The sequence below is a fragment of the Ensifer sp. GW821-FHT05G01 genome (assembly GCF_059419585.1).
Window position 1 is genome coordinate 1 of the sequence record NZ_JBWKSC010000012.1, and the last position, 55,276, is coordinate 55,276.

55 protein-coding genes (1 of these 55 cut by a window edge) are annotated in these 55,276 nt (G+C 63.1%); 31 read left to right on the forward strand and 24 right to left on the reverse strand.

All coding sequences use genetic code 11. The annotated features are described in order from the left end of the window. The first annotated feature begins 240 nt into the window (after positions 1–240). Positions 241–1,608 (forward strand): GH1 family beta-glucosidase, encoded by a 1,368-nt coding sequence (locus AC07UR_RS25140; RefSeq protein WP_209791493.1) that lies wholly within the window; start codon positions 241–243, stop codon positions 1,606–1,608. A gap of 44 nt (positions 1,609–1,652) precedes the next feature. Here the strand turns inward: AC07UR_RS25140 and AC07UR_RS25145 are convergent, their stop codons facing one another. Then, positions 1,653–2,543 carry an NAD-dependent epimerase/dehydratase family protein gene (locus tag AC07UR_RS25145; protein WP_209791494.1) on the reverse strand — a complete coding sequence of 297 codons (891 nt, stop codon included), beginning with the start codon at positions 2,541–2,543 and terminating at the stop codon, positions 1,653–1,655. Positions 2,544–2,783: 240 nt separating this feature from the next. On the opposite strand from AC07UR_RS25145, the gene AC07UR_RS25150 reads away from it, so the two are divergent. The 5 genes from AC07UR_RS25150 to AC07UR_RS25170 all read left to right on the forward strand — a co-directional run bounded on the left by AC07UR_RS25150 (position 2,784) and on the right by AC07UR_RS25170 (position 6,860). Next, positions 2,784–3,416, forward strand: coding sequence for a TerC family protein (locus AC07UR_RS25150; RefSeq protein WP_209791495.1), 633 nt, complete (start codon positions 2,784–2,786; stop codon positions 3,414–3,416). Positions 3,417–3,794: 378 nt separating this feature from the next. After that, positions 3,795–4,877, forward strand: coding sequence for a methionine ABC transporter ATP-binding protein (locus tag AC07UR_RS25155; RefSeq protein WP_173423721.1), 1,083 nt, complete (start codon positions 3,795–3,797; stop codon positions 4,875–4,877). Continuing rightward, entirely contained in the window at positions 4,867–5,532 is a 666-nt protein-coding gene (locus AC07UR_RS25160) for a methionine ABC transporter permease (protein ID WP_209791496.1), read from the forward strand. Before AC07UR_RS25155 ends, AC07UR_RS25160 begins: the two co-directional genes overlap by 11 nt. A gap of 38 nt (positions 5,533–5,570) precedes the next feature. Next, positions 5,571–6,347 (forward strand): MetQ/NlpA family ABC transporter substrate-binding protein, encoded by a 777-nt coding sequence (locus AC07UR_RS25165; RefSeq protein WP_173423720.1) that lies wholly within the window; start codon positions 5,571–5,573, stop codon positions 6,345–6,347. 114 nt (positions 6,348–6,461) lie between these two features. Beyond that, positions 6,462–6,860 (forward strand): GFA family protein, encoded by a 399-nt coding sequence (locus AC07UR_RS25170; RefSeq protein ID WP_209791497.1) that lies wholly within the window; start codon positions 6,462–6,464, stop codon positions 6,858–6,860. 210 nt (positions 6,861–7,070) lie between these two features. Here AC07UR_RS25170 and trhO read toward each other — a convergent pair whose 3' ends face one another. The 3 genes from trhO to AC07UR_RS25185 form a co-directional block, all read right to left on the reverse strand. Next, entirely contained in the window at positions 7,071–8,015 is a 945-nt protein-coding gene (gene trhO / locus AC07UR_RS25175; protein ID WP_209791498.1) for an oxygen-dependent tRNA uridine(34) hydroxylase TrhO, read from the reverse strand. 77 nt (positions 8,016–8,092) lie between these two features. Further along, complete coding sequence (locus AC07UR_RS25180) at positions 8,093–9,001, reverse strand: CHAD domain-containing protein (RefSeq protein WP_209791499.1); 909 nt, start codon at positions 8,999–9,001, stop codon at positions 8,093–8,095. Next, positions 8,998–9,471 carry a CYTH domain-containing protein gene (locus tag AC07UR_RS25185; protein WP_209791500.1) on the reverse strand — a complete coding sequence of 158 codons (474 nt, stop codon included), beginning with the start codon at positions 9,469–9,471 and terminating at the stop codon, positions 8,998–9,000. Before AC07UR_RS25185 ends, AC07UR_RS25180 begins: the two co-directional genes overlap by 4 nt. A gap of 201 nt (positions 9,472–9,672) precedes the next feature. On the opposite strand from AC07UR_RS25185, the gene AC07UR_RS25190 reads away from it, so the two are divergent. The 4 genes from AC07UR_RS25190 to AC07UR_RS25205 all read left to right on the forward strand — a co-directional run bounded on the left by AC07UR_RS25190 (position 9,673) and on the right by AC07UR_RS25205 (position 12,279). Next, positions 9,673–10,311, forward strand: a complete 639-nt coding sequence (locus AC07UR_RS25190; RefSeq protein WP_209791501.1) for a 2-dehydro-3-deoxy-phosphogluconate aldolase — start codon at positions 9,673–9,675, stop codon at positions 10,309–10,311. Positions 10,312–10,497: 186 nt separating this feature from the next. Continuing rightward, complete coding sequence (locus AC07UR_RS25195) at positions 10,498–11,205, forward strand: tellurite resistance TerB family protein (protein WP_209791502.1); 708 nt, start codon at positions 10,498–10,500, stop codon at positions 11,203–11,205. Positions 11,206–11,350: 145 nt separating this feature from the next. Further along, entirely contained in the window at positions 11,351–12,040 is a 690-nt protein-coding gene (locus AC07UR_RS25200) for a GNAT family N-acetyltransferase (RefSeq protein ID WP_209791503.1), read from the forward strand. Positions 12,041–12,042: 2 nt separating this feature from the next. Further along, the gene (locus tag AC07UR_RS25205; RefSeq protein ID WP_173423712.1) at positions 12,043–12,279 is read left to right on the forward strand and encodes a hypothetical protein; all 237 of its coding nucleotides are present in this window, start codon (positions 12,043–12,045) and stop codon (positions 12,277–12,279) included. Between the two features lie 127 nt (positions 12,280–12,406). On the opposite strand, the gene AC07UR_RS25210 is transcribed toward AC07UR_RS25205, so the two are convergent. From AC07UR_RS25210 to AC07UR_RS25220, 3 genes are all read right to left on the reverse strand, one after another. After that, positions 12,407–13,465 carry a nickel/cobalt transporter gene (locus AC07UR_RS25210; protein ID WP_209791504.1) on the reverse strand — a complete coding sequence of 353 codons (1,059 nt, stop codon included), beginning with the start codon at positions 13,463–13,465 and terminating at the stop codon, positions 12,407–12,409. Further along, positions 13,459–14,103 carry a DUF1007 family protein gene (locus tag AC07UR_RS25215; RefSeq protein ID WP_173423710.1) on the reverse strand — a complete coding sequence of 215 codons (645 nt, stop codon included), beginning with the start codon at positions 14,101–14,103 and terminating at the stop codon, positions 13,459–13,461. The genes AC07UR_RS25210 and AC07UR_RS25215 overlap by 7 nt, the downstream gene beginning before the upstream one ends. A gap of 106 nt (positions 14,104–14,209) precedes the next feature. Beyond that, entirely contained in the window at positions 14,210–15,103 is an 894-nt protein-coding gene (locus AC07UR_RS25220) for a LysR family transcriptional regulator (protein ID WP_173423709.1), read from the reverse strand. A 703-nt stretch (positions 15,104–15,806) separates the two neighbouring features. Between AC07UR_RS25220 and odc2 the strand changes: the two genes are divergently transcribed. From odc2 to AC07UR_RS25235, 3 genes are all read left to right on the forward strand, one after another. Continuing rightward, entirely contained in the window at positions 15,807–16,940 is a 1,134-nt protein-coding gene (gene odc2, locus AC07UR_RS25225; protein WP_209791505.1) for an ornithine/lysine decarboxylase, read from the forward strand. Between the two features lie 88 nt (positions 16,941–17,028). Further along, positions 17,029–17,619 (forward strand): GNAT family N-acetyltransferase, encoded by a 591-nt coding sequence (locus AC07UR_RS25230; protein WP_209791506.1) that lies wholly within the window; start codon positions 17,029–17,031, stop codon positions 17,617–17,619. Positions 17,620–17,811: 192 nt separating this feature from the next. After that, positions 17,812–18,438, forward strand: coding sequence for a LysE family translocator (locus AC07UR_RS25235; RefSeq protein ID WP_209791507.1), 627 nt, complete (start codon positions 17,812–17,814; stop codon positions 18,436–18,438). On the opposite strand, the gene AC07UR_RS25240 is transcribed toward AC07UR_RS25235, so the two are convergent. The 3 genes from AC07UR_RS25240 to AC07UR_RS25250 are packed head-to-tail and all read right to left on the reverse strand — an operon-like array spanning position 18,435 to position 20,093. Further along, a complete protein-coding gene (locus AC07UR_RS25240) occupies positions 18,435–18,860 on the reverse strand; it encodes a VOC family protein (RefSeq protein ID WP_209791508.1) in 426 nt (141 codons plus the stop codon). The two genes, AC07UR_RS25235 and AC07UR_RS25240, sit on opposite strands and share 4 nt — an antisense overlap. 29 nt (positions 18,861–18,889) lie before the next feature. Next, a complete protein-coding gene (locus AC07UR_RS25245) occupies positions 18,890–19,462 on the reverse strand; it encodes a winged helix-turn-helix transcriptional regulator (protein WP_209791509.1) in 573 nt (190 codons plus the stop codon). A gap of 1 nt (position 19,463) precedes the next feature. Continuing rightward, complete coding sequence (locus tag AC07UR_RS25250) at positions 19,464–20,093, reverse strand: LysE family translocator (protein WP_209791510.1); 630 nt, start codon at positions 20,091–20,093, stop codon at positions 19,464–19,466. A gap of 263 nt (positions 20,094–20,356) precedes the next feature. Here AC07UR_RS25250 and AC07UR_RS25255 point away from each other — a divergent pair, with 263 nt between their 5' ends. From AC07UR_RS25255 to AC07UR_RS25265, 3 genes are all read left to right on the forward strand, one after another. Beyond that, entirely contained in the window at positions 20,357–20,800 is a 444-nt protein-coding gene (locus tag AC07UR_RS25255) for a glyoxalase superfamily protein (protein WP_209791742.1), read from the forward strand. 319 nt (positions 20,801–21,119) lie between these two features. Next, positions 21,120–22,253, forward strand: coding sequence for a multicopper oxidase domain-containing protein (locus tag AC07UR_RS25260; RefSeq protein ID WP_209791511.1), 1,134 nt, complete (start codon positions 21,120–21,122; stop codon positions 22,251–22,253). Continuing rightward, positions 22,250–23,437 (forward strand): ZIP family metal transporter, encoded by a 1,188-nt coding sequence (locus AC07UR_RS25265; protein WP_209791512.1) that lies wholly within the window; start codon positions 22,250–22,252, stop codon positions 23,435–23,437. The genes AC07UR_RS25260 and AC07UR_RS25265 overlap by 4 nt, the downstream gene beginning before the upstream one ends. Positions 23,438–23,662: 225 nt before the next feature. Here AC07UR_RS25265 and AC07UR_RS25270 read toward each other — a convergent pair whose 3' ends face one another. Beyond that, positions 23,663–24,652: a WD40 repeat domain-containing protein gene (locus AC07UR_RS25270; protein WP_209791513.1), complete on the reverse strand. Its 990-nt coding sequence runs from the start codon at positions 24,650–24,652 to the stop codon at positions 23,663–23,665. A 109-nt stretch (positions 24,653–24,761) separates the two neighbouring features. Beyond that, the gene (locus AC07UR_RS25275) at positions 24,762–25,868 is read right to left on the reverse strand and encodes a CobW family GTP-binding protein (RefSeq protein WP_209791514.1); all 1,107 of its coding nucleotides are present in this window, start codon (positions 25,866–25,868) and stop codon (positions 24,762–24,764) included. 198 nt (positions 25,869–26,066) lie between these two features. Between AC07UR_RS25275 and AC07UR_RS25280 the strand changes: the two genes are divergently transcribed. After that, the gene (locus tag AC07UR_RS25280) at positions 26,067–27,158 is read left to right on the forward strand and encodes a glycosyltransferase family 4 protein (protein WP_209791516.1); all 1,092 of its coding nucleotides are present in this window, start codon (positions 26,067–26,069) and stop codon (positions 27,156–27,158) included. 32 nt (positions 27,159–27,190) lie between these two features. Here AC07UR_RS25280 and AC07UR_RS25285 read toward each other — a convergent pair whose 3' ends face one another. The 3 genes from AC07UR_RS25285 to AC07UR_RS25295 form a co-directional block, all read right to left on the reverse strand. Continuing rightward, positions 27,191–28,069 (reverse strand): glycosyltransferase family 2 protein, encoded by an 879-nt coding sequence (locus tag AC07UR_RS25285; RefSeq protein ID WP_209791517.1) that lies wholly within the window; start codon positions 28,067–28,069, stop codon positions 27,191–27,193. A gap of 71 nt (positions 28,070–28,140) precedes the next feature. Further along, positions 28,141–29,538 (reverse strand): polysaccharide biosynthesis protein, encoded by a 1,398-nt coding sequence (locus AC07UR_RS25290; RefSeq protein WP_209791519.1) that lies wholly within the window; start codon positions 29,536–29,538, stop codon positions 28,141–28,143. A gap of 123 nt (positions 29,539–29,661) precedes the next feature. Beyond that, the gene (locus tag AC07UR_RS25295) at positions 29,662–30,453 is read right to left on the reverse strand and encodes a creatininase family protein (protein WP_209791521.1); all 792 of its coding nucleotides are present in this window, start codon (positions 30,451–30,453) and stop codon (positions 29,662–29,664) included. Positions 30,454–30,566: 113 nt separating this feature from the next. Here AC07UR_RS25295 and AC07UR_RS25300 point away from each other — a divergent pair, with 113 nt between their 5' ends. The 3 genes from AC07UR_RS25300 to AC07UR_RS25310 all read left to right on the forward strand — a co-directional run bounded on the left by AC07UR_RS25300 (position 30,567) and on the right by AC07UR_RS25310 (position 33,175). Further along, on the forward strand, positions 30,567–31,064 hold the full coding sequence (locus tag AC07UR_RS25300) for a MarR family winged helix-turn-helix transcriptional regulator (protein ID WP_173423695.1): 498 nt from the start codon (positions 30,567–30,569) through the stop codon (positions 31,062–31,064). A gap of 93 nt (positions 31,065–31,157) precedes the next feature. After that, positions 31,158–32,180, forward strand: a complete 1,023-nt coding sequence (locus AC07UR_RS25305) for a LacI family DNA-binding transcriptional regulator (RefSeq protein WP_115419198.1) — start codon at positions 31,158–31,160, stop codon at positions 32,178–32,180. Between the two features lie 26 nt (positions 32,181–32,206). Next, on the forward strand, positions 32,207–33,175 hold the full coding sequence (locus tag AC07UR_RS25310) for a 2-hydroxyacid dehydrogenase (RefSeq protein ID WP_209791523.1): 969 nt from the start codon (positions 32,207–32,209) through the stop codon (positions 33,173–33,175). Between the two features lie 20 nt (positions 33,176–33,195). Here AC07UR_RS25310 and AC07UR_RS25315 read toward each other — a convergent pair whose 3' ends face one another. Continuing rightward, positions 33,196–33,954, reverse strand: coding sequence for a gamma-glutamyl-gamma-aminobutyrate hydrolase family protein (locus AC07UR_RS25315; RefSeq protein WP_209791525.1), 759 nt, complete (start codon positions 33,952–33,954; stop codon positions 33,196–33,198). Between the two features lie 419 nt (positions 33,955–34,373). Between AC07UR_RS25315 and AC07UR_RS25320 the strand changes: the two genes are divergently transcribed. The 6 genes from AC07UR_RS25320 to AC07UR_RS25345 all read left to right on the forward strand — a co-directional run bounded on the left by AC07UR_RS25320 (position 34,374) and on the right by AC07UR_RS25345 (position 41,476). Beyond that, the gene (locus AC07UR_RS25320; protein ID WP_209791527.1) at positions 34,374–36,683 is read left to right on the forward strand and encodes a putative bifunctional diguanylate cyclase/phosphodiesterase; all 2,310 of its coding nucleotides are present in this window, start codon (positions 34,374–34,376) and stop codon (positions 36,681–36,683) included. A gap of 279 nt (positions 36,684–36,962) precedes the next feature. Further along, positions 36,963–37,685 carry an N-acyl amino acid synthase FeeM domain-containing protein gene (locus AC07UR_RS25325; protein WP_234903153.1) on the forward strand — a complete coding sequence of 241 codons (723 nt, stop codon included), beginning with the start codon at positions 36,963–36,965 and terminating at the stop codon, positions 37,683–37,685. Positions 37,686–37,933: 248 nt separating this feature from the next. Next, positions 37,934–38,158: an aa3-type cytochrome c oxidase subunit IV gene (locus AC07UR_RS25330; protein WP_173423690.1), complete on the forward strand. Its 225-nt coding sequence runs from the start codon at positions 37,934–37,936 to the stop codon at positions 38,156–38,158. 340 nt (positions 38,159–38,498) lie between these two features. After that, a complete protein-coding gene (locus AC07UR_RS25335) occupies positions 38,499–39,647 on the forward strand; it encodes a Re/Si-specific NAD(P)(+) transhydrogenase subunit alpha (RefSeq protein ID WP_209791530.1) in 1,149 nt (382 codons plus the stop codon). Beyond that, the gene (locus AC07UR_RS25340; RefSeq protein ID WP_077500512.1) at positions 39,647–40,066 is read left to right on the forward strand and encodes a proton-translocating transhydrogenase family protein; all 420 of its coding nucleotides are present in this window, start codon (positions 39,647–39,649) and stop codon (positions 40,064–40,066) included. Before AC07UR_RS25335 ends, AC07UR_RS25340 begins: the two co-directional genes overlap by 1 nt. Positions 40,067–40,075: 9 nt before the next feature. Further along, on the forward strand, positions 40,076–41,476 hold the full coding sequence (locus tag AC07UR_RS25345) for an NAD(P)(+) transhydrogenase (Re/Si-specific) subunit beta (protein WP_173423687.1): 1,401 nt from the start codon (positions 40,076–40,078) through the stop codon (positions 41,474–41,476). 230 nt (positions 41,477–41,706) lie between these two features. Here AC07UR_RS25345 and AC07UR_RS25350 read toward each other — a convergent pair whose 3' ends face one another. The 3 genes from AC07UR_RS25350 to rpsU form a co-directional block, all read right to left on the reverse strand. Continuing rightward, on the reverse strand, positions 41,707–42,183 hold the full coding sequence (locus AC07UR_RS25350; protein WP_173423686.1) for a DUF992 domain-containing protein: 477 nt from the start codon (positions 42,181–42,183) through the stop codon (positions 41,707–41,709). Between the two features lie 149 nt (positions 42,184–42,332). Then, complete coding sequence (locus tag AC07UR_RS25355; protein WP_234903152.1) at positions 42,333–43,217, reverse strand: tetratricopeptide repeat protein; 885 nt, start codon at positions 43,215–43,217, stop codon at positions 42,333–42,335. 264 nt (positions 43,218–43,481) lie between these two features. After that, positions 43,482–43,694 carry a 30S ribosomal protein S21 gene (gene rpsU / locus AC07UR_RS25360; RefSeq protein ID WP_077500520.1) on the reverse strand — a complete coding sequence of 71 codons (213 nt, stop codon included), beginning with the start codon at positions 43,692–43,694 and terminating at the stop codon, positions 43,482–43,484. Between the two features lie 337 nt (positions 43,695–44,031). On the opposite strand from rpsU, the gene AC07UR_RS25365 reads away from it, so the two are divergent. The 5 genes from AC07UR_RS25365 to AC07UR_RS25385 all read left to right on the forward strand — a co-directional run bounded on the left by AC07UR_RS25365 (position 44,032) and on the right by AC07UR_RS25385 (position 50,402). Then, positions 44,032–45,285: a sarcosine oxidase subunit beta family protein gene (locus tag AC07UR_RS25365; protein WP_173423684.1), complete on the forward strand. Its 1,254-nt coding sequence runs from the start codon at positions 44,032–44,034 to the stop codon at positions 45,283–45,285. Positions 45,286–45,302: 17 nt separating this feature from the next. Continuing rightward, positions 45,303–45,623: a sarcosine oxidase subunit delta gene (locus AC07UR_RS25370; RefSeq protein WP_209791535.1), complete on the forward strand. Its 321-nt coding sequence runs from the start codon at positions 45,303–45,305 to the stop codon at positions 45,621–45,623. Next, complete coding sequence (locus AC07UR_RS25375) at positions 45,620–48,613, forward strand: sarcosine oxidase subunit alpha (RefSeq protein WP_209791538.1); 2,994 nt, start codon at positions 45,620–45,622, stop codon at positions 48,611–48,613. The genes AC07UR_RS25370 and AC07UR_RS25375 overlap by 4 nt, the downstream gene beginning before the upstream one ends. Further along, positions 48,606–49,157 (forward strand): sarcosine oxidase subunit gamma family protein, encoded by a 552-nt coding sequence (gene soxG, locus AC07UR_RS25380; RefSeq protein ID WP_173423682.1) that lies wholly within the window; start codon positions 48,606–48,608, stop codon positions 49,155–49,157. The genes AC07UR_RS25375 and soxG overlap by 8 nt, the downstream gene beginning before the upstream one ends. Before the next feature lie 120 nt (positions 49,158–49,277). Next, complete coding sequence (locus AC07UR_RS25385) at positions 49,278–50,402, forward strand: zinc-dependent alcohol dehydrogenase family protein (protein ID WP_209791540.1); 1,125 nt, start codon at positions 49,278–49,280, stop codon at positions 50,400–50,402. A gap of 60 nt (positions 50,403–50,462) precedes the next feature. Here the strand turns inward: AC07UR_RS25385 and AC07UR_RS25390 are convergent, their stop codons facing one another. The 5 genes from AC07UR_RS25390 to AC07UR_RS25410 all read right to left on the reverse strand — a co-directional run. Further along, entirely contained in the window at positions 50,463–50,996 is a 534-nt protein-coding gene (locus tag AC07UR_RS25390; RefSeq protein ID WP_209791542.1) for a GNAT family N-acetyltransferase, read from the reverse strand. Next, positions 50,993–52,063, reverse strand: a complete 1,071-nt coding sequence (locus tag AC07UR_RS25395; protein ID WP_173423679.1) for a DUF2332 domain-containing protein — start codon at positions 52,061–52,063, stop codon at positions 50,993–50,995. Before AC07UR_RS25395 ends, AC07UR_RS25390 begins: the two co-directional genes overlap by 4 nt. Beyond that, entirely contained in the window at positions 52,056–52,544 is a 489-nt protein-coding gene (locus AC07UR_RS25400; protein WP_173423678.1) for a MaoC family dehydratase, read from the reverse strand. The genes AC07UR_RS25395 and AC07UR_RS25400 overlap by 8 nt, the downstream gene beginning before the upstream one ends. Positions 52,545–52,620: 76 nt before the next feature. After that, complete coding sequence (glgX, locus tag AC07UR_RS25405; RefSeq protein WP_209791544.1) at positions 52,621–54,585, reverse strand: glycogen debranching protein GlgX; 1,965 nt, start codon at positions 54,583–54,585, stop codon at positions 52,621–52,623. A gap of 172 nt (positions 54,586–54,757) precedes the next feature. Further along, a protein-coding gene (locus tag AC07UR_RS25410) for an alpha-D-glucose phosphate-specific phosphoglucomutase (protein ID WP_173423676.1) crosses the window boundary here: on the reverse strand, positions 54,758–55,276 show its 3' end. The gene runs 1,110 nt beyond the window's last position; the window shows 519 of its 1,629 coding nt (coding positions 1,111–1,629); its start codon lies off the right edge, out of view; the stop codon is at positions 54,758–54,760.

The window sequence follows — 55,276 nt, forward strand, 5'->3', positions numbered from 1 at the left end:
GACGGCATGAAGGGCATGGCCTTCGTCGACGCCTGCGTCCAGTCGTCAAAACGAAACGGGGCATGGGTAAAGGTGTAACCGGAAAGCTTGCCGACAGGGCAAGGGCGGGGATGCCCCGCCCTTTCTCGTGAGTTGACTTTTGCCGGGCTCGCTTTAGGCCGACCCGCAAGAAAAACGAAAATACATGAAGAGAGCGGCCGCCCGCGGGATGCGGGCCGCTGCAAAGGACGAGACAGGCTGATGATCGAAGCAAAGACCCTTGCCCGGCGTTTCCCGGGCGATTTCGTGTTCGGGGTGGCGACCGCCTCCTTCCAGATCGAGGGCGCCACCAAGATGGACGGGCGCAAGCCATCGATCTGGGATGCCTTCTCCAACATGCCGGGCCGGGTCTTCGGCCGGCACAACGGCGACATCGCCTGCGATCACTACAACAGGCTGGATGAGGATCTCGATCTGATCAAGAGCCTCGGCGTCGAGGCTTACCGGTTTTCGATCGCCTGGCCGCGCATCATTCCGGAGGGCGTCGGTCCGATCAACGAGAAGGGTCTCGACTTCTACGATCGTCTCGTCGACGGTCTGAAGGCGCGCAACATCAAGGCCTTCGCCACGCTCTATCACTGGGACCTGCCTCTGGCGCTGATGGGCGACGGCGGCTGGACGGCGCGCAGCACGGCCTATGCCTTCCAGCGCTACGCCAAGACCGTCATTGCCCGTCTCGGCGACCGGCTCGATGCAGTCGCGACCTTCAACGAGCCCTGGTGCTCCGTCTGGCTCAGCCATCTCTACGGTATTCACGCGCCGGGCGAGCGCAACATGGATGCCGCCCTGCACGCGCTGCATTTCACCAATCTGGCCCATGGCCTGGGTGTCGATGCCATCCGCTCGGAGCGGCCGAACCTGCCGGCCGGCATCGTCATCAATGCCCATTCGGTCTATCCTGGCAGCGATAGCGATGCCGACAAGGCTGCTGCCGAGCGTGCCTTCGATTTCCACAACGGCGTGTTCTTCGGGCCTATCTTCAAAGGTGCGTATCCCGAGAGCTTCATGAGTGCGCTCGGCCACCGCATGCCCGAGATCGAAGACGGCGACATGGAAACGATCTCGCGCCCGCTCGACTGGTGGGGCCTCAACTACTACACGCCGATGCGGGTCAGCGACGATCCGACGCCAGGCGTCGAGTACCCTGCGACGGTCAACGCCAAGCCGGTCAGTGACGTGAAGACCGATATCGGCTGGGAGGTCTATGCGCCGGCGCTCGGCCAGCTCGTCGAGACGCTCAACGCCCGCTACGACCTGCCCGATTGCTACATCACCGAGAATGGCGCCTGCTACAACATAGGCGTGGAAGACGGTGCGGTCGATGACCAGCCGCGGCTCGACTACATCGCCGAGCACCTGTCGGTGACGGCAGACCTGATCGCCAAGGGTTATCCGATGCGCGGTTATTTCGCCTGGAGCCTGATGGACAATTTCGAGTGGGCCGAAGGCTACAGGATGCGCTTCGGCATCGTGCATGTGGACTACGAAACGCAGGTGCGCACGATCAAGAAGAGCGGCCACTGGTACAAGACACTGGCCGAGGAATTTCCCGGCGGCAATCACATCTAGGGATCAGGGCCTTGCGCGCCCTATAAAGCGCGCAAGGCGACCTATTAATCGAGGCGTCGCGAAACCGCCTTGCGCACCGGCAGCACTTCGAGGCTACCGCGATCGAGCTGGGCGAGCACTTCCTTGAAGCCGAAACGCGGCTTCCATTCGAGCGCGCCGATGGCGGCACTCGGGTCGTAGATTCGATCGATCGAGGTGGGCAGAGACCACTCGCGTTCGGCAAAGGCCTGGGAAAACTTGCTTGCCCGCTCGCGCAGAACGGCATCCGCATCGCCCGCCAGATGCCGGCAATCCGTCGGTAGGAAGGCCGGTTCGCCCGAAATGATGAAGCGCTGGAAGGCGGGGCCGTCATTGTCGAGCGCGGCTGCATGGGCGTCGGCCACATCGCGGACGTCGATGCCGCGGTGCAGCCGATAGGCGGCCATGCGGTCGGCCTGTTCCGGAAAACACCTGGACATGCGCAGGACGCGGACGTGCAGCCCCCGGTCGGCGGCATTTTCAAGCAATGCTTCGGCAGCAAGTTTGGTGTGGTGGTAGATCGTGTGCGGTTGCGGCGCCGTTTCCTCGGTGATCCAGGCGCAGGCATTCGCCTTGACCGCATGGCCGTAAAGCGCCGTGGTGCTGGTGAAGACGATGCGGCCGACGCCGGTGGCTTGCGCTGCGGCAATGACCAGATGGGTGCCCATCACATTGACCCGCTCGAACTCCGCTTCGGGGATCGTCTCGACGTGCGGCGCATGCAGTGCTGCCGTGTGAATGACGGCATCGGCGCCTTGCATGGCGCGCTCGAGCAGGACGCCATCGACAAAATCGCCGGTAATGTCAGTGGTCGCGAAAGGGGCACGATCGATGCCGACCACGTCATGGTGAGGCGCCAGCGCATTGTAAATTGCCCGGCCGACGCGTCCCGAACTTCCGGTCAAAACGATGCGCATCCGAATTCCTGTCCTTCTTGTCTGTCTTGCCGTGTTTCGTAGCAGAGAACGGCGGCCAGTAAACCGTGGTGGCGCGGTATTCCCTTCACGGCGTGAAACCATCAACGACTGCGTGAGGCCATCATTCCGGTGCGTAGTCCGAAGCTATCCGCCTCAGCCCCTTGATCCGCCAACTGCCGTTGTTCTATGCGTTAGCGATAGCGAATAGGCGTGCGGGGCACGCCTGGGGGACCATCGTTCATGGAAATCTTTACTTCTGCCGGGCTGCTGGCGCTTCTGCAGGTCATCGTCATCGACCTGGTTCTGGCCGGCGACAATGCTGTCGTCATCGGCCTTGCCGCCGCCGGCCTGCCGGCCGAGCAGCGCCGCAAGGCGATCCTGGTCGGCATCCTTGCCGCAACCGTGCTGCGTATCGCGCTTGCCAGCGTCACCGTGCAGCTCCTGGATATCATCGGACTGCTTCTGGCCGGCGGTCTTCTGCTGCTCTGGGTGTGCTGGAAGATGTGGCGCGAGATCCGCGCCGGTGGCGCCGAAGATTTCGAAGGCGAGGGCGCCAATTCGGCACCGCGAAAGACCTTTCTTCAGGCGGCGATTCAGATCGTCATTGCCGACGTCTCCATGTCGCTCGACAACGTGCTGGCGGTTGCCGGTGCTGCGCGCGAGCATCCGACCATCCTCGTCTTCGGCCTCATCCTGTCGATCGCGCTGATGGGCATTGCCGCGAGCTTCATTGCCCGGCTGCTGAACCGCTATCACTGGATCGCCTATGTCGGTCTCGCCATCATCCTCTACGTGGCGCTCAACATGATCTATCGCGGTGCAGTCGAAGTGTGGCCGCATCTGGAGCCGGTTGCCCACGCCATCGGTGTCTGACCGCCCACGACACATCGCCTGCATCGGCCCGCTTGTCGGGCCGATGCCCGCCCGTCCACGGGGAGATCCGTCCACGAAAGAGCGGTTTTTTCCGCAAACGCCGTGCAAGGCGGAAAAACATACCTGTAAACACCAGTCTCAATTGTCCATAAGCGCCGTGGATTATGTCGCATGTGCTTCCTGCGGCAACGACATTGAACTCACCGGTTGGCTAATGCTAGAGAAGTGCTCCCTGTTGCGAATGCGTTGTCGAATGTCGGCCTGACAAGACGCGCCTTCCATCCCGCGCCATGAGCCCGGGATCTTGAGTTTCGAGCATCCGAGAGCACCTATGTACCCGTCCATAACGATAACGCCTCTTTCGGGGGTATCCGAACGATGAGCGTTTCCGCCTATACAGTCCCGGCGCCGGGCGATGCGGCCGTCATCTTCGACGGCGTATCGAAGCATTTCCCAGCCTCCGGCAAGAGCGACGGCTTTACCGCACTCGACAACGTCTCGCTTTCGGTCGGCCGCGGCTCGATCACTGGCATCATCGGCCGCTCCGGCGCCGGCAAGTCGACGCTGATCCGCCTCGTCAACGGCCTGGAAAAGCCGACGGGCGGCAAGGTGCTGGTCGATGGCGTCGATGTCGGCGGCCTCGATGAGGCGGGCCTTCGCGAGCTCAGGCGCTCTGTCGGCATGATCTTCCAGCATTTCAACCTTCTCTCGTCGCGCACCGTGTTCGGCAATGTGGCACTGCCGCTCGAAATCGCCGGCATGGCCAAGCCCGCCATCGAGAAGCGCGTGCGGCCGCTGCTCGATCTCGTCGGGCTGGCGGACAAGCATGCACGCTACCCGGCCGAGCTGTCCGGCGGCCAGAAGCAGCGGATCGGCATCGCCCGGGCGCTCGCGACCGAGCCGAAGCTGCTGCTTTCGGACGAAGCGACATCGGCGCTCGATCCCGAGACGACGCAGTCGATCCTCGAACTCCTGAAGCGCATCAATGCCGATCTCGGCCTGACGGTGCTGCTCATCACCCATGAGATGGAAGTGGTGAAGGCCGTCACCTCCGACGTTGCCGTCATCGATCACGGCCGCATCGTCGAACGCGGCCACACCTTCGATGTCTTCACCCATCCGAAGCACGAGACGACGCGGGCGATGCTTTCAGGCCTGCCGGGCTCGAAGCTGCCTGACGCCGTATCGCGGGCGCTGAAGCCGCAGGCGGCTGCCGGTGACCGCGCCGTCGTGCGCCTGACCTTCTTCGGGGCGGCGGCAGAACGACCGCTGATTTCGCAGCTGATCAAGTCGGTTGGCGCCGAGGTCAACATCATTGCCGGCACGATCGACGAGATCGGCGGACGGCCCTACGGCTCGCTGGTCGTCGCCTATGGTGCCGATGCGGAAACCGCAGGCCGCGCCGAACGCTTCTTCACCGAAAACGGTCTGGTTACGGAGGTGCTCGGCTATGTCGCCTGATATCCTGCTGAAGATCTGGGGCGCCACGCTCGACACGCTCTACATGGTGGCGGCTGCCGGCCTGATCGGCTCGTTGATCGGCGGGCCGATCGGCATCTTCCTCGCAACCAGCGGCAAGGGCGAGCTTTTCCCGGCGCCGATGACCAACCGCATCGCCGGGCTGATCGTCAATGCCGCGCGCTCGACGCCGTTCATCATCCTCGTCGTCGCCATCATTCCTTTCACGCGGCTCCTCACCGGCACGTCGATCGGCACCAAGGCGGCGATCGTGCCGTTGACGATCGCCACCATTCCCTTCGTTGCGCGCCTCGTCGAGGCGGCGATCCGGGAGATCGACAAGGGGCTGATCGAGGCGGCCCGCGCCATGGGCGCGACGCCGATGCAGATCGTCTTCAAGGTGCTGCTCGCCGAAGCGCGGCCGGCGCTGACGATGGCTCTGACCATGACTGCCGTCAGCCTCATCGGCTACTCCGCCATGGTTGGTGCTGTCGGGGGCGGTGGGCTCGGCGACCTCGGCATCCGCTATGGCTACCAGCGTTTCATGCCCGACGTGATGCTCGTCGTCGTCATCGTGCTGATCGTGCTGGTGCAGCTGGTGCAGAGCGCTGGCGACGGACTGGCGCGCCGTTTCGACAGGCGCAGCCGCAAGAACTGATTTCCCAGGACATTCAAGTCACAACCAAGGAGATACCCATGAAGAAGCTCATCATTGCTGCGGCAATCGCAGCGCTTTCCGCCGGTGCGGCCTTCGCCGAAACCATCAAGGTCGGCGTCACTCCGGGCGAACATGCCCAGATCATGGAAAAGGTGAAGGAAGTCGCGGCACCCAAGGGCCTCGACATCGAGATCCTCGAATTCTCCGACTACGTCGTCCCGAACCAGGCGCTTGCCGACGGCGACCTCAACGCCAACTCGTTCCAGCACCAGCCTTACCTCGACAACCAGATCGCTGATCGCGGCTTCGACATCGTCAGCGTCGGCACCACTATCACCACGCCGATGGGTGTCTATTCGAGCAAGGTGAAGAGCCTCGACGAGCTGAAGGACGGCGCGACGATCGGTATCCCGAACGACCCGACCAACGGTGGCCGCGCGCTGCTCGTGCTCGCTTCCAAGGGCCTGATCAAGGTCAAGCCGGAAGTCGGCCTGAAGGTGACCCCGTCCGACATCACGGAAAACCCGAAGAACATCACGTTTGCCGAACTGGACGCAGCCCAGCTGCCGCGCTCGCTCGCCGACGTCGACGCGGCCGTGATCAACACCAACTACGCGCTCGAGGCCGACCTTCACCCGAAGGAAGACGCCATCGCCATCGAAGGCGAAAAGTCGCCCTATGCCAACGTCATTGCCGTGCGCACTGCCGACAAGGACGCGCCTTGGGTGAAGACGCTGGTTGAAGCCTACCACGACGAATCCGTCCGGACCTTCATCAACGACACCTTCAAGGGCGCGCTGATCCCGAGCTGGTAATTTCTGGCGCGCAAAACCGAATATCGAACCGCGCGCCGCATCCCGGCGCGCGGTTTTCTTTTGAATGCGGGCCGCTGCGCGCTATGTTTGCTGCAATCTCAGCAGGAGGCAGGCATGAAAGGTGGATGTCTCTGCGGTGCCATCCGGTATGAGACCAGGCGTGCGCCGTCCTATTCCGGGTTTTGCCACTGCCGCGATTGCCAGCGGGTCACCGGTACCGGTCACTGCTGCTACATGATCTTCGATCGCTCGGACGTGGCGATATCGGGCACGTGTCGTGCCTACGAGAAGCGTGCCGAAAGCGGCAATCTGACGATCCGTTACTTCTGCGAGACCTGCGGCAGCCAGCTCTTCGGCTCCGGCCCGCCTGATGATTGCCGCTGGTCAATCTATGCCGGCACGCTCGACGATCCCTCTGAATTCAGACCGACGGAAGCAATCTTTACTCGCAGCCGGCCCGAATGGGATCGCGCGGCTATGGTGCTTGAGGAATGTGAGGCGCTGCCGGGCTAGAGAAACGGCGCCGAGATTTGCCCCTCACCCTAACCCTCTCCCCGCAAGCGGGGCGAGGGAACGTGGACTGGCCCGCGGGCTTGCCGGACGTGGTGAGCTGGATGTGGACGGGGGCTCTTTGGAGTTGGGGCGGTGCGGCACAAATCCCGTCGCCCCGCCGGCGGGGAGAAGGTGCCGGCAGGCGGATGAGGGGCATTTTCTGCGAAAAGATCAGCTTCCGAGGTGTTTTTCGCCGCGTTTTTTCGCAAGCGTGATCTGGCGCTGCCGTTGGCGATACCGCTCGCGGTCCTCGTCGGTGCGCACTTCATGACAATGAATGCAGGATACACCGTCCTCGTGATGCGGCGAGGCGAGGTCGGCTGGGGTCAGCGGCTGGCGGCAGGCGTGGCAGAGCGTGTGCTCGCCCTCTTCAAGCCCGTGCGTGACCGACACGCGGTCGTCGAAGACGAAGCAGGCGCCTTCCCAGAGGCTTTCTTCCTGCGGCACCTCTTCGAGATACTTCAGGATGCCGCCCTTGAGATGGAAGACTTCGTCGAAGCCCTGTTCCTTCATGAAGGCCGTGGCCTTCTCGCAGCGGATGCCGCCGGTGCAATACATGGCGATCTTCGGCTTGTTGTGCAGGCCGGTGTTGTTGCGCACCCAGTCGGGGAACTCGCGGAAAGTCTTGGTCTGCGGGTCGACGGCACCCTTGAAGATGCCGATCGCTGTCTCGTAATCGTTGCGTGTGTCGATGACGATCGTTTCCGGATCGGAGATCAGTGCATTCCAGTCCTTCGCGTCGACATAGGTGCCAACGATCTTGTTGGGGTCGATGTTATCGACGCCCATGGTGACGATTTCCTTCTTCAGCCGCACCTTCATGCGCAGGAACGGTATCGCCGAGGCACGGCTTTCCTTGTGTTCCAGGCCCGTGAATTCGGGCTGGGAGCGCAGATAGGACAACACGGCCGTGATGCCGGCATCGGTGCCGGCGATCGAGCCGTTGATGCCTTCATGGGCGAGAAGCAGGGTTCCCTTGACGCCGTTCTCGTCGCAGACGGCTTGCAGCGGCTCGCGGAATTCGGCGAAACGCGGGAAGGCGACGAAATGATAGAGCGCTGCGACCATGAACTGGCCATGCGTCTCCGGGCGCGGGGTCGTTGAAATGTCGGTCATGGGCCGTGCAAATACAGCTTTCGCGCGGCAAGTGCAATCCGGACCTCCCGCGCAGGGCCATCTGTCGCGGCTCGGGACTAGCGGCTGGCCTCAAGCCAGAGCAGCCGGACGGTCCGGCTCTCGTCATCAGGCGCGTCGAGGAAGACGTTTCTTGCGCGGTCGAGCGCTTCCAAGCGCAGGGTCTCCTGCCGCGCGATGACGGCGGAGATCAGATAGGCCTGATCCTGGCTGTTGCCGGCGAGACACGGATTCTCGTTGACGACGGAGGTCATGACGTCGAGGTCGTTGAGGTGGCCGAGGACATCGACCAGCGCCTTTGCATCCAGGCGTTTTGCCTCCATCGCCGAGGGCCACGCGTCACGCATCAGGGCCAGGTGCATGCGGTAATCCTGCGCCCGCTTGCGCAACTCGTGGAAGGCGGCCGCCTCGGTGCTGGCCCCACACGCTTCGCGAGCGCGGGCTGCGCGCTTCAGCGTGCGGCGCCAGCCCTTCGCCAGCCGGTCCGCCGTCTTACCGCGACGGTCGTCGAAGGAGACATGGGCAAGCGCTGCCATCGCCTGCTCGCAATTGACGATGGTGGCCGCAATCCTGTCGTCGAGATCGGTTTCGCTGGCCGCAATCCGGTCGCGCCGCTCGAGCAGTCGCGAACAGACGTGGTCGAGAGCCTTCTCTTCGTCGTCATTGCGGGCACCTTCATGCAGATAGCGGGCATTTTCGACGAGTGCGGCTGCGTCCCGGACGGTGGAGAGATTGCGCGCCATGTCGCGGATGCGGGCATTCTCCTGCCTTTGAAACAGCGGTGCGTCGGCGGCAACGAGCCGGTAAAGCGCGCGTATGCGCTTGAAACATTTGCGGGCGCCGTGGATCGCCTCGTGCACACCATCAGGGCGAAGCCGAAGGAGTTCGATCGCCTGCTCGAATTGTTCGGCACCCACCCGCTTGAAGTCGTCGGTGAAGTCCCGTGTCGGTCGGAAGGCGTAGCTCATGCCTGTTCTTCCACGAGTCCGTCAGTGGCAAGCGACTGGTTGGAATAGCGGCGGTCCCCGGTGATCTCACGGCCGAGCCATTCGGGAAGTGCCGGCAGATCCGTTTCCCGCTTCATCTCGACCTCGGCAACGACCAGCCCTTTCAGCGCGCCTTCGTAGACGTCGACCTCCCAGGTGAAGCCCTTGTGCGGCACGCGGAAGCGCCGCTTCTCGATGACGACGCCGACCGCCTGTGTCAGCATCTCCTTCGCGTCTTCCATCGACACGTCATACTCGTATTCGTTACGCACCAGCGCCGACTTGCCGATCTTGATCGTCAGCCGTGCCCATTTGTTGCCGTGGATCCGAACACGCACGGAGCGGTCGTCCATGGTCACGACATAGGCTTGCCTGAGCTGCGTGCCCTTGTCCGCTTGCTCCTGCCATCCGTCGGAGGCCACCAGGAACTTGCGCTCTATCTCCTTCGCCATGGGTATCCCGCATTTCGAGAGGGTCGATGGTCATCAAACTATCGTTTTACGGGAAAGGCTCAAGTATCTCTTTGTTGTCGAAGTTATTTTCTTATTTACTCATATACGATCGGTGGCCGCGCTCTTCCTTCGGTCTCGACAAGCGGCGGCAGGCGGAGTATGCGGGGACGCATATTCAATCGTTTTAAAAGGACGATCTGCATGAGCGTGAAAACCGACAAGCTTCTTTCCATCCTCAAACTTCAGCCGGTCGTGCCGGTTCTGGTGATCGACGACGTGGCGACCGCCGTGCCGCTGGCGCGCGCACTTGTCGCAGGTGGGCTGAGAGCGATCGAGATCACCTTGCGCACGCCGGCAGCCCTTGAGGCGATCAGCGCCGTTGCCAACGAGGTCGAGGGTGCGGTGGCCGGCGCCGGTACCATCCTCAATGCTGCCCAGTTCGAAGCGGCGATCGAAGCGGGTTCGCAGTTCATCGTCAGCCCCGGCACGACGCAGGAGCTGATCGACGTTGCCAAGGACCACGACGCCCCGCTGTTGCCGGGCGCTGCGACCGCCAGCGAAGTCATGGGCCTGCGCGAAGAGGGCTATGAGGTCATGAAGTTCTTCCCGGCCGAACAGGCCGGCGGTGCCGCCTATCTCAAGTCGCTGTCGTCGCCGCTTGCCGGCACCTTCTTCTGCCCGACCGGCGGCATTTCGCTGTCGAACGCGCGCGACTACCTGTCGCTGCCGAATGTCATCTGCGTCGGCGGTTCGTGGGTGGCGCCGAAGGATCTGGTCGCCAAGGGCGACTGGGCCGGCATCACCAAGCTTGCTGCCGAAGCCTTTGCGCTCAAGGGCTGAGACCCGTTCCATCGCCTGGAGAGTTTTAAGGCCGAGCCAAGCGCTCGGCCTTTTTCGTGTGCAACGCGAATTTGTATTTTCACTGCAACGTTCCTATGTCTCAATCGATTTGACGGGACGGGTGCAGGCGGCGCCCTGTTTCGCACGTTGTTTCAACCGCCTGGAACCGACAAGGAGCGAGACCCCATGTTCGACGCGAAGAAATTGCTGGACCAGTTTCTGGGATCGCAGGTGCCGGGAGCCGGTGGATCGGTGCGTGACCGCGCCGGCCAGGTAACGCAACTCGCCAAGGACAACCCGCTGGCAACCGGTGCCATCGCCGCCGTCCTGCTCGGAACCAAGTCTGGCCGGCAGCTGACCGGCAATGCGGCCGTGCTCGGCGGGCTCGCTGCCATCGCCGGCCTCGGCTACCAGGCCTACAAGAACTACCAGTCCGGCAATGCTCCGGTCACCGATCCGGCCGCCCAGAGGCAGCCTGAACTCCTGCCGCCGCCGACCGATTCCGGATTTGCCGCAGAGCCGGAAAAAATCAGCCACGATTTCGCGCTTGTTCTCGTGCGCGCCATGATCGCCGCCTCGCGCGCGGACGGCCATATCGACGAGGTCGAGCGCCGCCACATCATGGACAAGCTGTCGGTGTCGGGCCTGTCGGCGGATGCATCGGCGTTCCTCGAGGGCGAGCTTGCCAATCCTATTGATATCGACGCCATCGTCAGCGCTGCGAAGACCGAAGAAGAGCGCGTTGAGGTCTATACCGCCTCGCGCCTGACGATCGAACCGGAAAGCCGCGCCGAGCGCGGCTATCTCGATCTGCTCGCCGGTCGCCTCGGCCTTCCCGATGCGCTCGTCGACCATATCGAGGCGACGGTGTCATCGGCCAAGGTACCGGCCTGATCATTTCGCTCATGGATTGATCACCAGTTTGAATTTGTGTCGGCCGCTTCTCTGCCCTATGCCGAAGACGATAGCGACGCGCGTCTTACCGGACGCGCAAAGGTCGCTATAGCGCTTTGAATTGCTGCAGCAGGAGAGGTGGCCGATGCGTGATCTGAGCAACTGGAAGGGATGTCCGGCGCCGAAGGCGGTAGCGATCGAAGGTCGATACGTCAGGCTTGAGCCCTATGACCGTGCGACGCACAGGCAGGACCTGTGGGACGGGCTCGGCGGTATGGGCATCAATCCGCTGTTCAAGTATTTCGCGCAGGCCGATTTCGGCGGCATCGACGATTTCGACGCCTGGCTGACCACCGCCCAGGAAAAGGGCGGTTGGGTCACGGAAGTGTTTCGTGACAAGGCGAACGGCAAGGTCGTCGGAATGGCGAACTACATGCGCGCCGATCCGGCAAACGGCGTCGTCGAGGTCGGGTCCGTTGCGCATGGCGCGGCGATGGCCCGCTCGCCACTGTCGACCGAGGTGCATTACCTCATGGCCAAGCACATCTTCGAGGATCTCGGCTATCGCCGCTACGAGTGGAAATGCAACAGCGAGAACCAGCCAAGCCGGACGACCGCACTGCGCCTCGGCTTCAGTTTCGAAGGCATTTTCCGCCAACATATGATATCCAAGGGCGGCAACCGCGATACGGCCTGGTACTCGATGATCGACAGCGAATGGCCGCTGCTCAATGCCGCATTCGAAAACTGGCTGTCGCCTGATAATTTCGATGCCGATGGTCGTCAGAAGCGGCGACTGGAAGATATTCGCGCGGACCTCGCGCCAAAGGAGTGAGCGTGAACGCGCCCGAGAAGACCAGAGAAAACCAGGCCCCCAAGGAAAAGTCGCCGGCGATCGCCGCGGCAGTCATTCTGGCCGTCGTCGGCATCGGCTTTTTCGTGCTGCCGTCGATCATGCTGAGGCTCGGCGATATCTCGGTGTGGCTCGCCGGCGCCTTCGGCGTCGTCTTCGTTCTCGGCTTCTTCCTGATTTTCTGGCTGCGCGCGCGCCATCAGCGCAAGCGCGGCCTCTAGAGCGTTTCCGATTTAGACGGAAACACAGAAACGCTCTATGTCTTTGTTTTTGCGCATTTCCTTACGGAAAACCGCGCCGCACTTTTCCTGGAAATGCTTTAATCCAACGCGGGACGCCGTAAGAGCGTCAGCTCTGCAGCGCGGCGCCCAGCAGGACCAATCCCAAGATAATCACGAGCAGGGCGCCTGATATCTCGATGCCGTTCGAGATGCGGGCGGCCGATGCGGCGCTTGATGCGTAGCGCACGGCAAAACCCTTTGCCGTGACAGCCAGCGTCGCCAGGATCGACACGGTGATCGCCGTGCCGATCGACATGGCGAAGACCGACAGGATGCCGCCGAGATAAAGGCCGTTGAGAAGCGCGAAGGACAGGACGATCAGTGCGCCTGAGCACGGCCTAAGGCCGACGGCGACGATCGCCGACCAGGCCTCGCTCACGGCGAAGCGATCGCCCCTCAGCATCGACGGATCAGGCGCATGCGCATGGCCGCAGCTTGAGCAGACCTCGCCGACGCCATGGCTGTGGCCGTGATCATGCCCATGATCGTGGCGATGGTGAGCATGATCGTGATGATCATGGTGATGACCGTGCTCGAGATGAACATGGCCGCCGCCCGCCGTTGCCATCAGAGCCGACGGGCGCATCATCGAGCGCAGCTTGCGAAACAGGAGCCAGCCGCCGAAGGCGGCGATCAGCGCGTAGCTGGCGATTTCCAGCGAGCGCGTGGCGTCGGTCATGCTGATCGATGATCCGCGCAGAACCAGATAGACGGCGCCGACGAGCAGGATGGCGACGACACCCTGCAGGATCGACGACATGAAGGAGAGCAGTACGCCGCGTTTCAGCTCGGTCTCGTTGGCGATCATGTAGGAGGAGATGACCGCCTTGCCGTGGCCGGGGCCGGCGGCATGGAAGACGCCATAGGCGAAGGAAAGGCCGATCAGCGACCAGAGCTGCCAGGGGTTATCGCGCATGCCCTTCAGCGCGCCGGTGAGTGTGCGATAGAACCCTTGCTGCTCGGCGTTTACCCAGGCGAAGAAACCGCCGAGGAAGCCGGTGGTCTGGAAGGATGGTTCGGCCGTGCCGATGCCGAGCGGCGACTGCGCCGCTGCAAGGCCGGTCGTGAGGGCGGTTAGCACGAGCGTGGCGACAATCAGGCCGCCGATCCTGCGGGTGTTCAGCATGTGATCTCGATCCGGGTTGCAAAGAGCTTCGACATGTCGGTGCCGGTCGGATCGCTCCAGAAGGCATCGGTCAGCGTGTCCTTGTTTTCGGCAAGGACTTCGTCAGGATCAGGGCGGACCACCTTGTGCTCGCAGGCTGAGATCTTGTCGCCGACCACGGTCAGGTCGTCGTCGGTCGGGAAGTCCATGGCCGTATACATGGTCGGGTCGTAGACGCCGAAGGAGAGCTTGCCCTTGAGCGGCATCGGCTCGGCCGGCTTGACCGCGAAGATCATCAGCAACTGGCCGTCCTTGTAATCGACGGTGATGTGCTCGGGCTTGCTGACCTTGATGGATTTGCCGTTTTCGAGCGCTGTTGTGTAATAGTTGTACTCTGCCAGCGATTCCAGCACTGTCTGGCCGACTTCCGCCAGCTCGTCCGGGTCGAGCGTCGCGTTCGAGTTCTTGTCGAAATCCAGCACGACACTGGCGGAAAACAGCTCGTCGAAACGCCAGACGTTCCTGAGCTCGCTCACTTCACCCTTGTCGTCGGAGGCCACTTCGAGCCGCGCCTCGGCGAAGATGTGCGGGTGAGCTGAGACCAGGGTCGGCGCAAGCAGGGTGGCAAGGCCGGCCATGACGAGGCGCTTAATTCTCATGAAACGGCAATCCTTCTGGTCGGGCCTTCTGGTCGGAGGCATGTTGGCGCCTCCGATTCGGTCCCGCAATGTACTGGAAATGGGACGGATTTGGGACCTTGCCGCCTCAACGCGGCTTGCGGAACCAGGTGTGGAGGTAGTCGACCAGCGTGCGCACCTTGGCCGGCAGGTAGCGGCGATGCGGATAGATCGCGTAGATGCCGCGGTCGCGCGGCAGGAAATCGTCAAAGAGCGTGACAAGCTCGCCAGTGGCGACCTTGGGGCGGGCGATGAAGTCGGGAACCAGCGCCACGCCGATGCCGGAGACGGCGGCGCGTACGGAGGCAAGCGGACTGTTGACCTCGATCGGGCCGCTGACGGGCACGGTGAAGGAGGAGCCATCCGGCTCGACGAAACGCCAGTTCGAATAGGACCTGCCATTGGTGTCGAGAATGCAGGGGACTTTGGAAAGGTCGGTCGGATGGGCGATCGGCCCAATCTTCTCGAGGAAATCCGGGGCGGCACAGATCAGCACCTGGAAATCGTCGAGCTTGCGGGCGATCAGCGTCGAATCTTCGAGCCGGGTGATGCGGATGGCAACATCGAAGCCTTCTTCGACGAGGTCGACGAATCGGTCGTCTGAAATGATTTCCAGCGACAGCTCCGGATGCTGCTTGCCGAAATCGATGAGCGACTGGCCGATCTCGGCGTCGACGAAGGTGCGTGGCGCGGTGATCCTGAGCCGGCCCTTAAGGTCGGAATTGTTGGCGCGCACGAGATCGGCGAGATTGTCGATCTCCTTCAGGATTTCCGACGCCGTGCGATAGTAGGTATGGCCGGCTTCCGTCAGCGAGAATTGCCGTGTGGTGCGATTGAGCAGAAGCGCGCCGAGTTCGTCCTCGAGTTCACGCACGTATTTTGAGAGCAGCGCCTTCGACCGGCCGACGCGCCTGGCCGCGGCCGAAAATCCTTCGGCGTCCACGACATCGATGAAGGCGCGGATGCGGGTGAGCGTGTCCATGGCAGGTCTTCCCTCGTCTTCCTGGTCGCGGGATTCGATTCGCCGCGATGGCTTCTTTCACGTTTCTTTGTTCGGCAGCTGTCTTTGTGGCCGATTTCGTCCGCTGTCCGGATTTCGATGATCGGATAGGCGAGGCGTCGAAATAAATCCAGTTCTTTCAATCGCTTGCAACGGTCATGACGTCAGCTTTGATTGTTCAGTAAACGTGAACACTGTGAGTGTTACCGGTCTCGAAAAAAATTCAACAGCGGTGATGAAAAAACTCTTGATTACGACAAGGTTTTTTCTTACCTACGCCCTTGCCCAAAGTCGCACGTGCCTGTGGGTGTCCGCCGACCCTCGATTAGGTGAGGGTATCGGTAAGGTACCTGGAACTAACCCCTCCAGTCGCTATTCCGGCCAACCGGGAAATGCGAGGACATCTTGAAGCAACGACGGTGCGGGCCTTTCTGGTGTCTGCCGGCTCTCCAACAGCCGGGGTTACTGAAGAGGCACACCTTCATTGCCGGAAGTGCGGTTGGGTTATCCCCTCCAATCCATGGCAGACAAAGCCGAATTGAAGCCTAGGCGGGCTTCGGTTCACCGTTCGCGCATCGAGCGCATGCTTGGTTCCGGGGTCTCCACCGGCTGGTTCCAGAGCATTCGCGCGTATGCCCTTTGTCCTCCGCGCAAGCGGAGCATTTTGGATCAGGGGAATAAGGCCATGACCACGGCTCGCATCATCGACTTCATCAACACCCGACGACCCGAAGGCCCGTGCCTCGTTGTCGATCTCGACGTCGTGCGCAACAATTTCAAGGCTTTCCGCCACGCGATGCCGGACAGCTCGATCTACTATGCGGTCAAGGCAAACCCGGCGCCGGAAATCCTGCGCCTGCTCGCCGGCATGGGCTCCTCCTTCGATTGCGCGTCCGTCGCCGAAATCGAAATGGCGCTCGACGCCGGTGCGACCGCGAGCCGCATTTCCTACGGCAACACCATCAAGAAGGAGCGCGACATTGCCCGCGCCCACGCTCTCGGTGTGTCGCTCTTTGCTGTCGACAGCCATGAGGAAGTCGAGAAGGTTGCCCGCGCAGCCCCCGGCGCCCGCGTGTTCTGCCGCGTGCTCACCGATGGCGAAGGCGCCGAATGGCCGCTTTCGCGCAAGTTCGGTTGCGTCCCGCAGATGGCCGTCGACGTGCTCGTCTACGCCCATCAGCATGGCCTCGTATCCTACGGCGTTTCGTTCCATGTCGGTTCGCAGATGACGAAGCTCGACGCTTGGGATGCAGCTCTCTCGGATGCCAAGCGCGTCTTCGTGCAGCTGGCCAAGCAGGGCATCGAGCTCAAGATGGTCAACATGGGCGGTGGCTTCCCGACGAAGTACCTCAAGGACGTGCCGACCGCTGAAGCCTATGGCCAGGCGATCTTCGGCGCGCTGAAGAAGCATTTCGGCAACCACATCCCGGAAACGATCATCGAGCCGGGCCGCGGCATGGTGGGCAATGCCGGCGTGATCAAGGCGGAAGTCGTTCTCGTCTCGAAGAAGTCGGATAACGACGCTCACCGCTGGGTGTTCCTCGACATCGGCAAGTTCGGCGGTCTCGCCGAAACCATGGACGAGGCGATCCGCTACCCGATCCGCACGGCGCGTGACGGCGACGAGATGGAGCCTTGCGTGCTGGCCGGCCCGACCTGCGATTCGGCCGACGTGCTCTACGAGAAGAACATGTATCCGCTGCCGATCACGCTCTCGATCGGCGACGAGGTTCTGATCGAAGGCACCGGCGCCTACACGACGACCTACTCGGCCGTCGCCTTCAACGGTTTCGAGCCGTTGAAGTCCTACGTGATCTGATCCGGCTGCTCCCGTCTTCTGGCGGGAGCGCCATTTCACAATTTCTTCCAGATGCCGCCTGAAGCGGTTTTGATGACGGGAGGCCCGGATGGCCGCTGTTGTTGATGCCCTGCGCGCGTTTTTCGCGCCGTCCACATTCGTGATCGATAGCGAAAACCCGGGTGACGTCGTTGCCCGCGAGAACCTGCTCGACCGGGCAATGGGCCCGGAGCGGCGCCGCAAGTCGTCGGAAAAGCTGCGCAACGGCCGCGTGCCGGCCGAAGGCCTCGCCTTCGTCGCCCGCGATCTCGATGGCCACGTCATCGCGACCGTTCGGCTGTGGAATGTCGAGGCAGGCGTCAACCGCGAAGGTCACAGCATTCCGGCGCTTTTGCTCGGCCCGCTGGCGGTCGATCCGGCCCATGAGGGCAAGGGCATCGGCGGCATGCTGATGCGGGCGGCGATCGAAGAGGCCAAGGGCCGCGGGCACGGCGCGATCCTGCTCGTCGGTGACGCCGCCTATTACGAGCGTTTCGGCTTTTTCGCAGCCGGCGCACAACATCTGGTCATGCCCGGCCCGTTCGAGCGCAGCCGCTTCCTGGCGCTCGAACTCCGCGATGGCTGGCTAGAGGGTGCTGCCGGCCTGATCGTCGCCAGCGGCCGCAAGCTGGCGCTGCCGCGGGTCAAGCGCGCCGCCTGACGCCTTTCCGCCTCCAACCCTGCGGAGGCGGATTTTCGCTGCTCCCCCATCTGCCTCATGCGAGGGGTGGGGGAGCAGTGTATCGCCCAGCCGGTGTCGGCGCTACAGACCCATGCTGCCGCTTGACACGGCGCCGTGCCTCCTCTCCTCTCGCAGGCTTGGATCTTGGCGCATCGGAGTGAACGCTCTCGCATGGACTTGCTGTCGCTCGGGGCTGCGGCTCTCATTCCCTTCACGCTGACCTGCTTCATCATCGAGCTGACGCCGGGGCCGAACATGGCCTATCTCGCGGTGGTCTCCGCGTCTGAAGGGCGCAAGCCCGGCATGGCGACCGTTGCCGGCATCGCGCTGGGCCTTGCTATTGTCGGAGCGGCTGCCTCCTTTGGCGTCGCCGAGTTCGTCGCGCGCTCGGACGCGCTCTATGGTGTGTTGCGATGGGCGGGCGTCGGCTTTCTGCTTTATCTCGCCTACGACGCTTGGCGTGACGGAACTGCTGCGGCAGAGCCGACCGGCAAGACACCGGCCTTCTATTTCCGCCGCGGCCTGTTCACCAACCTCCTCAATCCCAAGGCTGCGCTTTTCTTCGTCACGGTGTTGCCGAGCTTCATCGTCCCAGATCGACCGCTGCTGGCGCAGAACCTTACGCTCTCGACGATCTATGTCGGGGTCGCCACCGTAGTGCATATGACGATCGTGTTGCTGGCGAGTACGCTCGAGCCGGTGCTCAATTCACCATCGCGCGAGCGCATGGTGCGGCGTGGGCTGGCGTTGTTGCTGGCCGCGGTCGCGATCTGGTTCGCTTGGACGACGCGCCGCTAAGGCTGTCGCTTCGATTGCGTCCGTGCGGCAGGTGCGCCTGCGTCATAGCAGACAAAGGCAAGCTTGTTTCCATCGGGGTCGCGCACATAGGCGGCGTAGAAGCCGTCGCCATATTGCGGGCGAAAGCCCGGCTCGCCCTCGACACTTCCGCCCTGTTCCATCGCCGTTGCAAACAGCCGGTCGATGATCTCGGCGCTTGGTGCGAGGAACGCAGTCATCGCACCATTGCCGACGCCGGCTGCGTTGCCGTCGAAGGGATAACCGGTGAAGAAGCGCGGGGCGAGGTCATCATCTCTGCGTCCCCAGGATGCCACCTGCTCGTCGCACCAGCAGCGCTCCTGGCCGATCAGTGCCATCAGCGGATCGTAGAACCTTTCGGCTCGCTTGAGATCGGTCGTGCCGACCATCGTGTATCCGATCATATCGTCTCCATGGTCTTGCTCGGCATCGCTCAGGTCTCGTCAAGGAAGGACCGGCCGCGGGGTGACAGCCGGTAGCCGACCGTCAGGCTCTCCGTCAGACCCAGCTCCTTCAGCTTGCGGATGCGCACCTTGATTTTGAGTTTATCCACGCCGACCCGTTCGGCGATCTCGGCGGCGGTGATGCCATCACGCGAAGCGATCAGGCGGAGCGTCGGCTCGGTCCATGACTGGTCGGCCGTTTCGTCGAAGCGGGCGAGCCTGTCGGCGATCGCCGCCCGGTCGACTTTTGCAAGCGTCGCTTCGTCGCGCAAGGACAGGCGTGGATCCTCGCCCGCCCGGTGAAAGGCAATGCGGTAGAGGGTGCCGTCGGGGCGGGCGTCAAGCTCTGCAAGCAGTGCCTCGCGTGTCGTAAACCCGGCGCGGTGCGCATCCTCAACGCTGATGTCTTCGGTGCCGGTGACGTCGACCGCGTCGATCGACAGCACGCCGGATGCTGTGCGCAGACGGCCGCCAGCCTTGACAGTCGGCTTCGTCCAGCGCCTGAAGGCCAGGGTCACCGCGCCTTCGGCAATCTGGTCGAGGATGGCCTTGCGGAACAGCATGTCAGTTGGCGGCGCGGCGATAGACGGCAAGCGAGCCGGCAAGGGCGAGCAAGGCTCCGCCGCAGATCCGTTCGAGCCAGACGGCTCCGGAGTGCTTCAGAAAGCGAGCCGCCTGAGAGCCGATGAGGGCGTAGCCGAGCATGACGGCGAAATCGACTGCGGCGAAGACCACGGCGAGCGCGGCATATTGCGGTGCTTGTGGCAAACCGAGATCGACGAACTGCGGCAGGAAGGCCGAGAAGAACAGATAGCCCTTCGGGTTGGTGACGGCGACCAGGAAGCTCTTCAGAAAGATGGCGGTGGTGGTGACGTCGGCACCGTCGTGTTTGCCGGCAACGTCAATCGTTCCCTTCGACCGCAACAGCATCACACCGAGGAAAGCCAGATAGGCGGCGCCGAGCCATTTGACGACGGTAAACCAGAATTCGGAGGCTGCCAGCAGGGCGCCGAGACCCAGCGCCACCGCGCCGATCAACACGAAATCCGAGAGCACGGCGCCGACCATGCCCGCAAGCGCGCGCTTGATGCCGTAGCGCGAACCGTTGGTCAAGGCGAGCAGGACCGTCGGACCGGGCGTGGCGATACCGATGAAAGCGACAAAGGCAAATGCGAGAATGGTGATTTCACTCATGAGATCCTCCCGGCGTTGCATTGCATTTCCGGCAAGTCGTCCCATACCTTGAGTTCCCGTGCAACATGAGGCGGGGCGGCATTTGACAGCCTGGGGCGCTTCCCCTATGGAGGGGGCAGGGTGAGGGCCCCTGCCGTCCGCGAGCGTCATGCTTTGGTGAAGCCTTCCTTTCAGACACGGTCAGCCGAAACGGCATGCGAACCGGTGGCAATGCGGGCTCCCATCTCTTGAAAATGCATGCCGCAGCAGGAGACCCTGTCATGATGCGCGGATCAAACACGTTGCCATCGCTCGATGCCCTCAAGGACCAGGCCAAACGCCTGCGATCACGGCTATCCAGCGAAGGCGAGGATATCAGCCACTCGCGTTCCCTTGAACTGATCGCTGCCCAATACGGTTATCGCGATTGGAACACTCTTCACGCCGCCGTCGGCAACCGACCGCCGTTCAATCCGTGGATGCTCGGTTCGCGGGTGAAAGGCCTTTATCTCGGCCAACCCTTTGAAGGCGAGATCCTCTCGGTGCAGGCGCTGACGGCACAGCCCGGGCGCTACCGTTTGACGATGAAGTTCGACGAACCTGTCGACGTCGTCACTTTCGAGAGCTTCTCTGCCTTTCGCCAGCGGGTAACCGCGACGGTCGACGAGACCGGACGCACGATCGAGAAAACGTCGAACGGCCGGCCGCAATTGGAGCTGGAATGGTGAGCCGCGGTTGCTGTGGTTGCGACCCGACCATTGTCGTTTCCGCCTGCCTGGCATTCGTCGTTCAGCCAACATCCCCGAAGCCGTACGCTTCGGGGATTTAACGGTCCTCACATCTCATCCTTCAACGATACCTTGCGGGCGCCAGTCCGCTAATCGTCCCCGCCCACACCTTCATCAATTGCGAATGAGTTGCATTTGCATTATCAATGTAGTTGCGAACGGTTCGCAATTGGGTGGGCCGGTCAATTCGGGCTTTGTGGCATCGCCTCTGCAAATCGGAGCGGACACGTGGCGCTGTATCGGGCGAGGGATGACATTCATGGACAATCCGGTGAAACAGGACCTGCTCGGGCGGCGCAGCCTTCTGATGGGCGGGCTGGCGGCGGCCGGTGGCACGGCGATCTGCGCCGGCGCCGCCTTGGCGCAGCAGGCGACCCATGGCGGCGGCCACCAGATGGCGGCGCAGACTTCGGGGGATATGGCGGCACCCATGCCGGCAATGGGACACGGCGCCATGATGACGATCGGCGACGTCGACAGCAGCGTCAACGGCTTCGATCCGACGGACATGCTGACCGACTGGGAGACAGGCACCGTCTCGGTGTTGCCGGACGGGCGAACGCTCAGGACCTTCGAGATGACCGCGCAGGATCGCGATATCGAGATCGCGCCCGGCATCACCTTTCCGGCCTGGACCTATAACGGCCGCGTGCCCGGGCCGGCACTTCGGGCCAAGGAGGGCGAGCGCCTGCGCATCGTCTTCCGCAATTACGCTTCGCATCCGCATTCGATCCATTTTCACGGCATTCACGCAGCGCGAATGGACGGCGTGCCTGGCGCGGGCATGGTCGATCCCGGCGACGAGTTCGTCTACGAATTCGATGCCAAGCCCTTCGGCTGCCATCTCTACCATTGCCACGCGATGCCGTTGCGCCGGCACCTCCACAAGGGCATGTACGGTGCCTTTGTCATCGATCCGGACCCCGAGCGCCACCCGGACCACGTGGACGTCGCCCGTTCGCGGCTCCTTGGCACGGCGGAGAACGCCGGCTGGCAGGAACTGGTGATGGTGATGAACGCCTTCGACACCAACTTCGATGCCGAGAACGAATTCTATGCGGTCAACACCGTCGCCCACGCCTTCATGAAGCGGCCGATCCGGATCGTGAAGGGCAAGCCGGTGCGCATCTATCTCGTCAATGTCATCGAGTTCGATCCGATCAACTCGTTCCACCTGCACGCCAACTTCTTCGACTACTTTGATCAGGGGACGACGCTGACGCCGACGCTGAAAACCGTCGATCTCATCACCCAATGCCAGGCGCAGCGCGGCATTCTGGAGTTCACCTTCGCCGAGCACGAACCCGGCCTCTACATGTTCCATCCGCACCAGACCGAGTTTACCGAACTGGGGTGGGTGGGCATGTTCGACGTCGTGGAGGCACAGGCATGAACGAGACCTTGCCGAGAGCTGCCATCCGCGCCGCAAAGACCAACCTGGTGTGGCTGGCGCTGCCGCTCATCGCCTTTGCCGTCGCAGTCGCATGGCTCGTATCGACCGACCCGCTGTCCGGCTTTCGCAACGGCGCACCGCCGGTCGAAAACCTGACCTTCGAGCGCACCGTGCTCGACGACAGCGGTCTTCGGCTCCTGGTTCGTGCCGGGGGATCCGAGCCGATGACGGTGGCGCAGGTGCAGGTGGACGACGCGTACTGGCAATTCACCCAAAATCCCCCGGGTCCAATCGCCCGTGGCCAAACGGCGTGGCTGAGCCTGCCCTTCCCCTGGATGCTGGGCGAAGCGCACGCGCTGAAAGTGGTCACCAACACCGGCGCCACCTTCACGCATGAGATCGCCGTCGCCGTGCCGACGCCGCAGGCAACAGCAGGTCAGTTGCGGCTGCAGGCCTTGGTCGGCCTTATCGTCGGCATCGTGCCGGTGGCGGTCGGGCTGATGTTCTATCCCGTTTTGCGCGGCGTCGGTCCATCCGGAATGGCGTTTCTGTTGTCGCTGACGATCGGGCTGCTCGCCTTCCTGCTGGTCGACGCAAGCGCCGAAGCCCTGGAGCTGGCGTCTGAGGCTGCAGCCATTTTCCAGGGGCCGGTCATGGTGGTGCTTGCGGGCGTCGGCAGCTTCCTCGTGTTGATGGCGATCGGCCGACGTGGCGGGGTGCCGACGGGGCTGGCGCTTGCCACTTACATTGCGCTCGGAATCGGATTGCACAATCTTGGCGAGGGGCTGGCGATCGGGGCCGCCTTTGCCGCCGGATCGGCGGGTCTAGGCACCTTTCTCGTGGCCGGCTTCGCCCTGCATAACGTGACTGAAGGCATCGGCATCGCAGCGCCGATCCTGAAGCAGCGGCCGTCCCTGTGGGCTTTCGTCGGCCTGACATTGCTCGCCGGCGGGCCGGCGGTGCTGGGCATGTGGCTCGGCAGCCTGGCGACGTCGGCGCAATGGTCGGCGCTGGCATTGGCGATCGGGGCGGGGGCGATCTTGCAGGTGATCGTCGAGGTTGGCGCCTATCTGATGCGCCAGAGCGGAAAGCGGACCGAGGTCTTCCTGACGCCGCCGGTCATGAGCGGCCTCGCTGCCGGTGTTGGCTTCATGTACGTGACAGCGGCGGTGGTGAAGATCTGATCTTTTTATTCGGGGTTTGCGATCGACGATGCAGCCCCCATCCGGCTGCCGCCACCTTCTCCCCGCAAGCGGGGAGAAGGGACTTATGGCAAGGTTTCGTCCGGCCAGATATTTCGGCATTCTTTGATGGAGCGTATGCTACGTCCCCTCGCCCCGCTGGCGGGGAGAGGTTAGGGTGAGGGGCAAACAGCTGTCTCACCATTCAAGACAGGCGCGGTCCAGGCGTTACCCCGCGATATCGACGACGCCGCAGTCGCCCTCGGCCGACCCGAACACGAGCTGGCGCCCGTCCTTGCTCCAGGCCATGGCCGTGACCGCACCCTTGCCGGGGCGGCGCAGCAGCACTTCCTTGCTGTCGGCAAAACGGGCCGCGAGAATCATGCCGTCCTGATAGCCGATGGCGACGATGTCTTCGGCCGGATGACAGGCAACGGACGTCACCATGATGTCGGCGCGGGTGCCGAGTTCAAGCGGCGCCTTGCCCATCGGCCCGTCCTTGCCCTGGAAGGGCCAGACGATGGCGGCCGGCGCGCCCGAGGAGGCGAGCCACTTGCCCTTGGCGGACCAGGAGAGCGACTTCACCTTGGCGGGGTATCCGGTCATGCGCATGTGGCGCGCCTCGGCGCCTGGCTTGGCGTCGAGCTTCCAGCCATGCAGGGCATTTTCCTGCATGGTGGTGACGAGGAACCGGCCGTCGGGAGAGAAGGTGACGCCGGTATGGGCGCCCTTCCAGTCGAGGTCGATCGGCTGGCCGGAGGTGCCGACCCAGTGCATCGACACGCCGTTGTAGCGGGCGGCGGCAACGCGCAGGCCCTTCGGGGCGAAGGCGAGACCCTCCACCGTGCGGTCCTCGGCAAATTCCTTGGTGGTACCGTCGGCGAGCCGCACATGGGTGGTCTTGCCATAGGCATAGCCGACCGCGCCTTGAGGCCCGGCGGCGACTTGAGCGATCCACTTGCGCGGTGCTTCGGCAACCAGCGTCGTCGTGCCGTCGGCGGCCGTGCGCATCACCTTGCCGTCCTCGCCGCCGGTCAGAAGCGTCTCGTTCGCCTCGTCGACAACCAGCGACAGCAGGCCCTCATGGACTTCCGTCGTCTTGTGGCCAAGGTCGAGACGGTGGATTGCGCCGGTGGCTTCGGCAAAGAAAGGTATTCCCTTGAGAAAGGCCACGCCAACGACGTGGCCTTCAAGATCGAGCGGAGCGACTGTCGGCATCAGATTGTCATGGTCCCCTGGTTCGGCATGCGGTTAGAGCGTGGTGCCGAAGAATGCCGACATCACGCTCTCATTGTTTGATCTTGGAGCCGCATCGCGGCCTTGGAAATCAGGCGGAAGCTTCGCAGGCCTTGAATGTGCGCTCCAGCTTTTCGCGGTCAAGGTCGCGGCCGATGAAGACCAGCCGGCTTTCGCGCTTCTCGCCGTCCTTCCACGCACGCTGATGATCGCCCTCGATGATCATGTGCACGCCCTGAACGACATAGCGCTCGGCGTCGCCGGCAAAGGCGATGATGCCCTTCAGCCGCAGGATGTTCGGGCCATCCGTCTGGGTGATCTTCTGGATCCAGGGGAAGAACCGGTCCGGGTTCATCTCGCCGCCGCGCAGCGAGATCGACTGCACGGTCACATCATGGATCGGCGACGGAGCGTGATCATGGTGGTGATGATCGTGATCATGATGATCATGGTCGTGATGATGATGGTCATGATCGTGGTGGTGGTGGTGATCATGGCCGCAATCCGGACCGCAGGTGTGATCGTGTTCGTGATCGTCCTGGTCGAGGAAGTGCGGGTCGTTTTCCAGCGCCCTCTCGAGGTTGAACGCGCCCTGGTCGAGAACCTTGGTGAGGTCGATGTCGGAGCGCTGCGTCCTGTAGATGCGGGCAGACGGATTGATGACGCGAACCGTCGCCTCGATCCGCTCGAGTTCCTCGGGGCTGACGAGATCGGTCTTGTTCAAAAGCACGACGTCGGCAAAGGCGATCTGGTCTTCTGCCTCGCGGCTATCCTTCAACCGGAGCGGCAGGTGCTTGGCATCGACCAGGGCGACGACGGCATCAAGCTCGGTCTTGGCGCGCACGTCGTCGTCCATGAAGAAGGTCTGGGCGACCGGGACCGGGTCGGCAAGGCCGGTGGTCTCGACGATGATCGCATCGAAGCGGCCGGGGCGGCGCATCAGGCCTTCCACCACGCGGATCAGGTCGCCGCGCACGGTGCAGCAGACGCAGCCGTTGTTCATCTCGTAGATTTCCTCGTCGGATTCCACGATCAAGTCGTTGTCGATGCCGATTTCGCCGAACTCATTGACGATGACGGCGTATTTGCGTCCGTGGTTCTCGGTGAGGATGCGGTTCAACAGCGTCGTCTTGCCGGCGCCGAGATATCCGGTGAGCACGGTGACGGGAATCGGCTTCTGCGGGGATGTTTCGGTCATGGGAACCTCTGGGATCTCGGGATGCGGGGAGCGGGCATCCATGTCGCGTTTCATATAGGAGATGCGGCGGCGATGCGCAAATGGCCAAGCCCATTTTGGCCGCCCATTTGATGCCGCCAAGGCGGGCGAACCGGGCCGCGATAACGCTCCTTTCATCAAAATCAGGGAGAGTCCGCGTCCTATCGAAAGGGCGCGTGCGTGAAGACGATTTCCATCAACGGCCGGTTCCTGACGCAGCCGCTCACCGGCGTGCAGCGCTTTGCCCGTGAGATCACCCGCGCGCTCGATGCCCGTATCGCGGCTGGCGACGTGCCGGCGGCATTGAAGGATGCGCGCTGGCGGTTGCTGGCGCCGGCGTCGGCGCCGGATGATCTGCCGCTGTCGGCGATTTCGATCGAGCGCTTCGGCTCAGGCCCCGGCCATCTCTGGGAGCAGGGGCCGCTCTATTGGCGGGCGCGGCGCGACGCGCTGGTTGGGCTTGGCGGCAGCGGGCCGGTGCTGCATTCCGACCAGGTGGTGGTGATCCACGACGTCACGCTCTTTCGCCACCCGGCCTCCTTCGGCCGCGGTTACCGGCTGTTTCATGGTGCGCTCGGCTACGTCCTGACACGCCGCGCGAAGATCGGCACGGTTTCCTATTTTTCACGCGGCGAGCTGGCGGATGTCTTTCGCGTTCCCGCTGACGGCATCGACGTGATCTACAACGCCACCGATCACTTTTCCGACCTTGAGCCGGATCGGCAAATCGTTGCGAAGCTGGGACTTGCCGATACCCCGTTCTTCCTTCTCGTCGGCACCCTGAAGCCCAACAAGAACGTCGAGTTTGCGGTGCGTGCCTTCGAGGCTCTTGGCGCGACTGGCGGCAAGCTGGTGGTGGTCGGCGGCACGGATCCGAGCGTTTTTCGCGATATCGCCCCGACGTCGCGCGGCAACCTGATCTTTTCCGGACGATTGACGGACGCCGAGATCGCCGGGCTGCAGCGCCAGGCCACCGCCTTCCTGTTTCCGAGCCTCTATGAAGGTTTCGGTATTCCGCCGCTCGAGGCGATGACGCAAGGATGCCCGGTGCTTGCCGCCGACATCCCGCCGGTTCGGGAAGCCTGCGGCGAGGCGGCGCTCTACTTCGATCCGAAAAAGCCTGAAACACTGGTCGAGGCGATGCGGAAGATATCGGCCGATGGCGCCCTTCGGGGGCGGCTTGCGCGCGCCGGGCATGGCAATGCCGAGCGGTTCTCATGGAACGGAAGTGCGGTCGTTCTGCTCAATCTTCTGGCCGCAGGAAGATACTGACCCGCTTGCCTGGCGGGAGATAGAACGCGCAATCAGAGTTCAAGCATGCGCAAGGGGTCGAGCTTGCCGCGCAGGAGATCGGCGAAGGCAATGAGATTTCCCTTGAGCCGACCCCGCCGGTCGACAAGGGATTGAGGCTTCAGGCTGCCGATCGTGTTGGCTGCGACATTGCTGCCCATGAGATGGAGGGTCCATCTCAGGCCGACACTCCCCTTTCGGAAGAGGTAGAGCGGGTTGGCCACCTGGGAGTAGCCGAAGCGCAGGCCCGAGGTCCGACCGCGCTTGTTGCCGAGGTGCACGCCACGCAACTTGCCGCTTCGAACGATGCGGCCGTGGCGCGCGAGACGGCGGCAGAAGTCGACATCCTCCTGCCAGCCATAGAGCGGCAGCCGCTCGTCGAAACGGGTGCCGTCCGCCTCTATCGCCGACAAACGGAACACCATGTTGCAACCATAGGCGTTGTAGACGGGCTCGATCGTGGCCGGGCCGCTTTCGGCCTGGTCGCGAGCGAGGATCTCCAGCCCCTCCTTGACCGGGATGCCCGGACCATGGATGCCATCCGCCAGCACCAGTCCCGTCGCAACGACGATATCCGGTTCCTTGAGGAAAAGCGTCTCGGCATTGGCGAGGAAATCTGCATGCGGCAGAAAGTCGTCGTCAAAAAAGACGAGCATACCGCCGGCGCCGATCGCCGACAGAATGGCGTTTCGCTGTTTGGTCAGCCCACGCTCACCTGCGACGATCGTCACCGGGACAGGGAGCGCGGCGGCGAGCGTTTCATCCACGTCCTCGCGCGAAGACGGGCAGACGAAGATGGCGTCCGGTCTGCGACCCTGCCGGGTCAGATGCTGCAGCGTTTCGGATAGCACCTCGCGGCGACCCGCCGTGGCTATTCCGACAATGATCTTCATGGTGTTGTTCGCCTCTTGCTTTGCCGTGATCTAAACCGAAAGAGGTTCAGTTTTTCTTATCGCACCAGACGTCAAGCTGCGCTTGAAACGCGCATGCCAAGCCGCAAGCGATTGAGCGCCAGCAGGCAGCAGGCTCCGCCAACGATGATCCCGGCTGCGGTGGCAAGGTAGGCGGACTGGTACGACAGGACGAAGGCGACAACCGTGACGCCGAGGCCCGCGGCGCCGAGCAGGACCGGCGGCCAGGTGAAATCGAAGGGCAAGGTCGCCATCAACCGCAGGCCGATCAACGCTGCGATGAATGCGCCGAGTGCGCTGCCCGCCATCATGGTGGCGTCGGTCGGCGCCAGCAGAAAGCCGCTGGCAAGGGCGCCCAGATTGAGAAGCGCGCAGTCGACGGCGGCGAGCGTGAAGATCGCGGTCAGGCGCTGTTTCAGGTGCAGCGGCGTCGGCAGCATGATCTGGGTCAGGACGCGCACGAGCGAAAGCAGGATGACGAACGGGGCCGTCGCGAGGAAGCCGGCTTGCAGGTCCGGGGTGATCACCAGCCACGTCGCCGGCGTGAGCACAGCAAAGATGCCGGCCGCCATCATCAGCGCGAAACTCGTCAGAAGCGCATAGTATTGCCCGAGCTGGTGGCGAAGCGCCGGGGTTTCCCCGGCCTTGTCGTGCGCGGCGACGATCTCGGGATACTGGATCGCCTGCAGGGCGGAGACGATCAGCACAAAGGGCCGCTGCAAAAGATCAAGTGCGAGCAGCGCACCGGCCGCACCGCCCGGCCCCAGGGCCGAGGTGAGGATCGCCTTCAGCGCAAGGGGCGCAAACATTGAGGCAGTGGCGGCGCCCGCCGAAACGCTGCCATAGACGAGGTGCTTTTTCACGCGGCCCATATCGAGCGGGGTGGTCGGTCGTGGGCCAGCCCTGCGCGACAGCAATGCGGCGAGCAGCGCGTAGAGCGCGTAGCCGGCAAGCAGGCCCGTGACCGTCGACAGGAAGGTTGGCGATATGACGGCGCCGAGCAATGTTCCCGCAGCCAGGATTGTGGCGCGAGATCCCTGCAGCACGGAGAAGGCGCGAAAATCCTGGCGGAAGCGCAGCATGGTCAGGTGCAGGTCGCTGCCGCCTTGGGCAATGGCGACCAGACCGCCGACCAGCGCGACCAACGGTGTGACGCCGAAGGCGAGCGACACGGCCGCGGCGACAAGGCAGAAAAGTGCACAGGCTGCGGTCTCGGCCACGATCGTCCGCCGCTCCGCCGCTTCGCTTTCCGCCGTCTGGCCGGGGTAAAACCGCATACAGGAATAGCGCACCCATTCGAAGGCGGCGATGGCGCCGAACTGGCTGAGCGAGATGAACAGCGAATAGGCGGCATAGTCCACCGGCGCCAGCCAATGGGCGACGATGATCAGCAGGCCGAAGGCGATCAGGGCCTGATAGAAATAGGCGCCGAGCGCGATGATCTTCGCCATGGGGGTCCGGCTTTGCGCCGCCTGTCGTCGGTTGCTGCTGTCCCTGCTGATAGCGCAAAAGCACAAACAAAGTGTTTGCCGTCGCGGGCTGCCTGGTCGCACAGGCGAATTCGGCCATGTCGCTCAGGCGAATTCGGCGATGTCGAAATCGGCGACATCGGTCAAAAGCTCGATCACGCCCTTGACCGCATGGGTCAGCAATTGCTCGCCGCGTGCGGCGGTGGCTGCGGATGCGTTGCCAGCCACACCTTCGCGGTTGAGATCCGACATCTTCCAGCCGAAGGCATGCGGGCCATAGGCGCGCAGATGCCTGAAGCGCCTGGCATAATCGCTCTGGCGCGAGGGGAAGGCGCCAGCCTTTTCCATCGTCACTTTTCCCGGGTGCAGCGCCAGCATCACCGAAGTCTCGATATCGCCGCCGTGAATGTCGATGGCCTTGTCATCGGGTGTGATCCAGCCGTCCGGCTGGCCGAAGCGGGTCCAGCTGGTCGCCACCGCCAGCATGCCGAAACGCACGCGCGCCTCGGTCGCAACGATGGTCATCAGGGGCGAATTGCCGCCATGGGCGTTCAGCATCACGAACTTGCGGATGCCGAGAGCGTGCAGGTTTTCGGCTATGCCGAGCCAGCGGCGCACGGCCTCGTCGTAACCGAACGAGCGCGTGCCGGCGACATCCATATGCTCGATCGAATAGCCGACCGGTTCTGTCGGCAGGAAGGTCGCGGGCAGGGTCTCGGGCAGGGCAGCGATCGAGCGTTCGACGATCCCGTCGGCAATCAGCGTGTCCGTGTCGAAGGGCAGGTGCGGGCCATGCTGCTCATGGGCGCCGAGCGGCAGCACGGCGATCCAGTCGCGGCGAGCCCGTTGCGGAAGAGCGGTCGAATTGTCCTGCCATCGGGCCTTGGGCATCGACATTTCTCTTCGATCCTTCACGTCAATTGTCGTAGAAATGTTATTTGAGTCATACAGTTCGTAATCGCAAGCTGTATTGCTATAAATGTCTGAGACGGGATTCGGCAGGAGGTCCAATGGGCAAGAAGAACAAGGCCGAAAAGAAGAGCAAGAACGGCAAGAAGAAGGACGAGCTTCTCGCCGAACCGCATGATCTCGCCTCGATCCTTGTCCAGGCGGCACGTTCCATGCGTACCGTCCTGTCACGCAACCTGCTCGAAAGCGGCCTTTATGCCGGCCAGGACGGTGTCATGCTGGCGCTTGCCGAAACGGACGGACTGACGGCAGGCGGGCTTGCGGCCAAGCTCGGCGTCAAGGCGCCGACGATGACGCGCACCATCGGCCGCATGGAGGCACAGGGCTTTCTCGAGCGCCGGGCTGACGACGACGACGCACGGCTGACCAAGGTCTACCTCACCGAACCCGGGCGCAACCGGCTGCAGACGATTGCCGAGGCCGGTCAGCATTCCGAAAACCTCGCGACACGGGGGCTGACAGACAAGCAGGTGCGCACCTTGATGAAGCTTTTGCGGGCCGTCGACAGCAATCTGCAGGCCGCGCGGGCCGCCGACTGAGCCTCGTTTCACGGCGTATTGCGGCGGCGATTTAAACAGTTTAAATAGGATTTAAATTTGAGGGTAGGCAACTAGGCTTAAGCAGGGGGCATCGTGGCGCAAAAGGTCAAGCTTTCGACGATCGCGGAAACACTCGGTCTTTCGACGGCAACGGTATCTCTGGCATTGCGTGACAGTCCCCTGGTGGCGACCCTCACACGCGACAAGATCAAGGAGCAGGCCCGCGCGCTCGGCTATATCTACAACCGCCGCGCCGCCAGCCTCAGGACCTCGCGCTCCGGCATCATCGGCGTCGTCGTGCATGACATCATGAACCCGTTCTACGGGGAAATCCTGAAGGCGATCGAAGCGGAGCTCGACCGCGACAAGCAGACCTTCATCCTTTCCAACCACTACGACTCCGTCGACAAGCAGCGCGATTTCATCGAGACGCTGCTGCAGCTTGGCGGCGACGGCGTCATCATGTCGCCGGCCATCGGCACCCCGCCGGAGGATATCCAGCTTGCCGAGGACAATGGCATGCCGGCGATCCTGATCGCCCGCTCGATCGAGGGGCTGGATGTTCCGATCTTCCGCGGTGACGACGCCTATGGCATTTCGCTGGCGACCAACCATCTGATCGGCCTTGGGCACCGCTGTATCGCCATGGTCGGCGGCACCGACCAGACCTCGACCGGTCGCGACCGCTATCAGGGCTACGTCAATGCGCTGCGCAAAGCCAATATCGAGGTTGATCCGGAGCTGCGCATTCCCGGGCCCCGCTCCAAGCAGGGCGGCTTCGAGGCGGCCGTGCATCTCCTGTCGCTACCGCAGAAGCCGACCGCGGTCGTCTGCTGGAACGATCTGGTCGCAATTGGCATGATGAACGGCATCGCGCGTGCGGGGCTTGTTCCCGGCGTCGATATCTCCGTCACCGGCTATGACGATCTCGAGGAGGCGTCGATCGCAACGCCGGCGCTGACAACCGTGTGGAACGGCCAGGCCGATGTCGGCCGCAGCGCGGCCCGCGCCCTTCTCGACAAGTTGTCCGGCAGCCACGAGCCGGATGGCATCCACCTGATCAAGCCGGAAATGCGTATCCGCCAGTCGACCGGCCCGTTGCGCGTCCCCGCCTGAAGAAATCCCAAAGACCAGGAGTGCCCATGTCCGCGAGCCTTCCCCGCATCCTCGTGCCCGGAAAAATCAACGAGCGGGTGCTGCAGCGGCTGCCCGAGATGTTTGACGTCGTGCGGCTGGAGCGTCCGGATGCCGGTCTCGTCACGGCCGATCTGGCCGATATCAAGGGCATCGCCGTTTCCGGGCGCGTTCCTGCCGGCCTGATGGATGCGCTGCCCGGGCTCGAAATCGTCGCCAATTTCGGCGTCGGTTATGACGGGGTCGACGTAAAACACGCTGCCGCCAAGGGCATTGCCGTTACCAACACGCCAGATGTGCTCAGCGAAGAGGTCGCCGACACCGCTGTCGGCCTGCTGATCAACACGCTGCGCCTTCTGCCGCAGGCGGAAGAATGGCTGCGTCAGGGGCGCTGGGTGCGGGAAGGTGCATTCCCGCTGTCGCCCTTGTCGCTGCGCGGCCGCACGGTCGGGCTCTACGGCCTCGGGCGCATCGGACTTGCGATTGCCAAGCGGCTCGAAGCCTTCGGTGTGACGGTCGCCTACCATACGCGCACGCAGCGCGAGGGCCTTGGCTACGCCTATCACCCGACACTCGTAGGCCTTTCTCAGGTCGTCGATACGCTTGTCGTCATCGTTCCCGGCACCGAGGCGACGCGAAAGACGGTGAATGCCGAAGTGCTTTCGGCCCTCGGAAAGAATGGCGTTCTGATCAATGTCGGGCGCGGCTCGACCGTGGACGAGGCAGCGCTGATCGAAGCTCTAGAGAAAGGTGTGATCGCCGGGGCGGGGCTAGACGTTTTCGACAACGAACCGCATGTGCCGGATGCGCTGCTGGCGCTGCCGAATGTTTCGCTGTTGCCGCATGTGGCATCGGCTTCGGTCGTCACCCGCAACGCCATGGCGGATCTGGTGGTCGACAACCTCAAGGCCTGGTTTTCGACCGGAAAGCCATTGACGCCGGTGCCGGAAACGCCTTTCGAGCGACGTGCCCGTTAGGCCATTGAGCGTGCGTGCCGTCAGGCCGCCATGCGTCTTGCGGCATAGGCGCGTACCGCATCGCCGAAAGCCCTGAACAGGCTCGCCGACGGCGCGTCCGTGCGCACCCAGTATTCCGGATGCCATTGTACCCCGACGGCGAAGGCCTTGGCGCCAATCACCGAGACCGCCTCGATCGTGCCGTCATCGGCAACGGCTTCGACGGCCAGGCGCGGCGCCGTGGCGCCGATGGCCTGGCGATGCAGGGAATTGACGCGCACGCGGCCGGCACCCAGCACGGGCGCAAGACAGCTGCCTTCCTTGACGACCACGTCCTGGCGGATGCCATAGGCGACATCCAGTTCGGGAACGTCGGGCTTGCGGTGGTCCCAAACGCCCGGCTGTTCCTGGATCTCCGTCGCAAGCGTGCCGCCGAGCGCGACGTTGAGCTCCTGGATTCCGCGGCAGATGGCAAACAGCGGTACGCCGCGCTCGAGCGCGCGACGGATCAAGGGCAGGCTCGTGGCATCGCGGCCGGGATCGAAGGGGCCGTCGGTGTCCTTTGCCTCGCGGCCATAGAGCGAGGGATGAACGTTGGAGCGGGCGCCGCTTGCCAGGACGCCGTCGACACGATCGAGGATCCCGTCGATATCGTTGCCGGTCTCGAGCGCCGGAATGAGGAAGGGCACGACGCCGGCGCCTTCAACGGCGGCGCGCACATATTGATTGGCAACGACATGCCAGACATTGCCGTCGAATTCGCGGAAATCGCAGGGGATGGCAACGACAGGTTTCGACATCATCAGGCTCCGTATCTCGCTAATCAAAGCCTTGCCGCCAGATATGGCCGAAAGTCAACTGGGAAGGTGCATGATCCGGTGGTGACGTGAGCCGGTGCCTGGCCCACGGTCAGCCAGCAGGAATCGATATCTTTTCTTCAGCTTTGGGTAACCACATCCGGAGTGAATCGGTGGATATGATGTTTGCCAAGCAGAATTGCCTTAAATACAATGTCAGAAAGTATAACGCGGTTTTGTCTATGCATGGTTGTGGACTCATCTATCATTTGTTGGTTTTCGCAATACTAGGTTGAGTTCTGGAAAAACTCTCGCTGGGCGCTGTTAAAATGTTGCAATACAAGGCGCCGAGCCGGTGTCTTCACGAAATCTTTCGTTAAACCATCGTCTCTAAAAATCCGGAAAACCGGAGCTATGGGTTCATGACGCGCAATGAACGGGGCGCTCTACCGACGGATGTCTATCTGTCGTCTGTGAGCTCGCTCTACGAACATCGCAGGACTCTGTTGATCGGCATGCTGTCGCATGTCGTGACTTTCGCGCTCGTCTATCTCAAGACCTCCGATCCGCTCTATCTCGTCTGCACTGCAGCCATCGTCGTGCTCTGGGTCTTGCGCAACCTCGACATGGCGCGCTTCGATCGGCAGGATTTCTCCAACGCCGACCGGGCGACGGTTCGGAAATGGGAGAACCGCTACATTCTCGGCGGTGTCGGCGTGACGCTGACCTGCGGCATTGCCTGCGGCTACGCGATTGCCGTCAGCCAGGATTCCTTCTCGGAGCTCGCCTGCATCTCGGTCACGCTCGCCTCGATGATCTCGCTCGTCGGGCGAAACTACGGTTCCGAACGCGCGGTGCTGCTTCTGTCCTCGTCCGCCTGCCTGCCGATCGTGATCGGGCTGATCACGCTGCAGGATCCCTTCATGCTGATCCTCGCGGTTCTGATCCTGCCCTTCATCTTCTCGACCTGGATGATGGCCAACAACGTGCGCGCGTTTCTATACGAAAACGTGCTGGCCGCCCGCGAGATCGCCACGATTGCTGGCCAGTTCGATGCCGCGCTCAACAACATGACGCACGGGCTGCTGATGCTCGACCGCGACAACCGGATCGTGGTTGCCAACGAACGTGCCTGTGCGTTGCTGATGCTCGGCGACAAGGCAGACCTCAGGGATCGGTTGCTGGACGACGTCGTGCGTCGCGGTGTGCGCCGCATGTCGCTCAGCGTCGAAGAGACGCGCGCGATCTCGCGGCAGCTCGACCTGCTGATCAAGGGCAAGAAGACCCAGGTCTTGGTGCCGGTCACCAATGACCTGTTTCTCGAGTTTTCGGCAGGCCGGCACGAAAACGGCGAGGTCGTGCTGATTTTCGAGGATGTGACCGCGCGCGTGCAGGCCGACAGGCAGATCCTTCAGATGGTTCGCTTCGACACGCTGACCGGTCTGCCGAGCCGCGACTACTTTGCCGAACTTGCCCACAGCGCCGTGGCGCTCGAAGGAAAGGGCGACGTCGACGTCGGCCTGATGGTGCTTGACGTCGCCGAGTTCAAGCATGTCAACGATATGCGCGGCCACATCGTCGGCGACCGGTTGCTGCAGGCGATTGCCGGGCAGTTGAAGACATTGGTTGGCAATACGGCGATCGCCGCCCGACTGATGGGCGACGAGTTCGTTGTCTTCTTCCCCAACAGGATGCATTCGCCGGATCTCGAAGATGAGATGCGGGCGGTCCATGCCGGATTGCGCGGCGCCTATCTGGCTGGTGGCTTCACCTTCAACATGACGATGAGCGCCGGCGTCGTTCTGGTGCCGAGTAGTGCCTTTCGGCTGGAAGAGCTGCAGATCAAGGCCGACCTGGCGCTGTCGGAAGCCAAGGCGCGCAACAAGGGTGGTTGCACCGTATTCGAAGACGAGATGGACGCGCGTTATCTCGACCGGCAGAAGCTGAAGAGCGATCTGCGCGACGCCATCAATGCCAGTGCGTTGACGCTTTCCTACCAGCCGATGTTCACGCCGAACGGCGCACGCCTCGAATGCTGCGAGGCTTTGGCGCGCTGGACACATCCCGAGCGCGGGCCCGTGCCGCCGAACGTCTTCATCCAGCTTGCCGAGGAGCTGGGCCTCGTCACGGAGATCACGCGCTTTGCGCTGGAGCAGGCTTGCCGAGACTGCATGAGCTGGCCGAGCCACGTTTCCGTTTCAGTCAACCTTTCCGTGCTCGATCTGCGCAGCAATGACATCGTCACCGTGGTGGCAGACGCGCTTCAGGCGACCGGCCTCGATGCCTCGCGTCTGCATCTTGAGGTCACGGAAAGCTGCCTGATGGATGAGCCGGCGAAAGTGCAGGCCATTCTCGGCGAGCTGCGCGACAGCGGCATAACCATCGCCATCGACGATTTCGGCACCGGCTACTCCAGCCTCAGCTACCTCGACGTGCTGCCGGTCAACATCATCAAAATCGATCGGTCGTTTGTGCGCAACATTCGTGAGGATTCGCGCCGCTTCAAGCTTCTGCGCGGCACGGCCAACCTTGGTCGTGCTCTGGGCCTGAAGATCGTCGTCGAAGGCGTCGAGACGGCGGATCAGCTGCAGCTGATCAACGACTACCAATGCGCCGATCTGATACAGGGTTTTCTGTTCGCAGCACCCATGCCCGCCTCCGCCATCGGGGCATTCTGCACGAATGGTGTCCAGAAACCGGTCGCCACGCCGACGAGCAAGCGCATCGCCTGACAGGCGCGCTGACCGCTTTCGTCCTGTCCTTTTCCCCCTCTCTCGTTCCAAGCCTTAAGCTGCCGCCTGTGCATCGTCACGCAGCCGCCATTGCAACGCTTAATTAACCAAAGATATTAACGAAATATTAAGGTTAACAATAAGTTAAAGGCAAGTTGTGCCATTTTGCTGTTGCTGCCTGGCTGCCCGTCAATAGGTTAACGATTTGTTAACTATGAGGGGCAGGAAATGGGTGAAGGTCTTCACCGGGCGGAGCCTGGGAGTTTTTCTGAGAAGCTGATGCTTCTTCTCGATCGCGTCGAATATCGGCGGGTCGAGACAGGCGAGGACATGGAGGATATCGCCCGGCTTCGCTATAAGGCCTACAAGGCCGTCAACCTGATGGAGCTGACGGGTTCGACCCTGATCGACGATCTCGATTTCGACAGCCACGCCTATGTCTTCGGTATCTATCTCGACGAGAACCTTGTCAGCACGGTGCGTGTCCATCACGTCACGCCGCAGCACAGGGCCAGCACCTCGGGGCTGATCTTCGCGCCCGAAATCGATGTGTTTCTCGATGCCGGCATGGTGCTGGTCGATCCCGGCCGGTTGGCGGTCGATCCTGACGTTACCGGCGACGAGATGCGGGCGCTTCCCTACCTGACGCTCAGGCCGGTGGCGATGGCATGCGAATACTTCAGCGCCGACCGATGCCTGACCGCTTGCCGGCCAAGGCATGCGGCATTCTACAAGCGCATCTTTGCGTCCGAGACGGTTGTCGCCAAGCGCGAGAACCTCGGTGTCTATAATGCCGATGGCGCGCTGCTGGTTGCGCAGGTGAGGGGACAGCGGCCTTCGATCCTTGACCGCTACCCGATCTTCGATTCCGAGCCGTTCGAGCGACGCCTGATGTTCGCGGACCGCCAGGAGGTGCCGTTCGCGCCGCTGACGATCCTGCCGACGGCGCGCATCGCGCAGAACGGGTCCGGCCGGTCGTACCGCACATCCGTGTTCCGGTAGCGCCCGTCGTCTAAAAGCGCGGGGCAATTTGCCATTTCTCGGGCGCGTGACGCGCTTTCGAGACGCACGCGGCATATCGCCCCAGGTGACTGGGCACAGCGACGGGTTTTCGTTGCGCGTGGCCCCGGCATTGTGTATGGGCAGCTAATGGACGTCTGCGCGTTTTTCCGTAGAAGTCGTTTGCGGATCAAGGTTGAAGGGCGGCGAGGGCCAAGGGTCGCGCCGCAGCATTCTGGGAGAATTGTACGATGGCTAAGCATCATTCTGGACCGGTCGAAATGGGCGCTCCAATGGATTATGCGGAACACGAGAAGACCTACAACTTCTTCCTCAGTGCAACGAAATACGGCACGATGTTCTGCGTCGCTCTGCTGATCGCCATGGCGGCAGGTTTCTTCACCGCCATGGGCTTCTTCAGCGCGCTGGTGCTGTTCATCCTTCTCAACGTCGCCGGTTTCTTCTTCCTTCGTTAATCGGCTTCTCTGACAAGACTTGCCACGGACGGGCCGGGGAGGCCCGCCCTTGGCTGCCGGTCCGGATGTCCGGATTGAAGCCGCACGGCATCGACTGGGAGCGTCGATTGCCTTGCTCAAGGCTCATGAATGTTTGCAGCGCCTTGACGTGTTCGTTTACGAGAACGCGTGGCGCTTTATCCTCACCGCGTGAGGGGAGTGGAGGGCAGGCCTGGCCTGTCTCCAGGGGAATGTGTGCTTTGCACATGGGAGGGCGCCTGCTCGCACGAGCGGCCGCCTTGCAGTCGGACAGGATGCCCGCATTCCAGCCTTGGCTCGTTTGCGGCCAGGGAGGGGACTTGTGAGCGAAATTGTCTTTGTTGCCAAGGAAACGGATCCGAACGAGGGTCGCGTTGCGGCATCTCCGGATAGCGTGAAGAAACTGAAGGGGCTCGGATTCGACGTGGTTGTCGAGGCCGGCGCCGGGTTTTTGTCGCGCGTCCCGGATGCGGAATATGAGAAGGTTGGTGCCCGGATCGGCAAAATCGCCGATGCGAAGACGGCTGATGTCGTCCTCAGGGTGCGCCGGCCGAACAGCGCCGAAATCGCCGGCTACAAATCCGGCGCCATCGTCATCGCCATCATGGATCCCTATGGCAACGAGGATGCGGTCGCCGAAATGGCCAAGGCCGGCCTTTCCGCCTTTGCGATGGAACTGATGCCCCGCATCACCCGCGCACAGTCGATGGACGTGCTGTCGAGCCAGGCAAACCTTGCCGGATACCAGGCGGTGATCGACGCGGCCTACGAATATGACCGGGCGCTACCGATGATGATGACGGCAGCCGGCACGGTTCCGGCGGCCAAGGTCTTCGTCATGGGCGCCGGCGTTGCCGGTCTGCAGGCGATCGCGACCGCCCGCCGTCTCGGCGCCGTCGTGTCGGCGACCGATGTGCGTCCCGCTTCGAAGGAGCAGGTGGCCTCGCTCGGCGCCAAATTCATCGCCGTCGAGGACGAGGAATTCAAGGCGGCGGAAACGTCCGGCGGCTATGCCAAGGAAATGTCCAAGGAATATCAGGCGAAACAGGCAGCCCTTGTTGCCGAGCACATCGCCAAGCAGGACATCGTCATCACCACGGCGCTCATCCCGGGCCGTCCTGCACCGCGCCTCGTCACCCGCGAAATGCTGAAGGCAATGAAGCCAGGTTCGGTCGCGGTCGATCTCGCCATCGAGCGGGGCGGCAATGTCGAGGGTGCTGAGGCGGGCAAGGTTGCCGACGTCGAAGGCGTCAAGGTCGTCGGCCATCTCAACGTGCCCGGCCGGATCGCCGCATCGGCTTCCGGTCTCTACGCCAAGAACCTCGTGACCTTCCTCGAGACCATGGTCTCCAAGGAAACCAAGGCGTTGGCACTCAACATGGAGGACGAGCTCGTCAAGGCGACGGCGCTTACCCATGGTGGCGCCATCGTCAACCCGAATTTCGAGCCGAAGAAGAAGGGGGATCTTTGATGGCCAACGAAGCATTGGAAAAAGCGCTCGATGCGCTCGACAAGGCGGTGGCTGCCGTCCAGCAGGCGGCTCTGAACCTGCCCGAAACGGCGGAAGCAGCCGGCGCGCTCGCGCACGGCGCCACCGGCGGCGCGATCGATCCGTTCGTCTTCCGTCTGGCGATCTTCGTCCTGTCGATCTTCGTCGGCTATTACGTCGTCTGGTCGGTGACACCGGCTCTGCACACGCCGTTGATGGCGGTCACCAACGCGATCTCCTCGGTCATCGTCGTCGGCGCACTGCTCGCCGTCGGCATCTCGGCCTCGGGGCTTGCGACCGGTTTCGGTTTCATCGCGCTCGTGCTCGCCTCGGTGAACATCTTTGGTGGCTTCCTGGTCACCCAGCGCATGCTCGCCATGTACAAGAAAAAAGACAAGTGAGGCCGGCCGATGAACGCTAATTTCGCAGCCTTCCTCTATCTCGTCTCCGGCGTGCTTTTCATCATGGCACTGCGCGGTCTGTCGCACCCGGCTACCAGCCGCAAGGGCAACACCTACGGCATGGTCGGCATGGGCATTGCCATCGTCACCACGCTGCTTCTGGCAAAGCCCACCTTCGGCGGTTTCCTGCTGATCGTGCTCGGCCTTGCGATTGGTGGCGGCGCTGGTGCTGTGATCGCGCGGCGCATTGCCATGACGTCGATGCCGCAGCTTGTTGCCGCCTTCCACTCGCTCGTGGGTCTCGCAGCAGTCATGGTCGCGGCCGCGGCGATGTACGCGCCCGAAAGCTTCGGCATCGGCACCGTCGGCGACATTCACGCCCAGGCGCTGGTCGAAATGTCGCTCGGCGTTGCCATCGGCGCGATCACCTTTACCGGTTCGATCATCGCCTTCCTCAAGCTCGACGGACGCATGTCCGGCAAGCCGATCCTGCTCACCGGCCGTCACTTCGTCAACGCCGGCCTGGCGATCGCGCTTGTCGTGCTGGTGATCATGCTGGTCTTCACCCAGAGCACGACGGTGTTCTGGCTGATCGTTCTCCTGTCGCTGGCGCTTGGTGTCCTGATCATCGTCCCGATCGGCGGCGCCGACATGCCGGTGGTCGTGTCGATGCTCAACTCCTATTCGGGTTGGGCAGCGGCCGGCATCGGCTTCACGCTCGGCAACCTGGCGCTGATCATCACCGGCGCGCTCGTCGGCTCATCCGGTGCGATCCTGTCCTACATCATGTGCAAGGGCATGAACCGCTCGTTCATCTCGGTCATTCTCGGCGGCTTCGGCGGCGAGACGGCGACAGCTGCCGTCGACGACGGCGTCCAGCGCACCGTCAAGCAGGGGGCCGCCGATGATGCGGCGTTCCTGATGGCCAATGCCTCCAAGGTGATCATCGTTCCGGGTTACGGCATGGCCGTTGCCCAGGCGCAGCATGCGCTGCGCGAACTCGGCGACCAGCTGAAGGCCGCAGGCGTCGATGTGAAATACGCGATCCATCCGGTCGCCGGCCGTATGCCGGGTCATATGAACGTGCTGCTCGCCGAAGCCAACGTTCCCTATGACGAAGTGTTCGAGCTTGAAGACATCAACTCGGAATTCGCCCAGGCGGATGTCGCCTATGTCATCGGCGCCAACGACGTCACCAACCCGGCCGCCCGCGACGACCCGTCGTCGCCGATCTATGGCATGCCGATCCTGGACGTCGACAAGGCCAAGACCTGCCTGTTCGTCAAGCGCTCGCTCGGATCCGGCTATGCCGGCATCGACAACACGCTGTTCTACAAGGATGGCACCATGATGCTGCTCGGCGACGCCAAGAAGGTGACGGAAGACATCGTCAAGGCGCTGCACGCCTGATCGGCCGTCACTGAACGTTGGAATAGAAAACGCCCGCCATATGGCGGGCGTTTTCGTCTGTTGCGTCGAACCGCCGGCAAAGCAGGCATGCAGGTCCCAAATTCCACAGAGCCTTTCGCGTCATATTGACGTGCGGCGCTATAGGGGAGGGATCGGCCTTACCGGCAGCTCGACGCCTGCCGGCGAGGATCATCTCGTCGACATTTCCTGTGCGCCTCCTGTGCGCCTTGTCAGCTCGCAGGCGCAAGCGTCAGCTCGTCGACGCCGATCGCGATGTTCAGCCCTTCCTGGACCTGCACGTTGACGGGTTGCAGCATGAAGGCCTTGTTGGTGCCGCCGCCGATGACCTTGGCGCCGCCGCCAACGGCAACGCTCGCATCGGCGCCTATACCGTAGTATTCGCCGGCAAGTGCGTATTCGCTCACCGGCGTGCCGGTCTTGGCCAGGACATCCCAGACCATGGTGCTCTTGCCCGTCTTGCCGATGTCGATGCCGATCTTGCGAATGGTGCCGGCATAACTTGCCGCCGGCGCGCCATTGGCCGGTTTGAAGGTGCAAAGCAGGTTCTTTGTCGAGGTAAGGATCATGCCTGTACCTCCGTCCGAACCGCAGACGAGGCGGCCAAGTGCGACATAATTCTGCGCTGCGGACGGCCCGGCGCAAAGGGCTGCCAGGGCCAGTGTCGCGATGAAGGTCTTCTTGATCATGGCTCAGTCTCCGTTTTTCATTCCCTGAGCAAACGGATGGTGGCCGGGAAGGTTCCGCCCGCCACCGCAGGCTCGATTGCCGCTGCGGATAAACGAAAACGCCCGCGAACGGGTCGCGGGCGTTGAAACGGAAGAGGGGTGCTTGCGTCTTACGTGGCTTTTACGCGGGCAAGGCCTGCACGCGCCGGCTCGTATTTCGGATCGAGCTGAAGGGCATGTGAGTAGGACTTTGCGGCCTTGGTCTTGTCGCCCTTGCGCTCGTAGACCAGCGCCTGGTTCGCCCAGGATTCGGCAATCTTGCCGTCGAGCGTGATGGCGGTGTTGAAGTCGGAGAACGCATTGTCGTCGTCGCCCTGGGCGACGTAGGAGATGCCGCGGCCGTTATAGGGCTCCGGCGAGCTCGGCGACAGCGAGATCGCCGTAGAGAAGTCTTCGATGGCCTGGCCGTGCTGGTTGCGCGCCTGATAGATCAGGCCGCGATTGTGGTAGGCGCGCGGGTCGGTGGTGTCGAGCTGGATCGCCTTGTTGAAATCGTTGAAGGCGGAATCGAGCTGGCCTGCCTGGCGATAGAGATTGCCGCGGCCGATATAGGCGACATCGTAGTTGGCGTTGAGTTGCAGCGCCATGTTGTAGTCGGCAAGGGCTGCCTGGGTGTTGCCCATGTTGCGGTGAACGAGCGCGCGGTTGGCATAGGCCTGGTAGAAGCGCGCGTTGAGCTGGATCGCCTGGTCGAAATCGGCAAGGGCGCGGCGGTATTCGCCGGCGCGGCCGTAGGCGGAGCCACGGACGTTATAACCCTCGGGGTCGCTCGGGTTGGAGGCGATCACGCTCGACAGCGATGCGATGTTTCCTTGCGAGCCCTGTTCACGCTCGACCTTGGCCATCGATTCCGGTCCGTCGGTCGTGCATCCCGAAAGAAGCAGAGCTGATCCGAGCAGGAACATGGCGGCAAGCTTCGGCTTGCGCTGGTGGCGGCGGCGCGCCTCTTGGGTGGTAAAACCGGCGACGTCCGCAGTCATGGCAGCAAGTGTCAAAGGTCGATCCCTCAATGCGACTAGGTCCGAAAGCCATCGGCTTCCCGTTCAAGGAGGCCGGCGAATCTCGCGGGGCCCCACAGCCGAGGCTACGAGGGCCTGCGGCAAACCGTCCGGCGCTAAACACCGCGACCGGTCACCGTTGCCGGTTGCGATTGTCACGCTAGCCCGACGACGGAAAAGATGTCCATACAAAAAGAAAGGCGGCGGCGATATTTCGCCCCCGCCACGACTTAGATCGATAAGTGTCGAAAAATCGACAAATTAACGGGCCACGACGCCTTCGCGCTGTGCACGCTTGCGCGCCAGCTTGCGGACGCGGCGAACGGCTTCAGCCTTTTCGCGGGCGCGCTTCTGGGACGGCTTTTCGTAGAAATCACGCATCTTCATTTCGCGGAAAATGCCTTCGCGCTGCATCTTCTTCTTGAGAGCGCGGAGCGCCTGGTCAACATTGTTATCGCGGACAAGTACCTGCACGTGAAATCCCGTTCCTTTGGTTGTTTCGAGTTGTTGCCTCACGTCAGGTGTCGGAGGCAAAAAAAGCTACGTTCGCTGAGCCGAAAGCTCGACGATTGAAGGTGCGGATACCAGATCATCAGTGGAAAGTCCAGCGAGGACATGAGCCTGTGCCGAAAAATCCGCAATGGTGGGCCGCTATGTGTATCATCGAGCGGCAATCGACGGATTGCGGCGATGTCGCAACTCCGCGCAAGTCCGCCCGTTTGCGTCGCAAAAGAAACGTTGCGCAGGCGTCGGATTTGCGATTTCTAACGCCAACGAGAATGATCACCGGGGTTCATGGAGTAACAGGCGGATGCGCAAATATTCTGTTTTTGCCGTGGCGCGCGAGGCTTTGCGCGGCCACAAGGGATGGGGTCCGCAATGGGCTTCGCCCGAGCCCCGCAAGGACTATGATGTGATCATCATTGGCGGCGGCGGCCATGGGCTGGGCGCTGCATACTATCTTGCCAAGGAACACGGCATCACCAATGTCGCGGTGCTCGAAAAGGGTTGGATCGGTGGCGGCAACACCGGCCGCAACACCACGATCATCCGGTCCAACTATCTCTATGAAGAGAGCATGGACATCTACGAGCATTCGCTGAAGCTCTGGGAAAACCTGTCGCAGGACCTCAACTACAACGTCATGTATTCGCCGCGCGGCGTCATGATGCTTTCGCACAACATCCACGACCAGCAGTCGTTCAAGCGCCATATCAATGCCAACCGTCTCTACGGCATCGACAATGAGTGGCTGACGCCGGAACAGGCCAAGGCCTACTGCCCGCCGCTCGATATCGCCAAGAACGCCCGCTATCCGATCAACGGTGCGGCGCTGCAGCGGCGCGGCGGCACGGCGCGACACGATGCGGTTGCCTGGGGTTACGCCCGCGGCGCGTCCGACCGCGGCGTGCACATCATCCAGAATTGCGAAGTGACCGGCATCCGCCGCGACGAGACCGGCAAAGTGACCGGCGTCGATACCAATCGCGGCTTCATCGGCGCCAAGAAGATCGGCGTTTCTGCCGCAGGGCACTCGTCGGTGCTGATGGAAATGGCCGACGTGCGCGTGCCGCTGCAGAGCCAGCCGCTGCAGGCGCTGGTTTCCGAACCTCTGAAGCCGATGTTTCCCTGTGTCGTCATGTCGAACTCGGTGCATGCCTATATCTCGCAGTCCGACAAGGGCGAACTCGTCATCGGCGCCGGCACCGACCAGTACAATTCCTACTCCCAGACGGGCGGCCTGCAGATCATCACCCACACGCTGGATGCGATCTGCGAGCTCTTCCCGATGTTCCGGCGTGTCAAGATGATGCGGCAGTGGGGCGGTATCGTCGACGTGACGCAGGACCGCTCGCCGATCCAGGGCATCACGCCGGTTCCAGGGCTGTTCCTCAATGCCGGCTGGGGTACGGGCGGCTTCAAGGCGACGCCGGGCTCGGCCAACCTGTTTGCGCACCTCATTGCGAGGGGCGAACCGCATCGGCTGGCCGCCGGGCTAACGCTCGACCGCTTCCGCACCGGCCGACTGATCGACGAGGCGGCCGCTGCCGCCGTTGCGCACTGATTGCCAAGGATTTCGAGATGCTTCTGATCTATTGCCCCTATTGCGAGGAAGAGCGCTCCGAGCTCGAGTTCCGCAATGCCGGTGACGCCCATATCGTCCGTCCGACCAACATTGCCGAGATCAGCGACGAGGAGTTCGAGGCGTTCTTCTTCCTCCGTCAGAACCCCAAGGGCCTGATCTTCGAACGCTGGCGCCATATCCACGGCTGCGGCCGGTTCTTCAATGCCGCCCGCGACACGGTGAGCGACCGGTTCTATACCACCTACAAGGCGGGCGAACCCAAGCCCGATGTGGCCACCATTCTCAAGGGCGAACAGGACAAGGGAGCGGCACGATGAGCGGCGCCAATCGTATTGCAGGTTCCGGCCGTCTGACGCCAGCGCGCACCGCCCGCTTCACCTTCGACGGACGCACGCTGACGGCACTTGAAGGCGACACCGTCGCTTCCGCTTTGCTTGCCAACGGCATTCATCTCGTCGGCCGCTCGTTCAAGTATCATCGTCCGCGCGGCATTCTTTCCGCCGGCGCCGAAGAGCCGAATGCGTTGCTCGACATCTCGCGCGATGCGGCCCGCCGCCAGCCGAACGTGCGCGCAACCGTGCAGGAAGTCTTCGACGGCATGAAGGTGGAATCGCAGAACCGTTGGCCGTCGCTCGCCTTCGACGTCGGCGGGTTCAACGACCTCCTGTCGCCGTTCTTTGCCGCCGGTTTCTACTACAAGACCTTCATGTGGCCGAAGGCTGCGTGGCACAAGATCTACGAACCCTTCATCCGCCGAGCAGCCGGTCTCGGCGTCGCGCCGACGGAAGCGGATCCCGATCACTATGCCAGCCGCTATGCCCATTGCGACGTGCTGGTGATCGGCGCTGGCGTCGCCGGTCTTTCGGCAGCGCTTGCCGCCGCCAAGGCTGGCGCCAAGGTGATCCTTTGCGACGAACAGCCGGAAGTCGGCGGCGCGCTGCGCTATGAAAGCGGCACGACGATCGACGGGAAGGACGGCTGGGACTGGGCGCAGTCGACGGTGAAGACGCTTGCCGCGATGGACAACGTCACTGTGCTTACCCGCACCACGGGCTTCGGCTATTACAACCACAACTTCGTCGGCCTCGTCGAAAGGGTGACGGACCACCTGCCGGCGCTCGACAAGGCCTTGCCGCGCGAGCGGCTATGGCAGGTGCGCGCCAAGAAGGTGATCCTCGCCAACGGCTCGATCGAGCGCCACATGGTGTTTGCTAACAACGACCGTCCGGGCATCATGCTCGCTTCGGCCGGCCGCACCTATCTCAACCATTACGGCGTTGCTGTCGGTTCCAAGGTCGGCGTCTACACGGCACATGATTCCGCCTATGAGGCGGCGTTCGACCTCAAGCGCGCCGGCGTTGCCGTTCCCGCCATCGTCGACTGCCGTGAAAACCCGGGCGAAGCGGTGCTGGCGGAAGCCCGCCGCCTCGGCATCGAGGTGCTGACCGGACACTCCGTCGTCAATTCCGGTGGCAAGCTGCGCGTATCGTCGATCAGCGTTGCCCGCAACGGCGGCGGATCGGCGCGCAAGATTGCCGTCGACGCGCTGCTCGTCTCGTCCGGCTGGACACCGTCGGTGCACCTGTTCTCGCAGTCACGCGGCAAGGTGAAATTCGACGCGGCCACGCAGCGCTTCCTGCCGGGGACCTATCTGCAGGATTGCCTGTCGATCGGGGCCTGCAACGGCACCGATGATCTGCAGGCAACGATCGACGAGGCGCTGGCCGCCGGCGAACTGACCGCGCGCGCGGCTGGTGCCGAAGGTGGCGCTCAGGTAACGCTGCACGGCGACAATGCCTTCAGCTGGACCGGCGGCATGATCGGCGCTGCCGAAGGGGCCGGGCCCGACACCAGCGTCAAGGCCTTTATCGACTTCCAGCACGATGTCTGCGCCAAGGACATCCGGCTTGCGGTGCGCGAAGGCATGCATTCGATCGAGCATATCAAGCGCTTCACCACCAACGGCATGGCGTCGGACCAGGGCAAGCTGTCCAACATGCATGGCCTTGCCATTGCCGCAGAAGCGCTCGGCAAGGATATTCCGCAGGTGGGCCTGACGACCTTCCGCCAGCCGTACACGCCGGTCACCTTCGGCGCGATCGTCAACCATTCGCGCGGCAGCCTGTTCGATCCTGCCCGCAAGACACCGGTTCATGCCTGGGAAGAGGCGCATGGCGCCGCGTTCGAGGATGTCGGCAACTGGAAACGTGCCTGGTTCTACCCGAGGGCAGGCGAGGGCATGCATGAGGCGGTCGCGCGCGAGTGCAAGACCGTGCGCGAGGTTGCCGGCCTGTTCGACGCCTCGACGCTCGGCAAGATCGAGGTTGTCGGCCCGGATGCGGCTCAGTTCCTCAACCTGATGTACACCAATGCCTGGGACACGCTGAAGCCTGGCCGCTGCCGTTACGGCATCATGCTGCGCGACGACGGCTTCGTCTATGACGACGGCGTGGTCGGCAGGCTTGCCGAGGATCGCTTCCACGTGACGACGACCACCGGCGGCGCGCCGCGGGTGATGAACCACATGGAAGACTACCTGCAGACCGAGTTCCCGCACCTGAAGGTCTGGCTGACCTCGACGACGGAACAATGGGCCGTCATCGCCGTGCAGGGGCCGAAGGCACGCGAGATCATCGCTCCGCTGGTCGAGGGTATCGATCTTTCCAACGAGGCCTTCCCGCATATGAGCGTGGCCGAAGGCAAGATCTGCGGCGTGCCGACCCGGCTGTTCCGCATGTCGTTTACCGGCGAGCTCGGCTTCGAAGTCAACGTGCCGGCCGATTATGGTCAGGCGGTCTGGGAAGCGATCTGGGAGCGGGCCGAGCCGATGGGCGCCTGCGCCTACGGCACCGAGACCATGCACGTGTTGCGCGCGGAGAAGGGCTACATCATCGTCGGCCAGGACACCGACGGAACGCTGACGCCGGATGATGCCGCCCTGTCCTGGGCGGTCTCGAAGAAGAAGGCCGATTTCGTCGGCATTCGCGGCCTCAAGCGGCCGGATCTGGTCAAGGACGGTCGCAAGCAGCTCGTCGGGCTCCTGACAAAGGATCCGAACGTGGTGCTGGAGGAGGGCGCGCAGATCGTCGCCGATCCGAACCAGCCGAAGCCGATGACGATGCTGGGCCACGTGACGTCGTCCTACTGGTCGGAAAATTGCGGTCGCTCGATCGCGCTTGCCGTCGTTGCCGGCGGTCGCGCGCGCCTCGGCCAGACGCTCTACGTGCCGATGGCCGACAGGACGATTGCCGTCGAGGTGAGCGACATGGTGTTCTTTGACAAGGAAGGGGGTCGCCTCCATGGCTGATCTGGCAACTGCAACCCGCAAGAGCGCTCTTACTGCCCGCGGCGGTTTTTCCGAGGTGGTCCTGACGCCGGCACCCGCCGCTTCGCGCCTGTCGCTAAGGGCTGGCGCCGATGCGCTGCCCGGCCTCTCGGCCGCCCTCGGCGTCACCCTGCCGACGCGAGCGAAGACCTCGGCTTCGAAAGGCAAGCGCCATGCGCTCTGGCTCGGACCGGACGAATGGCTTGTCATCGACGAGGGCGAAGCCGACCTGATGGCTGCGGCCGCCAAGAGCGGCGCGCTGCATTCGGCCGTCGACGTCTCCCATCGCAACGTCGCAGTCGTCGTCAGCGGTCCGGGTGCGGAAGTGGCCATCAACAGCGGCTGCCCGCAGGACCTGTCGCTGGCGATCTTCCCGGTCGGTGCCTGCTCGCGCACCATTTTCGGCAAGGTCGAAATCGTGCTGCTGCGCATCGCCGAGGATACCTTCCGCGTCGAATGCTGGCGGTCTTTTTCGCCTTACGTCTTCGGCATGCTGTCCGAAGGGGCTGCGGACGCCGGCCATTAGCTTCGACGACTTCCTGCCTGCCTGTCGATCCGCAACGATGATCGCCAGGCCTGCAATGTGACCTTGCCGCCGGAAACCTCCGGCGGCTAAGCTGCCCCCGTTTGCAAGCGGGAGGATGGTTTGAAAACACGTGCAGCGGTGCTCCGGCACACGCCGGTCGAACGGCCCTATTCCACGACACGGCCACTTTCCATCGAGACCGTCGATCTTGATCCGCCAGGCCCGGATGAACTGCTGGTGCGCATTGGCGCTGCCGGTCTCTGCCATTCCGATCTTTCCGTCATCAACGGCGACAGGCCGCGGTCCTTGCCGATGACGCTCGGCCATGAGGCGGCAGGTACAGTTGAAGCCGTCGGCAGCGCGGTCAGCGACCTCAAGCCCGGTGATCGGGTGGTGATGAGCTTCATGCCGAGTTGCGGCCATTGCCTGCCCTGCGCGGAAGGTCGCCCGGCGCTGTGCATTCCCGGGGCCGAGGCCAACGGCAAGGGGACGCTGCTTTCGGGAGAACGCCGGATCCGTTGCGACACCGTTCCGGTTCACCACCATCTCGGTGTTTCCGGCTTTGCCGATTATGCGGTGGTGTCACGCCGTTCGGCCGTCAAGATCGAGGCGGATCTGCCGCTCGTGGAAGCAGCACTTTTCGGCTGCGCCGTGCTGACGGGCGTCGGCGCAATCGTCAACACCTGCCGCGTCCAGGCTGGCCAGTCGGTTGCCGTCGTCGGCCTCGGTGGCGTCGGGCTTGCCGCAGTGCTCGGAGCGGTGGCGTCAGGCGCGGAGCGGGTGGTGGCGATCGATCTTAGCGAGGACAAGCTGGCGCTGGCACGGTCGCTTGGCGCGACCGACACCTTCGTCGCCACCGATCCTGACGTGGCCGATGCGATCCGCGAGGTGACATCAGGCGGCGTCGATCATGCGCTGGAGGCGGCCGGTTCCGTCAAGGCATTCGAGCTTGCCTATCGCATCACCCGCCGTGGCGGAGCGACGGCGTCGGCGGGCCTTGCGCATCCCTCGAGCCAGATCGCCATTCCGGCCGTCAGCCTGGTTGCCGAAGAACGCACGCTTCGTGGCAGCTACATGGGAAGCTGCGTGCCGAGCCGCGATATTCCCCGTTTCATCGGGCTTTATCGGCGGGGCAAGCTACCGGTCGACAGGTTGCTGTCGAGCACCGGTCCGCTCGAGGAGATCAACGAAGCCTTCGACCTGCTGGATCAAGGCAAGGTCATCCGCCACGTGATCACGTTCTGATCGGGTTCTCGCAGCTTCGTCTCTTCAATCGGAACAGGGGTGGCAGAGCCAGGTTGCTTTCTAATCGGCGTCGAACCGAAGATACCAGTAGAGCGCAACTTCGCGCGTGCCGGGGTTGAGTGCCGTATAGAGATAGCGATCGTAACCGGCCAATTCGAAACCGTACCGCGCGTAGAAACGGCAGGCCGTAACATTATTGGACTGGGTTTCGAGGCGAAGTCCCGCCAGGCTGTGCTCTCTTGCCCAATTGACGGCCTTATCCATCATCGCCACGGCGACGCCCGAACGGCGCGCCGAGGCATCGACTGCGATATCGTCGATCTCGGCGTAGCCGTTCCAGCCTATGGACAATGCGATGTAGCCGAGCATTCGGCCTTCGGCGCGAGCGACGAAGAGTGCGGCATCACTTTCTGCCGCCGCCTCCAGGAGTTCGACCGGGTCGGCATCATAGGTCTTGCGATAGGCGTCCACCGGCATCGTGCCGCTGAGACCCGGTCCATCGAAGGGGGGGACGGCTTCCGCTGTCACCTCGAAGGAGAAGTCGCACGCTTCAAAGTCGGAGACAAAGCGCCCGTCGGCTGGTTCGATGATCATGCGTGCGGCCATCCTGTCCACTCGACCCAGCGCCCGTGGAAGTCGGCGCGGCCGATGAGATACTTTTCGCCGCTTGGCCAGACCTGCAGACTGAGGGCAGCGCCGGGCGTCTGCCCGTCGGCTTCCATCTGCAGCCGTGCAAGCGGCGCGTCCTTTGTTGCGTTCCTGCCAGCTTCGGCAATCAGAGCTTCGCCTTCGTCCTGCGACGCCCTTGGAAAATACTGCCACGCAATCGTGTGATAGACGACATGGACGGCGCCGGGAAAATTCCGTGCCAGCCGCTGTCTCAGCCAGTCGATCGCATCGGCGCGCACGACGCGCTCAGGACGAGCTGCCGCCGTCTCGAAGGCAAAGCTGGTGCGGTCGAGACGATCCTGCTGGTCTGCCCAGATGTAGGAGAGCAGGCGCAGGCGATCCTGTTTCGAGGTGGGGTCGAGCGGATTGAGATCGCAGCCGGCGCGATCTGTCACAGCGATCGCTGTTGTCGGTGGATTCGGGCCGGTCCAGCGTGGTTCGATGACGACGCGTGCTGCAGGATCGCCCCAGGCGGTATCGCCCAGCCGATAGCGATAGCGGTCCCAGTGCAGGTTGAGGCCGGCGCTGGCGCCGAGTTCCGACAGCACCAGCGGCTTGCCGAACATATGGGCAAGCGTCAGGAAGCCGGCAAGCAGTGCGCCCGAGCGGCGAACTTCGTTGGTCTGTGGCGCCGACTGCAGCCGATCCAGAATGAAGGCCTCATCCCGCTGAATGGCGTGCTCCACTGCTGACCACAGTGTCTCGTCGTCTGCCGGGATCGGCGGATAACTCGCCTGCAACCGATCGTCCCTGCCGGCGCGCACGAGTGCGTGCAGGGCGCCGCAAAGCCGCAACGCAACGGAATCGCCCGCGGATGTCGGGTCGCCTTCCCAGCCGAGCACACGGGCACCGACCAGAGTGTCAGATTTGAGCCGATCGGCGATCAGGCGGCAGAGCCGCGCCGTGAACGGGGAGCCGAGCCCGTCGCAGGACTTCGCCTGGTCGCGAAATGCGTTGCGCACGGCCTGCTCGGTTGCCTTCGCCTCAGGCATCGGCGGGGCGGTCCTTGGGGTCGAACTGGATGATCGTTTGCCAGGTGGCGGTCAATGCCGGCTTGCGCTCGCCCTCGACCTCGACGCTGACATCATAGGTGATCATCAGCATGCTGCCGCCACGGAAGCGGGCGTCGGCCATGGTGAAGTGTCCGCGCACGCGGGCACCGCTTTTGACCGGAGCGATGAAGCGCACCTTCTCGAAGCCGTAGTTGATACCCATCGTCTGTTCGCGGATCTTGGGCAGGCAGCTGTAGTTCATCGCCGACAGCAGCGACAGCGACAGGAAGCCATGCGCGATGGTGCCGCCGAACGGTGTTTCGGCGGCGGCGCGCACCGGATCGACATGGATGTACTGATAGTCGCCGGTAGCTTCAGCGAACTTGTCGATCGTTTCCTGCGTGACCGTGATCCAGTCGGAGACACCGACCTCGGTGCCGACCAGCGGTCTGATTTCGGCAAGTGAAATATCCTTCAGCATGTGGCTGTCCTGAAAGTGGCCCCCCGGACGATTCTATAGGACGGTCGGGCGAGTTCTAGCAAGTGGTCGGAATAGTTCAGAAATTTTCGACGAAGAAGGAAACGGAGCGAGGGGGGACGAAAGTGAGCGGGGGCTCGTGGGAAAGCGCATCCTGCCACTGTCCGTCGAGGCTTTCGGGCAGATGGATCGGGTGCGGCGCGTGGCTGCGATTGACGACGACGGCGAGCCGCGTCGACCGCTTCTTCCTGCCGTCCCGGGTGGCCAGCACCATCATCAGGTTGTCCGTTGCCGGGTGCTCCCAATCCGTCACCGCCATCGGGTGGCCGTCGAGGCGCAGCCATTCGACATCGCCTTTGCCGGTGAAGAACGCCGTCTCGCCGAGGACGGCGAAGCGCCTCCTCAGCGCTGAAAGCGCTGCCGTATGGGCGACCAGCGTCTCGTCCATGGCGTCCCAGTTGATCCAGGTTATGTCATTGTCCTGGCAATAGGCATTGTTGTTGCCACGCTGGCTGCGCCCGCCTTCGTCGCCGGCGGTCAGCATGATTGTACCGCGGGAGGCAAACAGCGTGCCGAGCAGGGCCATGACATCGTGCCGGCGCGCCGTCAGAATCTCGGGATCGGTCGTCGCACCCTCGGCGCCATTGTTCCAGGAATGGTTCTCGTTGTGGCCGTCGCGGTTCTCTTCGCCGTTTGCTTCATTGTGCTTGCCGGCGAAGGCAACGATGTCGGCAAGGGTGAAGCCGTCATGAGCGGCGATGAAGTTGACCGTCCGGGTGCCGGCGTCGCCCCAGCGGGAGAACGTGTCGGACGAGCCCGCAAGGGCTGTCGCAAGCGCGCCGATCACATGCCGGTCGCCGCGCCAGTAGAGCCTGATATCGTCACGCGCCCGGTCGTTCCATTCGAGGAACGGAGCGGGGAAATTGCCGAGCTGGTAGCCGCCGGGGCCGACATCCCAGGGCTCGGCGATCAGCACGCGATCGGCAAGCACTGGGTCGGCATGAATGGCTTCGAACAGTGGGGCATCGCGGTGAAAACCTGCCATGTCGCGGCCGAGGATCGAGGCGAGATCGAAGCGGAAGCCGTCGACGCCGGCGGCGAGCACGAAGTGGCGCAGGCTGTCGAGGGTCAGCGTCTGGACGACAGGGTGGTCGCAGGCGATCGTGTTGCCGCAGCCGGTGTCGTTGATCAGGTCGCCGGGCCTGTCGGTGACGTGGCGATAGTAAGCGAGGTTGTCGAGCCCGCGCATCGACAGGGTGGTGCCGAGCCGATCGCTTTCGCCGGAATGGTTGAAGACCAGATCGAGGATGACGCCGATGCCGGCCTTGCGCAGCGCTTCGACGGTCTGGCGCAGTTCCTTCACGCCACCTGGCACCAGTCGCGGATCGAGCGCCATCGGTACGATCGGATTGTAGCCCCAGCCATTGCTGAGCCCGAGCGGTGGCAGGTGGCGCTCGTCGATCCAGGCGACGATCGGCATCAGTTCGACGGCGGAAACACCGAGCCGCTTCAGATGCTCGATGATCACGGGCTCGGCGAGTGCCGCGACCGTGCCGCGCTTGGCCTCGGGGATATCCTGACGCAACGCGGTGAAAGGCTTGACAGCGATCTCGTAGATCAGTCCGCCCGCTTTAAAGATTGGCGGCTTCGGCTTGGCGGTCTTGATGTCGGTGACGATTGCCTTTGGCACGAGATCGGCTGTGTCCTCGCCGAAGATGGTGAGCCTCGGATCGTGCCGGAACGGCCGGTCGAGTTCGATGGCGTAGGGGTCGACCAAAAACTTTGACGGATCGAACCAGAGGCCGTGGTCGGGCGAGTAGACGCCATCGGCGCGATAGCCGTAGCGCGTCCCCTTCGGCGCATCGGCGACCACAAGGCTGTGCACGTCGCCGTCGCGCACCATCGGCAGTTGGCACAAGGCCTCTTCGCCCGCCTTGTCGAACAGGCAGAGGTCGATGCGCGCGGCGTTGCGGGACCACACGGCAAAGCGCGTGCCATCAGGGGTAAGCGTGGCGCCGAGGGGTGGCAGTGCGGCTTTCGGCATCGATCAGGGCCCCCTCGGCTTTTTCCTGCAGCGCCGCGCGCCAGAAATGACGCGCGAAGGACGCTGCAACACGTGAAGTCTGCCGCATCACCTTCGCCCAAATCCGTTTCCGATTTCAGCAAACATGCCGCGGCAATGTCAGATCTTCGAACGCCCCTGTTGGGGCGCCCCCTCAGGTGATGACGCTCGGCTCGGTGCGGCCGGTGCGGGTCTTGATGCCGGCGATCTCGTCGGCAACGAGGATGAGGTCGGCGAGTGCTTCCTGGGTGTCGATGTCGTGACGAGCCGGATCCGGTTCGAAACGTTCGATATAGACGCGCAGCGTCGCGCCCGAGGTTCCGGTTCCCGACAGGCGGAAGACGACGCGGGAGCCGCCTTCGAACAGGATGCGGATGCCCTGGTTCTTGCTGACAGAGTGGTCGACCGGGTCGTTGTAGGCAAAGTCGTCTGCTGTTGCGACCTTGAGCGCGCCGAAGGATTTTCCGGGCAGGGTCGAAAGCTGGTCGCGAAGCGCTGCCACCAGGCCGTTGGCGGCATCGCTGTCCACTTCCTCGTAGTCGTGGCGCGAATAGTAGTTGCGGCCGTAGGTCGCCCAATGCTTGCGGGCGATCTCCAGCGCGCTTTCCTTGCGCACGGCAAGGATGTTCAGCCAGAGCAGAACCGCCCACAGGCCGTCCTTCTCGCGCACGTG

Bases quoted from the DNA above. Each gene is read 5' to 3' on its own strand.
- AC07UR_RS25230 (WP_209791506.1), top strand. From the start codon at position 17,029: ATGGCCGCTGTTGTTGATGCCCTGCGCGCGTTTTTCGCGCCGTCCACA.
- AC07UR_RS25365 (WP_173423684.1), top strand. From the start codon at position 44,032: ATGCGCAAATATTCTGTTTTTGCCGTGGCGCGCGAGGCTTTGCGCGGC.
- AC07UR_RS25195 (WP_209791502.1), top strand. From the start codon at position 10,498: ATGTTCGACGCGAAGAAATTGCTGGACCAGTTTCTGGGATCGCAGGTG.
- soxG (WP_173423682.1), top strand. From the start codon at position 48,606: ATGGCTGATCTGGCAACTGCAACCCGCAAGAGCGCTCTTACTGCCCGC.
- odc2 (WP_209791505.1), top strand. From the start codon at position 15,807: ATGACCACGGCTCGCATCATCGACTTCATCAACACCCGACGACCCGAA.
- AC07UR_RS25290 (WP_209791519.1), bottom strand. From the start codon at position 29,538: ATGGCGAAGATCATCGCGCTCGGCGCCTATTTCTATCAGGCCCTGATC.
- AC07UR_RS25330 (WP_173423690.1), top strand. From the start codon at position 37,934: ATGGCTAAGCATCATTCTGGACCGGTCGAAATGGGCGCTCCAATGGAT.
- AC07UR_RS25210 (WP_209791504.1), bottom strand. From the start codon at position 13,465: ATGCTGAACACCCGCAGGATCGGCGGCCTGATTGTCGCCACGCTCGTG.
- AC07UR_RS25170 (WP_209791497.1), top strand. From the start codon at position 6,462: ATGAAAGGTGGATGTCTCTGCGGTGCCATCCGGTATGAGACCAGGCGT.
- AC07UR_RS25240 (WP_209791508.1), bottom strand. From the start codon at position 18,860: ATGATCGGATACACGATGGTCGGCACGACCGATCTCAAGCGAGCCGAA.
- AC07UR_RS25185 (WP_209791500.1), bottom strand. From the start codon at position 9,471: ATGGCGAAGGAGATAGAGCGCAAGTTCCTGGTGGCCTCCGACGGATGG.
- AC07UR_RS25325 (WP_234903153.1), top strand. From the start codon at position 36,963: ATGCTTCTTCTCGATCGCGTCGAATATCGGCGGGTCGAGACAGGCGAG.
- glgX (WP_209791544.1), bottom strand. From the start codon at position 54,585: ATGCCGAAAGCCGCACTGCCACCCCTCGGCGCCACGCTTACCCCTGAT.
- AC07UR_RS25375 (WP_209791538.1), top strand. From the start codon at position 45,620: ATGAGCGGCGCCAATCGTATTGCAGGTTCCGGCCGTCTGACGCCAGCG.
- AC07UR_RS25285 (WP_209791517.1), bottom strand. From the start codon at position 28,069: ATGAAGATCATTGTCGGAATAGCCACGGCGGGTCGCCGCGAGGTGCTA.
- AC07UR_RS25160 (WP_209791496.1), top strand. From the start codon at position 4,867: ATGTCGCCTGATATCCTGCTGAAGATCTGGGGCGCCACGCTCGACACG.
- AC07UR_RS25395 (WP_173423679.1), bottom strand. From the start codon at position 52,063: ATGCCTGAGGCGAAGGCAACCGAGCAGGCCGTGCGCAACGCATTTCGC.
- AC07UR_RS25250 (WP_209791510.1), bottom strand. From the start codon at position 20,093: ATGAGTGAAATCACCATTCTCGCATTTGCCTTTGTCGCTTTCATCGGT.
- AC07UR_RS25390 (WP_209791542.1), bottom strand. From the start codon at position 50,996: ATGATCATCGAACCAGCCGACGGGCGCTTTGTCTCCGACTTTGAAGCG.
- AC07UR_RS25340 (WP_077500512.1), top strand. From the start codon at position 39,647: ATGGCCAACGAAGCATTGGAAAAAGCGCTCGATGCGCTCGACAAGGCG.
- AC07UR_RS25270 (WP_209791513.1), bottom strand. From the start codon at position 24,652: ATGCCGACAGTCGCTCCGCTCGATCTTGAAGGCCACGTCGTTGGCGTG.
- AC07UR_RS25345 (WP_173423687.1), top strand. From the start codon at position 40,076: ATGAACGCTAATTTCGCAGCCTTCCTCTATCTCGTCTCCGGCGTGCTT.
- AC07UR_RS25265 (WP_209791512.1), top strand. From the start codon at position 22,250: ATGAACGAGACCTTGCCGAGAGCTGCCATCCGCGCCGCAAAGACCAAC.
- AC07UR_RS25295 (WP_209791521.1), bottom strand. From the start codon at position 30,453: ATGTCGATGCCCAAGGCCCGATGGCAGGACAATTCGACCGCTCTTCCG.
- AC07UR_RS25310 (WP_209791523.1), top strand. From the start codon at position 32,207: ATGTCCGCGAGCCTTCCCCGCATCCTCGTGCCCGGAAAAATCAACGAG.
- AC07UR_RS25245 (WP_209791509.1), bottom strand. From the start codon at position 19,462: ATGCTGTTCCGCAAGGCCATCCTCGACCAGATTGCCGAAGGCGCGGTG.
- AC07UR_RS25400 (WP_173423678.1), bottom strand. From the start codon at position 52,544: ATGCTGAAGGATATTTCACTTGCCGAAATCAGACCGCTGGTCGGCACC.
- AC07UR_RS25220 (WP_173423709.1), bottom strand. From the start codon at position 15,103: ATGGACACGCTCACCCGCATCCGCGCCTTCATCGATGTCGTGGACGCC.
- AC07UR_RS25180 (WP_209791499.1), bottom strand. From the start codon at position 9,001: ATGAGCTACGCCTTCCGACCGACACGGGACTTCACCGACGACTTCAAG.
- AC07UR_RS25235 (WP_209791507.1), top strand. From the start codon at position 17,812: ATGGACTTGCTGTCGCTCGGGGCTGCGGCTCTCATTCCCTTCACGCTG.
- AC07UR_RS25145 (WP_209791494.1), bottom strand. From the start codon at position 2,543: ATGCGCATCGTTTTGACCGGAAGTTCGGGACGCGTCGGCCGGGCAATT.
- AC07UR_RS25300 (WP_173423695.1), top strand. From the start codon at position 30,567: ATGGGCAAGAAGAACAAGGCCGAAAAGAAGAGCAAGAACGGCAAGAAG.
- AC07UR_RS25165 (WP_173423720.1), top strand. From the start codon at position 5,571: ATGAAGAAGCTCATCATTGCTGCGGCAATCGCAGCGCTTTCCGCCGGT.
- AC07UR_RS25140 (WP_209791493.1), top strand. From the start codon at position 241: ATGATCGAAGCAAAGACCCTTGCCCGGCGTTTCCCGGGCGATTTCGTG.
- AC07UR_RS25155 (WP_173423721.1), top strand. From the start codon at position 3,795: ATGAGCGTTTCCGCCTATACAGTCCCGGCGCCGGGCGATGCGGCCGTC.
- AC07UR_RS25255 (WP_209791742.1), top strand. From the start codon at position 20,357: ATGCGCGGATCAAACACGTTGCCATCGCTCGATGCCCTCAAGGACCAG.
- AC07UR_RS25370 (WP_209791535.1), top strand. From the start codon at position 45,303: ATGCTTCTGATCTATTGCCCCTATTGCGAGGAAGAGCGCTCCGAGCTC.
- AC07UR_RS25260 (WP_209791511.1), top strand. From the start codon at position 21,120: ATGGACAATCCGGTGAAACAGGACCTGCTCGGGCGGCGCAGCCTTCTG.
- AC07UR_RS25275 (WP_209791514.1), bottom strand. From the start codon at position 25,868: ATGACCGAAACATCCCCGCAGAAGCCGATTCCCGTCACCGTGCTCACC.
- AC07UR_RS25190 (WP_209791501.1), top strand. From the start codon at position 9,673: ATGAGCGTGAAAACCGACAAGCTTCTTTCCATCCTCAAACTTCAGCCG.
- trhO (WP_209791498.1), bottom strand. From the start codon at position 8,015: ATGACCGACATTTCAACGACCCCGCGCCCGGAGACGCATGGCCAGTTC.
- AC07UR_RS25350 (WP_173423686.1), bottom strand. From the start codon at position 42,183: ATGATCAAGAAGACCTTCATCGCGACACTGGCCCTGGCAGCCCTTTGC.
- AC07UR_RS25200 (WP_209791503.1), top strand. From the start codon at position 11,351: ATGCGTGATCTGAGCAACTGGAAGGGATGTCCGGCGCCGAAGGCGGTA.
- AC07UR_RS25150 (WP_209791495.1), top strand. From the start codon at position 2,784: ATGGAAATCTTTACTTCTGCCGGGCTGCTGGCGCTTCTGCAGGTCATC.
- AC07UR_RS25215 (WP_173423710.1), bottom strand. From the start codon at position 14,103: ATGAGAATTAAGCGCCTCGTCATGGCCGGCCTTGCCACCCTGCTTGCG.
- AC07UR_RS25315 (WP_209791525.1), bottom strand. From the start codon at position 33,954: ATGTCGAAACCTGTCGTTGCCATCCCCTGCGATTTCCGCGAATTCGAC.
- AC07UR_RS25320 (WP_209791527.1), top strand. From the start codon at position 34,374: ATGACGCGCAATGAACGGGGCGCTCTACCGACGGATGTCTATCTGTCG.